The 57,671-nt window shown below is 38.7% G+C and carries 52 protein-coding genes (2 of these 52 cut by a window edge); 49 read left to right on the top strand and 3 right to left on the bottom strand.

Annotated elements, in window-relative coordinates:
• The 29 genes from galE to HMPREF1151_RS02145 form a co-directional block, all read left to right on the top strand.
• Nucleotides 1-956, top strand: partial view of a UDP-glucose 4-epimerase GalE gene (gene galE / locus HMPREF1151_RS02285; protein WP_009660880.1) — the 3' portion only. 34 nt of this gene lie to the left of the window's left edge; only the last 956 of its 990 coding nucleotides appear in the window; its start codon lies off the left edge, out of view; its stop codon occupies nucleotides 954-956.
• Between the two features lie 146 nt (nucleotides 957-1,102).
• Complete coding sequence (locus HMPREF1151_RS02280) at nucleotides 1,103-1,750, top strand: hypothetical protein (protein ID WP_009660862.1); 648 nt, start codon at nucleotides 1,103-1,105, stop codon at nucleotides 1,748-1,750.
• On the top strand, nucleotides 1,726-2,925 hold the full coding sequence (locus tag HMPREF1151_RS02275) for a type II secretion system protein GspD (RefSeq protein ID WP_009660850.1): 1,200 nt from the start codon (nucleotides 1,726-1,728) through the stop codon (nucleotides 2,923-2,925). The genes HMPREF1151_RS02280 and HMPREF1151_RS02275 overlap by 25 nt, the downstream gene beginning before the upstream one ends.
• Before the next feature lie 32 nt (nucleotides 2,926-2,957).
• Nucleotides 2,958-4,874, top strand: a complete 1,917-nt coding sequence (gene abc-f / locus HMPREF1151_RS02270; RefSeq protein WP_009660848.1) for a ribosomal protection-like ABC-F family protein — start codon at nucleotides 2,958-2,960, stop codon at nucleotides 4,872-4,874.
• Nucleotides 4,875-5,022: 148 nt separating this feature from the next.
• Nucleotides 5,023-6,171, top strand: a complete 1,149-nt coding sequence (locus HMPREF1151_RS02265; protein ID WP_009660944.1) for an ABC transporter substrate-binding protein — start codon at nucleotides 5,023-5,025, stop codon at nucleotides 6,169-6,171.
• A 16-nt stretch (nucleotides 6,172-6,187) separates the two neighbouring features.
• Nucleotides 6,188-7,069 (top strand): branched-chain amino acid ABC transporter permease, encoded by an 882-nt coding sequence (locus HMPREF1151_RS02260; protein ID WP_005376806.1) that lies wholly within the window; start codon nucleotides 6,188-6,190, stop codon nucleotides 7,067-7,069.
• Complete coding sequence (locus tag HMPREF1151_RS02255) at nucleotides 7,069-8,079, top strand: branched-chain amino acid ABC transporter permease (RefSeq protein ID WP_005380802.1); 1,011 nt, start codon at nucleotides 7,069-7,071, stop codon at nucleotides 8,077-8,079. Before HMPREF1151_RS02260 ends, HMPREF1151_RS02255 begins: the two co-directional genes overlap by 1 nt.
• Nucleotides 8,080-8,091: 12 nt before the next feature.
• Nucleotides 8,092-8,853 (top strand): ABC transporter ATP-binding protein, encoded by a 762-nt coding sequence (locus tag HMPREF1151_RS02250; RefSeq protein WP_005381052.1) that lies wholly within the window; start codon nucleotides 8,092-8,094, stop codon nucleotides 8,851-8,853.
• A 1-nt stretch (nucleotide 8,854) separates the two neighbouring features.
• Nucleotides 8,855-9,565 (top strand): ABC transporter ATP-binding protein, encoded by a 711-nt coding sequence (locus tag HMPREF1151_RS02245; RefSeq protein ID WP_005380876.1) that lies wholly within the window; start codon nucleotides 8,855-8,857, stop codon nucleotides 9,563-9,565.
• Between the two features lie 358 nt (nucleotides 9,566-9,923).
• Complete coding sequence (locus HMPREF1151_RS02240; protein ID WP_009660852.1) at nucleotides 9,924-10,622, top strand: polysaccharide biosynthesis/export family protein; 699 nt, start codon at nucleotides 9,924-9,926, stop codon at nucleotides 10,620-10,622.
• 46 nt (nucleotides 10,623-10,668) lie between these two features.
• Entirely contained in the window at nucleotides 10,669-12,495 is a 1,827-nt protein-coding gene (locus HMPREF1151_RS02235; RefSeq protein WP_009660893.1) for a nucleoside-diphosphate sugar epimerase/dehydratase, read from the top strand.
• A 50-nt stretch (nucleotides 12,496-12,545) separates the two neighbouring features.
• Nucleotides 12,546-13,985, top strand: coding sequence for a GumC family protein (locus HMPREF1151_RS02230; protein ID WP_009660956.1), 1,440 nt, complete (start codon nucleotides 12,546-12,548; stop codon nucleotides 13,983-13,985).
• Nucleotide 13,986: 1 nt separating this feature from the next.
• Entirely contained in the window at nucleotides 13,987-14,607 is a 621-nt protein-coding gene (locus tag HMPREF1151_RS02225) for a CpsD/CapB family tyrosine-protein kinase (protein ID WP_005384243.1), read from the top strand.
• Between the two features lie 22 nt (nucleotides 14,608-14,629).
• A complete protein-coding gene (locus HMPREF1151_RS02220) occupies nucleotides 14,630-15,829 on the top strand; it encodes a DegT/DnrJ/EryC1/StrS aminotransferase family protein (protein ID WP_009660938.1) in 1,200 nt (399 codons plus the stop codon).
• Nucleotides 15,826-16,512 (top strand): sugar transferase, encoded by a 687-nt coding sequence (locus HMPREF1151_RS02215; RefSeq protein ID WP_038141163.1) that lies wholly within the window; start codon nucleotides 15,826-15,828, stop codon nucleotides 16,510-16,512. The genes HMPREF1151_RS02220 and HMPREF1151_RS02215 overlap by 4 nt, the downstream gene beginning before the upstream one ends.
• A 9-nt stretch (nucleotides 16,513-16,521) precedes the next feature.
• Entirely contained in the window at nucleotides 16,522-17,382 is an 861-nt protein-coding gene (locus HMPREF1151_RS02210; RefSeq protein ID WP_005384240.1) for a phosphorylcholine transferase LicD, read from the top strand.
• A 17-nt stretch (nucleotides 17,383-17,399) separates the two neighbouring features.
• The gene (locus HMPREF1151_RS02205) at nucleotides 17,400-18,119 is read left to right on the top strand and encodes a 2-C-methyl-D-erythritol 4-phosphate cytidylyltransferase (protein WP_009660935.1); all 720 of its coding nucleotides are present in this window, start codon (nucleotides 17,400-17,402) and stop codon (nucleotides 18,117-18,119) included.
• Entirely contained in the window at nucleotides 18,100-19,167 is a 1,068-nt protein-coding gene (locus HMPREF1151_RS02200) for an NAD(P)-dependent oxidoreductase (RefSeq protein ID WP_009660897.1), read from the top strand. Before HMPREF1151_RS02205 ends, HMPREF1151_RS02200 begins: the two co-directional genes overlap by 20 nt.
• Nucleotides 19,160-20,227 carry a glycosyltransferase gene (locus tag HMPREF1151_RS02195; protein ID WP_009660902.1) on the top strand — a complete coding sequence of 356 codons (1,068 nt, stop codon included), beginning with the start codon at nucleotides 19,160-19,162 and terminating at the stop codon, nucleotides 20,225-20,227. The genes HMPREF1151_RS02200 and HMPREF1151_RS02195 overlap by 8 nt, the downstream gene beginning before the upstream one ends.
• A gap of 47 nt (nucleotides 20,228-20,274) precedes the next feature.
• Complete coding sequence (locus HMPREF1151_RS02190) at nucleotides 20,275-21,546, top strand: O-antigen ligase (protein ID WP_005376844.1); 1,272 nt, start codon at nucleotides 20,275-20,277, stop codon at nucleotides 21,544-21,546.
• Nucleotides 21,500-22,432: an ATP-grasp fold amidoligase family protein gene (locus tag HMPREF1151_RS02185; RefSeq protein WP_009660909.1), complete on the top strand. Its 933-nt coding sequence runs from the start codon at nucleotides 21,500-21,502 to the stop codon at nucleotides 22,430-22,432. Before HMPREF1151_RS02190 ends, HMPREF1151_RS02185 begins: the two co-directional genes overlap by 47 nt.
• A gap of 191 nt (nucleotides 22,433-22,623) precedes the next feature.
• Nucleotides 22,624-24,075 (top strand): lipopolysaccharide biosynthesis protein, encoded by a 1,452-nt coding sequence (locus tag HMPREF1151_RS02180; protein ID WP_009660918.1) that lies wholly within the window; start codon nucleotides 22,624-22,626, stop codon nucleotides 24,073-24,075.
• A 15-nt stretch (nucleotides 24,076-24,090) separates the two neighbouring features.
• Entirely contained in the window at nucleotides 24,091-25,185 is a 1,095-nt protein-coding gene (locus HMPREF1151_RS02175) for an NAD-dependent epimerase/dehydratase family protein (protein WP_009660941.1), read from the top strand.
• Entirely contained in the window at nucleotides 25,186-26,352 is a 1,167-nt protein-coding gene (locus tag HMPREF1151_RS02170) for a nucleotide sugar dehydrogenase (RefSeq protein ID WP_009660906.1), read from the top strand. It begins immediately after the preceding gene.
• A gap of 15 nt (nucleotides 26,353-26,367) precedes the next feature.
• On the top strand, nucleotides 26,368-26,814 hold the full coding sequence (locus HMPREF1151_RS02165) for a VanZ family protein (protein WP_009660947.1): 447 nt from the start codon (nucleotides 26,368-26,370) through the stop codon (nucleotides 26,812-26,814).
• 246 nt (nucleotides 26,815-27,060) lie between these two features.
• Nucleotides 27,061-27,876, top strand: a complete 816-nt coding sequence (locus HMPREF1151_RS02160) for a CpsB/CapC family capsule biosynthesis tyrosine phosphatase (RefSeq protein ID WP_009660916.1) — start codon at nucleotides 27,061-27,063, stop codon at nucleotides 27,874-27,876.
• 248 nt (nucleotides 27,877-28,124) lie between these two features.
• Entirely contained in the window at nucleotides 28,125-30,275 is a 2,151-nt protein-coding gene (gene nrdD / locus HMPREF1151_RS02155) for an anaerobic ribonucleoside-triphosphate reductase (RefSeq protein WP_009660855.1), read from the top strand.
• Between the two features lie 127 nt (nucleotides 30,276-30,402).
• Nucleotides 30,403-30,900, top strand: a complete 498-nt coding sequence (gene nrdG / locus HMPREF1151_RS02150; protein ID WP_009660934.1) for an anaerobic ribonucleoside-triphosphate reductase activating protein — start codon at nucleotides 30,403-30,405, stop codon at nucleotides 30,898-30,900.
• A 10-nt stretch (nucleotides 30,901-30,910) separates the two neighbouring features.
• Entirely contained in the window at nucleotides 30,911-32,143 is a 1,233-nt protein-coding gene (locus tag HMPREF1151_RS02145; RefSeq protein WP_009660851.1) for a chloride channel protein, read from the top strand.
• Between the two features lie 135 nt (nucleotides 32,144-32,278).
• Here HMPREF1151_RS02145 and HMPREF1151_RS02140 read toward each other — a convergent pair whose 3' ends face one another.
• Complete coding sequence (locus HMPREF1151_RS02140; RefSeq protein WP_009660921.1) at nucleotides 32,279-32,827, bottom strand: gamma carbonic anhydrase family protein; 549 nt, start codon at nucleotides 32,825-32,827, stop codon at nucleotides 32,279-32,281.
• An 11-nt stretch (nucleotides 32,828-32,838) separates the two neighbouring features.
• On the bottom strand, nucleotides 32,839-33,792 hold the full coding sequence (locus HMPREF1151_RS02135; protein WP_009660933.1) for a nitronate monooxygenase: 954 nt from the start codon (nucleotides 33,790-33,792) through the stop codon (nucleotides 32,839-32,841).
• A gap of 303 nt (nucleotides 33,793-34,095) precedes the next feature.
• Here HMPREF1151_RS02135 and HMPREF1151_RS02130 point away from each other — a divergent pair, with 303 nt between their 5' ends.
• From HMPREF1151_RS02130 to uvrC, 20 genes are all read left to right on the top strand, one after another.
• Entirely contained in the window at nucleotides 34,096-34,230 is a 135-nt protein-coding gene (locus HMPREF1151_RS02130) for a rubredoxin (RefSeq protein ID WP_004693422.1), read from the top strand.
• A 101-nt stretch (nucleotides 34,231-34,331) separates the two neighbouring features.
• Nucleotides 34,332-34,847, top strand: coding sequence for a DUF177 domain-containing protein (locus HMPREF1151_RS02125; protein WP_009660919.1), 516 nt, complete (start codon nucleotides 34,332-34,334; stop codon nucleotides 34,845-34,847).
• Between the two features lie 25 nt (nucleotides 34,848-34,872).
• Nucleotides 34,873-35,049 carry a 50S ribosomal protein L32 gene (gene rpmF, locus HMPREF1151_RS02120; protein ID WP_005376859.1) on the top strand — a complete coding sequence of 59 codons (177 nt, stop codon included), beginning with the start codon at nucleotides 34,873-34,875 and terminating at the stop codon, nucleotides 35,047-35,049.
• Between the two features lie 246 nt (nucleotides 35,050-35,295).
• Nucleotides 35,296-35,859, top strand: coding sequence for a transcription factor FapR (gene fapR, locus HMPREF1151_RS02115; RefSeq protein WP_005381039.1), 564 nt, complete (start codon nucleotides 35,296-35,298; stop codon nucleotides 35,857-35,859).
• Nucleotides 35,860-35,862: 3 nt separating this feature from the next.
• A complete protein-coding gene (gene plsX / locus HMPREF1151_RS02110; protein ID WP_005380855.1) occupies nucleotides 35,863-36,891 on the top strand; it encodes a phosphate acyltransferase PlsX in 1,029 nt (342 codons plus the stop codon).
• Complete coding sequence (locus tag HMPREF1151_RS02105) at nucleotides 36,875-37,870, top strand: beta-ketoacyl-ACP synthase III (RefSeq protein ID WP_009660874.1); 996 nt, start codon at nucleotides 36,875-36,877, stop codon at nucleotides 37,868-37,870. The genes plsX and HMPREF1151_RS02105 overlap by 17 nt, the downstream gene beginning before the upstream one ends.
• 15 nt (nucleotides 37,871-37,885) lie before the next feature.
• Nucleotides 37,886-38,830 carry an enoyl-[acyl-carrier-protein] reductase FabK gene (gene fabK / locus HMPREF1151_RS02100; protein ID WP_005380823.1) on the top strand — a complete coding sequence of 315 codons (945 nt, stop codon included), beginning with the start codon at nucleotides 37,886-37,888 and terminating at the stop codon, nucleotides 38,828-38,830.
• A 12-nt stretch (nucleotides 38,831-38,842) separates the two neighbouring features.
• The gene (gene fabD / locus HMPREF1151_RS02095) at nucleotides 38,843-39,784 is read left to right on the top strand and encodes an ACP S-malonyltransferase (RefSeq protein ID WP_005376799.1); all 942 of its coding nucleotides are present in this window, start codon (nucleotides 38,843-38,845) and stop codon (nucleotides 39,782-39,784) included.
• Between the two features lies 1 nt (nucleotide 39,785).
• Nucleotides 39,786-40,529 carry a 3-oxoacyl-[acyl-carrier-protein] reductase gene (fabG, locus tag HMPREF1151_RS02090; RefSeq protein WP_005376748.1) on the top strand — a complete coding sequence of 248 codons (744 nt, stop codon included), beginning with the start codon at nucleotides 39,786-39,788 and terminating at the stop codon, nucleotides 40,527-40,529.
• A 51-nt stretch (nucleotides 40,530-40,580) separates the two neighbouring features.
• Nucleotides 40,581-40,811, top strand: coding sequence for an acyl carrier protein (locus HMPREF1151_RS02085; protein WP_005376767.1), 231 nt, complete (start codon nucleotides 40,581-40,583; stop codon nucleotides 40,809-40,811).
• Nucleotides 40,812-40,889: 78 nt separating this feature from the next.
• On the top strand, nucleotides 40,890-41,846 hold the full coding sequence (locus tag HMPREF1151_RS02080; protein ID WP_005376890.1) for a nitronate monooxygenase family protein: 957 nt from the start codon (nucleotides 40,890-40,892) through the stop codon (nucleotides 41,844-41,846).
• 35 nt (nucleotides 41,847-41,881) lie between these two features.
• Nucleotides 41,882-43,126, top strand: a complete 1,245-nt coding sequence (gene fabF, locus HMPREF1151_RS02075) for a beta-ketoacyl-ACP synthase II (protein ID WP_009660856.1) — start codon at nucleotides 41,882-41,884, stop codon at nucleotides 43,124-43,126.
• Nucleotides 43,126-43,869, top strand: coding sequence for a ribonuclease III (rnc, locus tag HMPREF1151_RS02070; protein WP_005376738.1), 744 nt, complete (start codon nucleotides 43,126-43,128; stop codon nucleotides 43,867-43,869). The genes fabF and rnc overlap by 1 nt, the downstream gene beginning before the upstream one ends.
• Nucleotides 43,870-43,975: 106 nt before the next feature.
• Complete coding sequence (locus tag HMPREF1151_RS02065; RefSeq protein ID WP_009660924.1) at nucleotides 43,976-45,019, top strand: elongator complex protein 3; 1,044 nt, start codon at nucleotides 43,976-43,978, stop codon at nucleotides 45,017-45,019.
• A gap of 45 nt (nucleotides 45,020-45,064) precedes the next feature.
• A complete protein-coding gene (smc, locus tag HMPREF1151_RS02060) occupies nucleotides 45,065-48,619 on the top strand; it encodes a chromosome segregation protein SMC (protein ID WP_009660939.1) in 3,555 nt (1,184 codons plus the stop codon).
• Nucleotides 48,619-49,554: a signal recognition particle-docking protein FtsY gene (gene ftsY, locus HMPREF1151_RS02055; protein WP_005384208.1), complete on the top strand. Its 936-nt coding sequence runs from the start codon at nucleotides 48,619-48,621 to the stop codon at nucleotides 49,552-49,554. The genes smc and ftsY overlap by 1 nt, the downstream gene beginning before the upstream one ends.
• Nucleotides 49,544-49,927 carry a hypothetical protein gene (locus HMPREF1151_RS02050; RefSeq protein WP_005378331.1) on the top strand — a complete coding sequence of 128 codons (384 nt, stop codon included), beginning with the start codon at nucleotides 49,544-49,546 and terminating at the stop codon, nucleotides 49,925-49,927. The genes ftsY and HMPREF1151_RS02050 overlap by 11 nt, the downstream gene beginning before the upstream one ends.
• The gene (gene uvrB, locus HMPREF1151_RS02045) at nucleotides 49,927-52,107 is read left to right on the top strand and encodes an excinuclease ABC subunit UvrB (RefSeq protein ID WP_009660928.1); all 2,181 of its coding nucleotides are present in this window, start codon (nucleotides 49,927-49,929) and stop codon (nucleotides 52,105-52,107) included. Before HMPREF1151_RS02050 ends, uvrB begins: the two co-directional genes overlap by 1 nt.
• Nucleotides 52,104-54,956, top strand: a complete 2,853-nt coding sequence (gene uvrA, locus HMPREF1151_RS02040) for an excinuclease ABC subunit UvrA (RefSeq protein ID WP_009660841.1) — start codon at nucleotides 52,104-52,106, stop codon at nucleotides 54,954-54,956. Before uvrB ends, uvrA begins: the two co-directional genes overlap by 4 nt.
• 83 nt (nucleotides 54,957-55,039) lie before the next feature.
• A complete protein-coding gene (uvrC, locus tag HMPREF1151_RS02035; protein WP_009660929.1) occupies nucleotides 55,040-56,878 on the top strand; it encodes an excinuclease ABC subunit UvrC in 1,839 nt (612 codons plus the stop codon).
• 73 nt (nucleotides 56,879-56,951) lie between these two features.
• Here uvrC and HMPREF1151_RS02030 read toward each other — a convergent pair whose 3' ends face one another.
• On the bottom strand, nucleotides 56,952-57,671 hold the 3' portion of the coding sequence (locus HMPREF1151_RS02030) for an MATE family efflux transporter (protein WP_009660904.1). 636 nt of this gene lie beyond the right edge of the window; the window shows 720 of its 1,356 coding nt (coding positions 637-1,356); its start codon lies beyond the right edge, outside the window; it ends in the stop codon at nucleotides 56,952-56,954.

Here is a 57,671-nt window from a genome sequence, read left to right as displayed (position 1 = left end):
TAGGTAGTCATACGGTTAGAGCATTAATCCAGGCTGGGTTTACACCTATTGTAGTTGACAATTTTTCGCGTGGTCATCGTAGTTCTATTCCTAAAGGGGTTAAGGTCATAGAGTTAGATATTGCAGATTCAAAACTCGTGAACGTCATGAAAGATAATAATATAAAGGGGATTATGCATTTTGCTGCACACTCTCAAGTAGGGGAATCTATGATAAACCCTTCTATTTACTATGAGAACAATGTTGTAGGATCTTATCGCCTTATAGAATCAGCAAGACAGGCGAGTGTACAACATTTTGTATTTTCAAGTACAGCCGCAGTTTACGGTGAACCTGAGGTAGTACCTATTGTAGAAACAGCTAAATTACAGCCAACTAATGTTTATGGTCGCACCAAGTTGATGATTGAAGAAATGCTTCATGACTATAGCTCTATTTATGGTTCTACATATGTAGCATTACGTTATTTTAATGCGGCTGGTGCAGATGAAAGTGGCGATATTGGTGAAGATCATTCTCCAGAAACTCATTTAATTCCATTAGTATTAGAGGCTGCTTTAAAAAAGAGACCGCATATTACTGTTTTTGGAACTGATTATGATACTGCTGATGGTACATGTATTCGTGATTATATTCATGTTACTGATTTAGCATCTGCCCATGTATTGGCTATGAACTACTTGATTAATGGTGGTGAATCAAGAGCTTTTAACTTAGGCAGTGGTAATGGTTTTTCTGTAAAAGATATTATAGAAACGGCTAAAAAGGTAACTGAAATTGATATTCCTGTCGAGTATGGTGAACGTCGCGCAGGGGACCCAAGTACATTAATTGCATCTTCGGATTGCATTAAGAATGTTCTAGGCTGGAATCCACAACATAGTGAATTATCACACATCATAGGGGATGCATGGCGTTGGCATCAATCTCATCCAATGGGTTATGATGATAAATAAAATTTTATAACTGATATTTTATAATTTGTCAAGGACACTAATAGTCACGGGGGTGACTATTAGTGTCCTTTTTTTATGTATATTTGTGTTGCATACTGATACTAGATAGATATTTTAATTCTACTATGTGAAAGGAGTCCTGATGAATGAACATACAGGAACGTTTACGAGAAAAATTGTATCCTTATGTGACTCAATGTAAACGATACAAGAAGAGTCTAGGTGTATTGTTTGTATTAGGCGGAATAGCAATTGGTTGGGGCATATTTTATACACCTGAGGCTGATTATGTCCAGATGGAGCCTGATTCAACGGTAATGTCGAAATCAGAAGATAAATCTCATGAAATAACATTGTTATACAGTACGAGTAATAACTTGCGAGCTCTTCCTTGGCATGAGGTATTAGGCGAATCATTAGACAAAAGTAATGTATCTTCAATACATATGATGGATGAAGAACATAGCGGTGAAGGTCAGCAGAACTTAGATAATAAAGATGATTCATCAAAGGTAAAACCAGGTAAACGGAGACATAGTAAGAAGATAGTAGACCAAGATAGCAGTTCTAGTGCAGAAACAGTTACAACAAAACATAATAAGCAGAAAACAATTCATGTTAATGGTGTAATACATGGCCCTCAATGGGCTGTAATTTTAAGCAGTGGCACAGAATCTACTGTTGTTATGGAAGGTGATTCTTGGCATGGTGTAAAGGTAATTAATGTAGATGAAAATGGTGTAACCCTTGATGAAGGAGGCAATGTACGATGTGTATCTATTGGCGAATCATGATTATAGTTTTACTCTTAGGTGTAATAGAAAATCCTTGTGTATGGGCGAAAGAATCGATACATGTACAACAATCTGAGTCAGGTCAAAATACATATAGTATGACGGTTAGCAAGGCGTCTTTGTCCGATGTGGTAGAGGCCATCAGTCGTAGTTATAAAATGGATATACTTGGTATTAACACATTGGACGGAACTGTGACAGGAACGATACACGGTAAGTCACCATTAGACATGCTACATCATTTAGGGGATATGTATCATTTTGATATACAGGATGATCGAGGCGTGGTAACCGTTACGGGGCATTCTGGTGCTAAGGAACATCGTCATGTAGTGGTAGTAGAACCAAAGATGGCATCATCGACATCGCTAGAATCTGTCATAAAAACAGTAGTACCTAATGGAAAGTTCGCTGTGCATAAGGAAACGAATCAGATTGTATTAAATGTAACAGGAGACGAGGAAAAAGGAGTAAACTCTATCATTCAATCTGTAGATAGAGATATGAAACAAGTGCGCTTGGAAGCTACCATTATGGCTATGGAGCATTCCTATACGAAGGAGACGGGATTTAGATGGTCCTGGCTGAGTTTAACCGGACATGGTAATGACAAGACAAATTCTTATGGTGCTATTTCTTTTGGAAAAGCTCCAGATGGGGAAGCCTATAAATTTTTTGTTAAACCTGAGCTTAGCCTTTTAGAAACATCGGGAAAGGCAGTTGTTATTGCAACCCCTTCCATTATGGCCTTAAATGGTGAAGCCGCACATATTTTGATAGGTGAACGAATTCCTGTAATCGAAGAGTCAATTTCTAATGGTGAAAGAAAAAGATCCATTCATTACGAAGAGGTCGGTATTAAACTTGACTATACACCGGTAGTGACGAAAAATGGTATCATTGATACGTCTATACGAGCTGAGGTGAGTTCACCCATTATGGTATCTGAGATGAAATCTTATAAAATAACTACTCGACAAGCACAGACTAGAGTGCGTCTACAACCAGGAGAAGTATTGGTCATAGGTGGCTTAATGGATAATCGGGATCAAAAACAGATTGAAAAAATCCCAATACTCGGTGATATCCCTTTATTAGGTAAATTATTTAGACATAGCCGGAAGACAAAGGATAGCGTGGAAATGGTCATTTTTGTGAAAGCGACTGTGGTATAATAATAGTTACGGAATGATAAAGGAGGTATTGAATGGAACGCATTCGAATGATCGGCCTAGGAAAATCATTTGGGGTGCGCCAAGTGTTTTCCAATGTGTCCTTTGAAATAAAAGAAGGCGATAGAATTGCCTTGGTTGGCCCTAATGGGGCTGGTAAATCAACACTGTTGAAATGTATCCTCGGTATTGAGGAATTAGATGAAGGCCAAGTTGTAATGTCTCCTGTGGCAAGCATTGGCTATTTGCAACAAGATGTTAACTTAGGTGATGCTAGTTTAGCTGAAGAAATAGAAACAGCTTGGGAAGATGTTCATGCATTAGAAAATAAATTACAAGAGTTAACCACATATTTAGAGACTCATGAGGCTAGTGAAAGTGACTTACAACGCTTAGACTATTTACAAAATCGATTGGAATGGTTAGGTGGCTATGACTATGAACAAAAAACAAAACGCATAGTCTATGGTCTTGGTTTTACCGATGAAGATCTATATAAACCGGCTAATGCATTTTCTGGGGGTCAAAAAACGCGTATTAATTTGGCAAAGGCCTTAGTGCGTAGTCCAGATTTTTTATTCCTCGATGAACCGACAAACCATTTGGATATGGAAATGTTGGAGTGGTTAGAAGGTTATCTATCATCCTATCGAGGTGGCATTCTGATCGTCAGCCATGACCGGTATTTCATGGATCGCATCGTTACTGGTGTGGTAGAACTAGATCATCACAAGGCCACAACATATCGCGGTAATTATAGTCGCTATGTGGCACAACGAGAAGAACGTTTAAAAGCAGATACGATTGCTTATGAAAAGCAGCAAGAATATATTAAGAAAACAGAAGAGTATATTGATAAGTATCGCGCTGGTATTAAGTCTAAGATGGCAAGAGGTCGCCAATCTCAACTAAATCGATTAGAACGACTAGAGGCTCCTGAAACTTCACATTCGTTAGATTTTAAATTTCCACCGGCTGCTATGAGTGCTGATAAGGTACTTGTATTAGATCATGTGTCTATTGGCTACAAAACGGATGATCCAATCATTGATGATGTATCTGTAGTTGTAAGGCGCGGCGAATCTGTTGCCTTGATCGGTCCTAATGGGGCTGGTAAATCTACCATGGTGAAAGCTATTGTAGGGGAGTTATTCCCTACAGAAGGTCATATCGATATTGGCAACCGTGTACAAGTGGGCTATTTCTCGCAAGAACATGAAGAATTACACGATCGGTGGCAAGTGGTAGATGAGATTATCAATAATTATAATTTCACCGAAGAGAAAGCTCGCAATGTTTTAGGATCATTCCTATTTAAAGGGGATGATGTATTTAAACTAGTAGGTGATTTATCCGGTGGTGAAAGAGCGCGTTTAGCTCTGTTAAAATTATTCTTACAAGGTGATAATTTCCTCATTCTCGATGAACCTACTAACCATTTAGACGTACCTACCCGTGAAATTGTCGAACGGGCATTACAACAATTCGGTGGCACTTGTTTTATTATTTCCCATGACCGGTATTTCTTAGATCAAGTATCTACAAGAACATTGGTATTAGAGAATAAAGGTCTTACTGAATACTTAGGTAATTATTCTTACTATAAAGAGAAATTAAAAGAACAACAGGATATAGCGGCTCTTACAGAAGTAGTAGAAGAAGTAGCTAAGGAAGATGTGAAATCCGAAGCTAAAATCATTTCTACATCTCCATCTGATGAGCCTAAGAAAAAAACAAATACATACATGGTTGAAAAGCAATTAGCTGAAGTGGAAGAAGAAATTGCTAGATTAGAGGCGACCATGAAAATGTATGAAGTACAATTAGCAAATCCTGTAGTCCAACAAGATTTAGCGGAAATGGAAAACATATCTAAGCAGCTTTCAGATACGGAAAGCAACTTACAAAAGTTGTATGAGAAATGGGAACATTTTTCAGAATTATTAGCATAATAAATAAAAATTATAAGGTGTATATCTGAATTCTATAGAAGATATACATGATTTAATTGACAAACATAAAAAATATTTCATAATATAGAAGTATATATAATTTATACTATTATATTTGCTGTTATTGTAATTAAAGGAAGGGTGTAACATGAATAAATCCATGTTAAAAAAAGCAGCCATTTTCGGTCTTGCTGGTGTAATGGCTGTTACTGCTGGTTGTGGTAGCAATAAAGATGCAGGTAATGCAAATAATAATGAAGCTAAAATCGCATTGTTAACAACGACAACAGGCGGTGCTGCTGCGTATGGCGAATCTATCAAAGCTGGTGCAGAATTGGCTGTTAGCGAAATCAATGCAGACGCTAACAATGTAAAAATTAATTTGCTCGTTGAAGATACTAAAGGTGATAAAAACGAAGCGATTAATGCTATGAACAAAGTTATTTCTAAAGATAAAGTAGTAGGCGTAATTGGTCCTATGTTATCTGGTGAAATGATGGCTGCTGGCCCTGTAGCAAATAAGAGCAAAGTCGTAGCTCTTGGTACATCTACAACTGCTGAAGGTATTACAGATATTGGCGATTATATTTTCCGTAATGCCGTACCAGAATCCTTGGCAGTAGATACTGCAATTAAAGAAGCACATAAAACATTAGGCTTCAAAACTGCAGCTATTATGTACTCCAATAACAATGACCAAATGGTATCTGTAAACAATACAGCTCGTAAAGCATTGGAAGCTGAAGGTGTACAAATCGTTGATACTGAAACATTCGCAGATAAAGATACCGATTTCTCTGCACAATTAACTAAGATTCAACAAGCTAAACCTGATGTAATCGTTGTTGCTTCTCTATACCAAGAAGGCGCTTTGATTATGAAAAAAATGCGTGAAATGGGTATGCAACAACCTGTAATTGGTTCCAATGGCTTCAACAGCCCTGAATTCATCAAAATTGCAGGTGCTGCAGCTGATGGCGTTATCGTAGGCACACCTTGGTTCCCTAACAAAGATGACCAAAAGGTAAAAGATTTCCGTAAAGCTTATAAAGATAAATACGGTAAAGAACCAGATCAATTCGCAGCCCAAGCTTACGATGCAGTTTACTTGTATGAAGCAGCATTGAAAAAAGCTGGTTCCACTACTGATCGCGAAAAATTCCGCGAAGCATTGAAAAATATTGCAGACTTCGTTGGTGTAACAGGTCAATTCAAATTCAATGACCACCGCGACCCTTCCATGGAAGTTCAAGTATTGCAAATTAGAAACGGTCAATTTGACGCATTAAAAAAATAAAAGTTGAGGTAGTATAGTGTTTTTACAACAATTAGTTAACGGGTTAACCCTCGGTAGCTTATATGCTGTACTCGCTATTGGCTTAACACTTGTGTTTGGCGTTTTAAATATCATCAACATGGCACACGGAGGCATCTTTATGATAGGTGCCTTCGTTGGTCTTTTTATGGTAACTGTTTTTGACGTAAACATTTTTGTAGCCCTTATCGTAGCGATGGCTGTAGGTGCCGTACTAGGTTATTTATTAGAATTTGTGGCGTTACGCCCACTACGTAAGAAAAAGGTGTCTCACTTGGCACCACTTATCAGCACCATTGGTGTTTCCATCTTCCTTGAAAGTTTGGCATTATTATTATGGGGCCCTCAAACGAGATCATTCCCACCAGATTATATTGGTGGTCTTATCGATTTTGGGGTATTTAAAATCTCCATGGTGCAAATTATCGGTTTAGGCGTTTCTGTTCTCTTAATGGTCATTTTAAATGTGGTTATTAAAAAGACTAAGATTGGTAAAGCCATTCGTGCCGTATCCATGAGTACTGAAACAGCAGCTCTTTTAGGCATTAATCCAACGATGATTATTTCTGTTACCGTTATGATTGCTTCTGCTTTAGGTGCCGCTGCCGGTGTACTTGTTGGCCTATCCTTCAATGCTATTGAGCCTACTATGGGTGTTATTATAGGTTTTAAAGGCTTGGCTGTACTTATCTTAGGTGGTCTTGGCAATATTACCGGTGCCATGGTAGGTGGCTTTATCTTAGGCATTGCGGAAATTTTCTCAGTCGCTTATGGTGCATCTACATTCCGTGATGCGGTAGCCTTTGGTTTAATCATTGTCTTATTATTCTGGAGACCACAAGGTTTATTTGGTTCTAAAGATAAGGGGGGCAGACCATAATGGATATTTTTAACCCTTATTATCTACAAATTGTGATGTTTTTCATCATCAATGCCATCCTAGGTATCTCTATTTATTTCACCCTTGCTAGTGGACAGTTATCCCTTGGGGCAGCTGGTTTCATGAGTGTTGGTGCATATGTGGGTGCATTGCTTTCTTTGAAAGCTGATTTACCTATCGTAGTTGGTATTTTAGTAGGTGGCTTTGTAGCTGCTTTAGTTGCCGTTATCATTGGTTTGCCAACAACTCGATTGAAAGGTCTATATCTTGCCATCGCCACACTTGGTTTTGGTGAAGTAGTACGTGTTATCTTCTTGAACTTAGATGTGACAAATGGTGCTCTTGGTCTATCCGGCATTCCATCTATTCCTCAAGAATTGACAAATTTTGCTTACGAAATCGATATTGATGGCCTTATGGGCATCGATGCTGTTGCATGGGGCAACATTATGGCTATCATTATTTTACTAATCGTTTTGATTTTTATTATTGCTTTCTGTGTACGAATCAACAATAGCCGTGTCGGTCGTGCCTTTGCTGCTATTAAGGCAGATGATCATGCTGCTGAGTTGATGGGGATTAATGTAGTGTACTATAAAATGATGGCTTTCATCATCGGTGCATTTATCGCCGGTATCGGTGGTGGTTTGTATGCTCATATTACAAACTTTATCAATCCTACAGATTTCAGTTATCATAAAGTAGTACAAATCTTATTGTTCCCTGTATTTGGTGGTTCTAATGTAGTGTGGGGTTCCGTACTCGGTTCTTTCATTCTTACATTGTTGCCAGAAGTATTGCGTTTCTTATCCGACTATCGCGATATCATTTATGGTGCATTGTTAGTCATTTTGATGGCTGTTCGTCCAGATGGTATCTTAACCGAATCTATGGTAGATAAGATTAGCCGTAAATTAGGCTTTAAAAAAGCTCCATACATTCCTGAAACACAAGTATTAACAGAACGTTTTGAAGCGTATAAACGTAAACAACAAGATAAACAAGGATAGGAGGGGAACTGAATGCTATTAGAATTAAATGAAGTAAGTAAAAGCTTTGGTGGCGTTGCAGCTCTCACAGGCATATCCTTTGGTGTTAAGCAAGGTGAAGTGTTTGGTGTTATCGGACCAAATGGTGCTGGTAAGACTACACTCTTTAACTTGATTACAGGTGTATTCCCTGTAAGTTCTGGCGAAATTGTATTTGATGGTATGTCTGTTGTAGGCATTAAACCTCATAGAACGGTAGAAATGGGCATTGCTCGTACATTCCAAAACATTCGTCTCTTTGGCAATATGACAGCTTTGGAAACAGTATTAACTGGTATGCATTGCCGAACTGGTTCTGGTTTCGTTGCTAGTTTCTTAAGAACAAAACGCCAACGTATTGAAGAAGAACGTTGTCGTGGCATTGCCTATGAATTTTTAAAACTCGTAGGTCTTGAAGAAGATGCTGAAGAAGTTGCTACATCATTACCATATGGCAAGCAACGTCGTCTCGAAATCGCGCGTGCTTTAGCTACACATCCTCAATTGATTTTACTTGATGAACCAGCAGCGGGGATGAATGACAGTGAAACGGAAGCGTTACGCCAATTGATTGGTAAAATTCGCGACTTAGGTATTACTGTTGTCGTAATTGAACATGCCATGGAATTGATGATGAATATCTGTGATCGTTTGGTGGTATTCAATTTTGGTAAAAAGATTGCTGAAGGTACACCTCAAGAAATTCAAAATAATGAGGCTGTTATCGAAGCATACTTAGGTAAAGAGGAGGTGTAATATGTTAAAGCTAGAAAACATCGTGGCTGGTTATGGACATATTACAGCCTTAAAAGACATTAGCTTAGAAGTACCACAAGGGTCTATCGTATCCTTGATCGGTGCCAACGGCGCTGGTAAGTCGACAACAATGAAGACTATTATGGGCCTTGTAAAGCCTACATCAGGTAAGGTGCTATTTGAGGGTCAAGACATTACTGGACATAAAACTCATCAAATTGTACATAATGGTATTTCCTTAGTACCTGAAGGTCGTCAAATTCTTCAAGATATGAGCGTTTACGAGAATCTTGAAATGGGCGCTTATATACGCAATGATAATGAGATTGAAGCGGATATTAAAAAGGTATTTAAACGCTTTCCGATTCTCGATGAACGGAGCTATCAACTAGGTGGTACATTATCTGGTGGACAACAACAAATGCTTGCTATTGGTCGTGCTCTTATGGCCCGTCCTAAGTTATTGCTACTAGACGAACCATCTATGGGGCTTGCACCATTAGTAGTAAACGAAATCTTTGAAACTATAAAAGAAATTAGTGCAGAAGGCACCACCGTTCTCTTGGTAGAACAAAACGTCCGTCAAGCATTGAAAATCGCTGATTATGCGTATGTATTGGAAACAGGCAAAATGGTATTGTCTGGTCCAGCTGATGAAGTACGACATGATCCTCGTGTCATGGAAGCTTATTTGGGCGGTCGTGTCGAATAAAATTAAATATAATTTATTTGGATGTATATATCTATTATTAAACGGATATATACATCCATTTTTTTTTGCAAACTCCTAAATATAGAAATTTTTTATTAGTAATAGAAATATATAGAGCAAAACAACACTTCGATATGCGTAGAAAAGTACACATAAGGGAGTAGGCATTAAATATAGATGATTTCAGCATTCTTGGTGCTTCATGAAAACTATATAAAGAAGCTTCATCTTGCTTATATAGTAGTTACAAAGAAACGATGATAAAATATGTGTACGATAATTAATTAAATATTAAATTTATTTAAATAGTTGTGTTAAGGTGTTTTGTTAATTGAAATGAATGCTATGAGGTGCATGTATGAATCAAAAATGGATTGCTTTATCTCTTGTCATAGGTACGATAGCCACTACGGGTTTTGCAAAGGATGTTTCTCCTGTAGTAGTTACAACATCAAATATGAATACGTCTGCATCTACAATTGGTTCTGATCAAGAGTATCGTCTACGACAAGGGGATGAACTCATGATTGATGTAGTGCAACAAGCAGATTTAGGTGCAAATAAAACTTTCACTATTAGACCAGATGGATATGTATCCATTCCTATGGTAGGTAATATTAAGGCGGATGGAATGACAGTAGAAGAATTCACCCGAAATGTATCTAACGCATTATCCGTATACATTATCAATCCTGATGTGTCGGTTAATGTTACAAAATTAGGTGGCGTACGCGTTTATGTATTTGGTGAAATTAATAAACCAGGTGCTTATACATTAACAAAATCGAGTACCGTTATTGATGCGATTGGGGTCGCTGGTAGTTTCAACTGGGATACGGCTAAGAAGAAGATATTCTTAATTCATCAAAATGATCCTACAAAACCTATTGAAATCAATTTAAATAATATGTTGAAAACTGGTGATATGTCCCAAAATTACGTTATGCGTGAAGGCGATATCTTGTACTTAACTAAGAACAGTAAGATTAGTTTCTCTAGAGATATTGCTCCTATTTTGACAGGTGTTTACATGGTATCTCGCATAGGTAAAGACTAATTAGTAAAAATAGTATCATATGTAAGTCATATAAGGGGGGCTTTCATTGCGTTCATATTTATTACCCGGCTTATTACTTATTGTAGATGTTATTACTATTATTGGTGTGGCATTGATCAGTTTGCTTATACGATTTGATGGTTATATAACATCACATTATCTGTATCAGATGATAGATGCATTGCCTATAATGGTAATCTCCTATATTGTTATGCTTTTGTCCATGCATCTATATACGCGCATATGGCGCTATGCAGGTATGCGCGAAATGGTTGCTGTATTGATTGCGACCACCTTAGGAGCAGGACTGTTCTATACAGGGATGTATGTATTTGATAAATCTTTACCTAGATCCATATATTTGATTAGCTGGATTCTTAGTACCGGTGTTATCGGAATTGGTAGAATGATACTCCATTATATTGCCATGCAATATGGTGGAAAGCAAAGTACTGATGCTGATATGGTAAATACCTTAATCATTGGCGCAGGTGATGCAGGTGCCACAATTGCTCGTGAAATTGAACGGTATCATAAACGGTCTCGTAAGGTAATTGGTTTCATCGATGATGATGAGTCTAAATTCAATCGTCTAATGGGCGGCGTTCGTATACTAGGTAATCGCCATGATATCCCATCTATTGTAAAAGAAAATAAGGTGAAAGAAATTATAATCGCCATGCCTTCTGTTACACGTAATGAAATCAGAAATATCATGGAAATCTGTTCACCTCTTAAATGTAAAGTCAATACATTACCGGGGATGTATCAATTGTTAGATGATGAGGTACTAGTATCCCATTTACATCCTGTATCCATAGAAGACCTATTAGAACGTGATGAGGTTCGTCTCGATATGGATATTGTAGAACATTATATTCGCGATAAGGTTGTTCTAGTTACTGGTGCTGGTGGATCTATAGGTTCAGAAATTTGTCGTCAAATTATGCGTGTTGGCCCTAAACAGCTCTTATTGTTAGGCCATGGTGAAAATAGTATATACCTTATCAATCAAGAGTTGAAAAATATATATAAAGACGGCCCGATTATACCAATTATTGCAGATATTAGAGATAAACAACAATTAGATCAAATCTTTACTCAATATAATCCTCAAGTTGTATTCCATGCAGCAGCTCATAAACATGTACCGTTAATGGAGATTCAACCAATGGCTGCCGTTTTAAATAACATTTATGGCACAAGAAATGTAGCAGACGTAGCAGGTCGCCATGGTGTAGAACGGTTTGTTATGATTTCTACGGATAAAGCCGTCAATCCAACTAGCGTTATGGGTGCCACAAAGCGCGTTGCAGAAAAGGTTATCATATCTATGAATGATACATATGATACGAAATATATTACTGTTCGTTTCGGTAATGTTCTCGGCAGTCGCGGTTCCGTCATTCCTCTATTTAAAAAACAAATTGAAGCTGGTGGCCCTGTAACTGTTACAGATCCAGAAATGACGCGGTATTTTATGACCATACCAGAAGCCAGTCAGCTCGTGTTACAAGCTGGTGCTATGGGTAAAGGTGGAGAGGTATTCTTACTTGATATGGGCGAACCTGTAAAGATTATTGATTTAGCAAGAAATATGATTCGCTTATCAGGATTGGAACCTGATAAGGATATTCATATTAAAATTACAGGCCTTAGACCAGGTGAAAAGAAATACGAAGAGTTGCTTACATCTGAAGAAGGAACCAATCGAACGAATCATACAAAGATTTTTGAAGCCCCGTTAGATACCGTTGATCGTGATTGGTTGATAGAAAAAATTAGCACCTTTGATTCTTGTGAAACTGATATGGATGTAATTGGCGTATTACAGGATATTATTCCAACATATACACCTAACCATAATATTTAAGCGGAAAGAGAGACCGCGGTGTTGTATGCCTACTTGAAAGGGGTATTGGGATGGAACAAATTATAGATATAAAAGATATAGCCAAGATTCTTGTTAGAAAACGGCGAACTATTATAAATGTGACTGGCATTTGTATTCTCCTTGGCGGTGCGTACTTAATCGTAACACCATCTACCTATCAGTCTACAGCTATGTTGCGTATTAAACAGACGCAAGGCTTAGGTAATTCAGTGCTATCTAGTGACCCAAGCTACTCTGATACGATGGCTCGTCAATTGATGAATACTGATGCAGAGATTTTAAAAAGTCGTAATGTTGTGGAACCTGTTATCAATGAAATTGCCGAAGATAGTAGTAAGCTACCAACGTATGAAGAATTTGTTAAAAATCGTATTGAGACAAAGCCATATAAAGAAACACAGTTATTACAAGTTAGTGTGACTGGTAAGTCCCCAGAAGAGGCACAAGAAGCTAATCAGTTATTAATTGATACATTTTTAAAACGCTTAGCCGAGTTATCCCAAGTTGAACAAAAAGCGACTCGTGAGTTTTTACAAAAAAGAGTGGTAACAGCGAAGGAGGAATTGTCTGAAGCAGAGAAAAAGCTCCAACAATTTCAAGTAGATAATAAAATTTATTCTACCAATGATCAAATGAAGGGGCTTACAGATAAGATTACGTTAATCGATCGTGAAAAGGCACAAAATAAGCTCGATTTAGAAACGGCGCAAGCTGCATTAGGTAGCATTAATGCGGATTTAGGTTCGGCAGGTGCTAGTATTGCAGATAGCTCAACGGTACAAGCTTATAAATCACAACTAGCAGATTTAGAGGCTCGTAAGGCAAGTTACGTAGGTAAATATACTGATTCACATCCTGCAATGAAGGAAGTAAATGATCAGATTGCTAAAGCACAAGCCGGTTTACAACAGGAAATCGATGCTATTGTTTCACAGCAAGCTCCATCAAGTAACTCCGCTCAACAAGGTTTATTAACAGATAAATTTAAAAATGAAGCTGCTTTAGCAGTAGCTCAAAGTAAAGAGGCTACGTTAGCTGATTTAGATAAAGATAACGAAGATGCGATGAAAGCACTCCCTGAAAAGGAACGGGGGTATATTCAAGCTAAGCGTGATGTAGATGTAGCCCAAGATATTTATGAAATGCTTTCTAAACGTCTGGAAGAAGCTAAGGTGGCAGAGGTTATGGTGCCGAATGAGGTACAAATTGTCGATGCTCCTACATTACCAGAAAAAGCGATTGCTCCTCGTCGTGTACTTGTTATGGTTGCCAGTGCTATTATCGGTTTAATTTTAGGATGTTTGTATACATTAGTTAACTCCTTGCGAAATCGTAGAATACAGACTGCAAAAGATGTTGAAGATATGTTACAGGTGCCAATGTTAGGTGTCATTCCTAATCACAGAAAATCGGTAACAGAAGAACCTAAGAATAAAGTGTTGCGTTGGTTGTACAAGGTGAGAGGTTAAGATGGATACGATACGATTAATTTCAAATGAATATGGTGATACTCCTCTTGTGGAATCTTATCGAACATTGCGTAGCAATTTACAGTATCGCTGTAATGCAGAAAATAGAAAAATGTTGTGTGTTACATCTGCTACAACAGGTGAAGGTGTATCGGAGGTGGCCGCTAATTTAGCGATTTCTTTATCCAAGAATAATGACAAGGTGCTGTTAATTGATGGTAATTTACGCAATCCAGTACAACATGTTGTATTTGATGTAAAGAATCAAGGATTAACAAATCATATCATTATGGATGAAGATTTGACGATTCATCGTCATGTGATGCCTCATCTAGATCTAATTACCAGTGGTATTGCAGTGGAATCTCCGTCCGAGGTGGTTGATTCCCATCGATTATCTACGGTATTTGAGTACATTCGTGATGAATATGATGTCATCATAGTGGATACACCATCGGTGTTAAGTGTTACGGATGCCTTGGTAATAGCTGAGAAAGCTGATGGGGTTCTCTTGGTTGTAAAAGGTGATTATGTTCAACCTGATGATATGGCATTAGCGAAACAACGATTAGAGCAAATTGGAGTACCTATTATCGGATCAGTGTTTATTGATATGGAATAAATGGAAAGTATAGGTGAAAGCTATGAAAATTAATTTCTCTCCTCCAGATATTACAGAATTAGAAATCAATGAGGTGGTAGAAGCGTTAAAAAGTGGTTGGATTACAACTGGACCACGTACTAAGGAATTAGAACGACGTATTGCAACGTATTTAGGGACGCCAAAGGCAGTGTGCTTAAATTCAGCAACTGCAGCCTTAGAAATGATTCTTCGCGTATTGGGTATTGGACCAGGTGATGAAGTTATAACTAGTGCTTACTCCTATACGGCTAGTGCAAGTCCTGTAGTTCATGTAGGGGCAAAACTAGTATTAATCGATACAGCACCTGATTCTTATGAAATGGACTATGATAAGGTGGCTGCTGCCATAACCGATAAGACAAAGGCCATTATTCCTGTCGATATCGGTGGTGTACCTTGTGATTATGACCGTTTATTTACAATTGTAAATGATGCAAAATCTTTATTTGTACCAAGTAATGATATACAACGTGCTTTAGGTAGAATTCCAATCGTCGCAGACTGTGCACATTCTTTTGGTGCAACCTATAAAGGGATGCATACAGGCAATGTAGCTGACTTTAGTAGTTTTTCCTTTCATGCGGTAAAAAACTTTACCACTGCTGAAGGTGGGTGTGCTACGTGGAATCATATTGAGGGCATTGATGATGAAGCTCTCTATAAGGAATTTCAACTATTATCTTTACATGGTCAGGATAAGGATGCATTGGCCAAAACTAAGATGGGGGCCTGGGAATATGATATTAAAGGTACCTATTATAAGTGCAATATGACGGATATTATGGCTGCTATTGGATTGGCCCAATTAGAACGATATCCTGGCCTATTAGAACGGCGTCGTGAAATTATTGATCGATATAATGACGCGTTTAAAGATTGTCCTGTATCTGTAGTACCTCATTATACGGATGAGCATATGAGTAGTGGTCATTTATATTTAGTGCGTATCAATGATGCAACCGCAGAACAACGGAATGAATTAATTGAACGAATGGCAGAAAAAGGTGTTGCTACAAATGTGCATTATAAGCCAATTCCAATGCATACGGCTTATAAAAACTTGGGATTTTCTATCGATGATTATCCGAATGCATATGATCAGTTCAAAAATGAAATTACATTGCCCCTTCATACTAATTTGACAGATGAAGAGGTAAGCTATGTGATTCATACATTTAAAGAATGTTTAGGTGCATTATGATTTGTAAATCATGGCAGGAGTTGCCCAATGATATGCGATGTGAAGCAGTTCGTCCTTATTACGACATTTTAGCATCCAAACGTCGTGATTTAATGCTTAAGTCTGTATTTGATCGCTTAATGGCAGCCATTCTATTAGTAGTATTAAGTCCCATATTTCTATTATTAGCGGTATGGATAAAACTGGATAGTAAAGGTCCTGTATTCTTTAGACAAGAACGGGTCACGCAGTATGGTAAATCTTTTAGAATTTACAAGTTTAGAACTATGGTACAAAATGCTGAACAGCTTGGTGCACAAGTTACGTCTAAAGACGATATGCGTGTTACATCTGTAGGACAGGCTTTGCGAAAATGTCGACTCGATGAATTGCCTCAGTTGATAAATATATTGGAAGGTACCATGAGTTTTGTCGGTACGCGTCCAGAGGTCCCAAGGTATGTAGCAGCTTATACAGATGAAATGAAAGCGACATTGTTACTGCCTGCAGGTGTAACGAGTGTAGCTAGTATTCGGTATAAGGATGAAGATACCTTGTTAGATGCGGCAGATGATGTAGATAATTGCTATATTCATAATGTATTACCTGCAAAGATGGAATGGAATTTACGGAGTCTTAAAGAATTCTCGTTCATTGGAGAATTAAAAGTTATGGTGGAAACGGTATTGGCCGTTATACGTTAGAAAGGTAGTATGGCAGAAACAACAGCTCATGATATACAAGCTAAAGAATTGAATATGCTTTTAGTATTTAAAGAATTTTGTGATGCTCATAATCTACGATTCTATTTATGTGGTGGCGGTCTTATAGGAGCTATTCGACATAAAGGGTTTATCCCTTGGGATGATGATTTAGATATTTTTATGCCTCGTCCTGATTATGAAAGATTGGCTGAACTTTGGCCTATACACGGTGATAAACGATATACCTATTGTAGAACAACGAGAGATAAGATCTATCATGATGCGGGTGCATCAATTCGCGATGAAGAAACGACTTTCATCAATCGCCATAGTGTGAATGAAGATATTTGTCATGGATTAGCCCTTGAAATTATGCCCATCGATGGCTGTCCCAAGGGTACTGTCAAACGATTCTTTCAATTAATGTGGGCCATGACCTTTGCCTTGTTTAATGCACAACGGTTGCCTGATAACAAGGGCAAGGTATATCGCATGTTGGCTGGGTGCATTTATAAGGTGATTTCTAAACCTTCGTGGCGTTATCACATATGGCGCTTTGCAGAAAAACAAATGAGCCAATATGATTTTGACACATCCCATGAAGTAACGGAACTGATTGGTAGTTTGAAAGGTATGAAGCTACGCCATCCACGCCAAGATTTTGATCACGTTGTATATAAGGAATTTGAAGGTCATCAAATTCCCGTTATGGCTGGTTATGAACGATACTTACGTTTGATTTGGGGCGACTATATGCAATTGCCCCCAGTGGAACAGCGTGTAGCAAAGCATGATGCCGTATATATCGATATGGATCGTAGTTATACCAATTACAAGGGCATTCATTATTTAGTAAATACACATCGTTAATAGTTAAGGGAGGTTCTATGAAAAGAATAGCAGTTATCTTTGCTGGTGGCGTAGGATCCCGTATGAAAAATGATAAAATGCCAAAGCAATTCCTTGAATGGAATGGTAAGCCTATACTGATACAAACACTATCCATTTTTGAAGAAGAACCCTTCATTGATGGCATTGTATTAGTGTGTAAGTCAGACTGGATGGATTATGCAAAGGCTCTGATAGCAAAAGAAGGCCTTCAAAAAATCGTATCCATTGTTCCAGGTGGCGAGACTGCACTGGACTCTCAATATAACGGTTTGCTTGAAGTGAAACGATTATATGGTGTTGATGATATAACAGTACTAATTCATGATGGTGTACGACCTTTGGTTGATCGTTCTACCATTGTTAGAAATATACGATCTGTTGAAACAAAGGGGAGTGCCATTACGGTAACTCCTGCTATTGAAACAGTTATGGTTACTGATGATGGAGAAATCAAAACGATTTTAAATCGTCAACAATGTTTGATGGCAAAAGCGCCTCAAAGTTTTAGGCTCGTTGATATTCTTTCAGTTCATGATACATCAATAGCTGAAGGAATTCATGATTTTATCGATTCTGCATCTATGATGATGCACTATGGGTATCCCTTGTACCCCGTATGGGGGGAACCTGAAAATATTAAGATTACAACCCCATCAGATTATTATATGTTCACAGGTATATTAAAAAATAGAGAAAGTGGAGGTGAGGGCAATTAATACGGTTGTTGAACGAGACATACAAGAAATTATAGGTGATTCTCATATATTTAAGGCGTTTCAGGATAAGACAATACTTGTAACAGGTGCTACAGGTTTAATAGGCTCTATGGTGGCTCGTTCATTAGTAGCCGCCAATGATGCCTACCATCTTTCATTACATGTCATATGCCATGTGCGCAATATAGAAAAGGCACATTCTATGTTTGGGGATATTCTAAATTCACAAGCAATCACATTTGTTGATAGGCCATTAGATTCTCTAACTATAGCATGTGACTATATTATGCATGGGGCTGCCCCTACAAAATCTAAATATTTTGTAGAACATCCGGTGGATACGATTCGTACATCAATACATGGTACGGAACGTATGTTAGAACTGGGAAAAGAACAGCGGATTTTAGGTATGGTATATCTATCGAGCATGGAACAGTATGGTATACCTTATGAATCTGGTCAAGTTATGACGGAGGATCGCATTGGATATTTAGATCATCTAAACGTTCGTAGTTCCTATTCTGAAAGTAAGCGTATGTGCGAATGTTATTGTAAATCCTATGCTGTTGAATTTGGTGTTCCTGTTAAAATCGCTCGCCTTGCGCAGACCTTCGGCGCTGGTGTGCCGTTAGATGATAATCGGGTGTTTATGCAGTTCACCCAACATGCCTTGGATGGTCGTGATATTATCCTTCATACTAAGGGCGATTCCATGTCCAACTTCTGTTATATTACGGATGCAGTGCGGGCCATTATTATTTTGATGACCCAAGGTGATATGGGCGAAGCTTATAATGTGTGCCATGACGAGGAAACTCGTAGTATTGCTAGTATTGCCAATTTAGTAGCGTGCCATGTGGGGGGCGATAAAGTTTCTGTTGTCTTTGATATACCTGAAAATGTATCCTCCTTTGGCTATGCGCCTACAGTTCATATGTTTTTAAATTCTAGGAAGATGCGCAATCTATCATGGGAACCAAAGGTAACAATGAAAGACGCATATATACGTTTAGCCGAATATATCACAGAGGAGCGTCAAAATGGGTAAAGAAATTATTATTGTTACGATTTCCCTCGGTAATGACGGAGCTGAACGAATTTTAACAGAATTGGCTCGCCAATGGCATCATGATGGACACGAGATTACAGTTATTCAAACAAGTCCCAATCGCTATGGCACCGAATATGCATTGCCAGAAGGTATAGAGCAAATTCAAATACATACGACCAGTTCCAATAAGATTCTTCGATTTTTACAAGAAATTAAAGCACTTATTGGCATATTAAAACAACGTCCTAATGCAACGTGTTTATCATTTCTGAGTGCGTCCAGTTTTATATTGGCTATTAGTTCGTGGTTTGTGAAAAATCGCATGGTATTTTCTGAACGAAATAATCCACGTAAGGTGCCTGTCGGCAAACATCAACAAATGCTTCGAGACTTTGCGTTTCGATTTGCTGATGCCTTAGTATTTCAAACTGAAGATGCGAAATCATATTTCTCTAAGTCTATACAAAGCCGTGGGCATATCATTCCGAATCCGATTAATGGCAATTTACCAGAACCTTATGAAGGGGAACGTGAAAAGATTATTGTAACCGCGTGTCGATTGCATCCGCAAAAGAATTTACCTATGATGATTAATGCATTTAGCATGTTGGCAGATGAGTTTAAGGAATATAAACTTGTCATTTATGGTCAAGGAGTCCTAGAGGATGAACTTCGTCAACAAATTGCAAATTTAGGATTAACAGACAGAGTTCTTTTACCGGGGTTCGCAACTAACATCTTGGAACAAGAGCGACCATGTACAATGTTTGTGTCATCGTCTGATTTTGAAGGCATATCTAACTCCATGTTAGAAGCTATGGGAATGGGGCTACCTGTAGTTGTTACAGATTGCCCGGTAGGCGGTGCGCGTATGGTCATTCAAGATGGTGTCAATGGATTACTAGTGCCTGTAGGGGATACGAAAACGATGTATGAAAAAATGAAATCCATCTTAGCAAGTCCTGAGTTGGCTAAACGTATATCTGTTGAAGCAATCAAGGTGCGAGATACATTCCCACTAAGTAAAATTGCTAAACGTTGGATTGATATTTTATAGAAAAATTAGTGTTGTGATGTACATATATTGAGAGAAGAGGGACAGTATTGAAGTTAAATATTACGACCATATCTAATCGTCTTATATGGTTTATAACATTAGTATTTCTTGTACTTTCATTGACCATATCGTTCGCCCTCGGCGATGCAGATTACGGTGCTTATGTGCTATTCGTATGCTTGTTTGGATTAATACTATGTTATCTCGTACGAGACCAGGGGCGAATTACAGTGTCATTTACATGGATGCATATGTATATGCTACTATTCATAGGCGTTTGCTATCTTAGTTCTCTAAATGCTCTTGATCCATCTGTAGCCATGAGTAGAAGCTTTGATATTGTAAAAATATTTTGCATGCTCATTGTTTTGTATATGTGCTTTCAGCGAGAAAAATCAGTTGATTCCTTATTGAAAATCGGTATGTGGACAGGATATATTGTCTGTTTCTATACGGTGTATTACTATGGGCTCGATTATTTTATCAATGTTCTTTCATCATCGGCTCGTATAGCAAATGATGCATTAAATGCAAATACAGTAGGACTATTAGGTGCCAATGCTATTGTAATGACCGTGTATTATATGATGTACGATAAACCGCGATGGTGGAACATCATAGCATTACCAACATTAGGTATATTGGCGGCTACAGGTAGTCGGAAAGCATTGGTATTTGTCGTTATAGGTATCGTTTTATTATTCGTATTCAAAAGCTTTCGTAGTAAAAATATTGTTAATTCCTTAGCTAAATTAGTAGCTTATTTGAGCATACTAATTATTGCTTTTATAGGTATATTACAGCTACCTATTTTTAGTGAAGTGTTAGAACGTATGAGTTCCATGGTAGATGCTTTCACAGGCACTGGTGGGGATTCTTCTGCTATTGTTCGCATGGCCTTAGTCGATATTGGTTGGGATTTATTTCATCAGTCTCCAATTATAGGCGTTGGGATTAATAATCCTGCGGTATATACATACTCTATTTTCGGTCGAGAAAATTACTACCTTCACAATAATTACATTGAATTACTGGCGGGTACTGGTGTTATAGGTGTGGTCACATACTACTCCATGTATGCCTATCTCGTTTATAACATGATACGATATCATGATTTTCACAGCAATGAATATGTCATGGTATTTATATTACTTATGTCTCAATTAGTTATGGATATGGGTTTGGTTTCCTATGAAAGTAAAAGTACTTACTTTTATATGATGTTATTTTTTATAGAAGTTCAGATTTTACGGGCTAAAAGGAAGAAATTACATGAACATACAAACAATCTTGACCAAGGGAAAGCGGTTCATCTCTGATCCTTATTACCGTTTACGGGTGATGATAAAAATGGGTGCTTATGATTCCTTAAGCGATGAAGCGTTTCTACGAAGGATATTTCCTCAATATATGGGATATCCATTAAATTTAGATAATCCACAGACCTTTAGTGAAAAGATGCAGTGGATGAAATTATATGATCGTAAATCCATATATACTACTATGGTTGATAAGTATGAGGCTAAAAAGTATTTAGCTGATAGGATTGACTCAAAGTACATCATTCCTACTTTAGGTGTATGGGATTCTTTTGATGAAATTGATTTTGATGCATTACCGAATCAGTTTGTACTGAAATGCACTCATGACAGTGGTGGTATTGTAATTTGTAAAGATAAGTCTAAGTTTGATAAAGAAGGAGCACGTCAAATTATTAATAAATCTTTACAGCGTGATTTTTATCTTATAGCTCGTGAATGGCCCTATAAAAATGTACGTCGCCGTATTTTAGTAGAAGAGTATATAGATGAGTTAGGAAATGCAGATTTATTAGACTATAAGATGTATTCCTTTCACGGAGAACCAAAGCTAACTGTAGTTTGTTCTGAACGATTTTCTAAAGGTGGAACACGTATGAACTATTATGATGAGGATTGGAATTATATTAATCTTTCCGTTCTTCATTATGAGCCCTCTAACAAAACATTTGAAAAACCGCCACACTATGAAGAAATGAGATCATTATGCAAACAATTATCTAAGGATTTTCCGTTTTTACGGGTTGATTTTTATGACGTGAATGATCATCTTTATATTGGAGAATTAACATTGTATCCTGGCGCAGGATTTATAAAGATGGAACCAATGGAGTTTGATTACGAAATGGGAGAGTGGTTACATCTTGAAGGTATACATCGGAGCTGATTTTGTTCCTACAGATATAAATCGTATATTATTCGAAAATGGTGATATGGAGTCTATAAATTTAAAATCACCTACAAAAACGATTAATGGGTTTACAGCAATACAGAATTATTTGTCATGTGAAGCGCATCATGAGTTATTTTTACAAGGCTTAAAGAATATAAATCGTGATTAAATGGATTTGAATATCAATGGATACTAAAGTTGTAGCTGCTGCTAAGTGGTCACTTATAACGGAGATCTTAGCAAAGCTTATTACACCAATTACAAATATCATATTGGCACATATTTTGGCCCCTACAGCATTTGGTATTTTAGCCACTATAATGATGGTTATTTCATTTGCGGAAATGTTAGCAGATGCGGGATTTCAGAAATTTCTTGTTCAATACGAATTTGAAAGTGAAGAGGCTAAACAGAAAAGTGTTAGTGTTGCATTTATTTCCAATATAGTACTAGCTATTGTATTGTGGATTGCTATCATTGTCTGCCGTGATGAGTTAGCATCATTGGTTGGCAATGAAGGATTAGGTATTCCTTTAGCTGTGATGGGGGCTATGTTACCATTGAGTGCATTTAGTAGCATTCAAATGGCAATGTATAGAAGAAATTTTAACTTCAAATTTCTCTTAAGCATACGAATGATTACTATCATTACTCCTTTGTTCGTATCTATACCAATGGCATTAGCAGGTTTTGATTATTGGTCTTTGATTGCAGGGCTTTTAGTGGCACAACTATTTACAGCTATTGCATTATGTGTGAGACAAGAAAAATTGATATCCATCTATTTTTCGTATCCTATATTTCGTAATATGTTCAGTTTTAGTGCATGGTCCTTGGCGGAGGCATTCTCTATATGGCTTACGGCATGGGTAGATACCTTCATTATTAGTCATTTTTTGAACGCATATTATCTTGGCGTTTATAAGATGCCAACAGCTATAGTTACTACTGTTATGGCTATTGCTACATCTTCGATGGCTCCTGTTTTATTCTCTGCTTTATCACGACATCAACATAGTAAAGAGGAGTTTGAAAAAACATTTTTAACATTTCAACGATATATGGCCTTATTTTTGGTTCCATTAGGTGTTGGTATGTTTGTATATCAAGATTTTATTGTACAAATTTTATTGGGACCTCAGTGGAAGTTAGCCGGAATAGTGCTAGGATCATGGGCATTAAGCTCATCTCTCGTGACCGCTATTTCATATTTAATATCTGAAGCGTTTCGTGCTAAGGGAATGCCAAATATTTCATTCCTTGCACAGATGTTACATCTCATCGTATTAATTCCGGTTATATACATATGTGTTCAATATGATTTCACTACATTTGTCTATGCTCGTTCTATAGTACGGATTCAAATGATTGGTGTACTTTTATATCTCTTAGCTGTGTATGTGAAGATGAATGCGTGGAGTGTAATTTTTAATATTAAAGCCTATATCATTACCTCCGCCATTGTAGGTATTGGTTCCTATGTTTTGTTGCATGTGTATAATAGTATGATTTGGACGATTTTCTGTATATGTGTCAGTCTTATTTCGTATCTTGTTGTGTTGTATTTATTTCCAACGGAGAGGGTTGTACTTGCTAAAATATGGGATAGCGCCTTAGCACGACTAAGACGTTCCTAAAGGAAAGGACAGACTATGCTTTTACAAAATGTATCATTACATAACAAGGTAATTCTCATTACTGGGGCTGCAGGATTTGTAGGTGCCAATCTTGTTATGGCGCTTTTTAATAATATTGAAAATAGCCTCATCATAGGTGTTGACTCTGTTAATGATTATTATGATGTGAGTTTAAAGGAGTATAGACTTCAACAGATTGTTTCCTCCGTAAAACATGATAATCAATGGATATTCAAAAAAGGGAATATAGCGGATAAAGAGTTTTTACAATCTATTTTTGATAGATATAAACCGGATGTAGTTGTGAACTTAGCAGCACAGGCAGGTGTACGCTATTCTATTACGAACCCAGACGCATATATAGAATCAAATATTATTGGCTTTTACAATATATTAGAATGTTGCCGTCATTCGTATGATAATGGGGCAAAAGGTGTTGAACATCTTGTATATGCATCATCCTCTTCTGTTTATGGTTCTAATAAAAAGATTCCTTATTCTACAGATGATCAAGTAGATAATCCTGTGTCCTTATATGCAGCTACAAAGAAATCTAATGAATTATTAGCTTATTCCTATGCTAAGTTGTATAACATCCCATGTACAGGCCTTCGGTTCTTTACTGTGTACGGACCAGCAGGGCGTCCTGATATGGCATACTTTGGATTTACAAACACATTGCGCAAAGGCGAAGTAATTAAAATCTTTAACTATGGTAATTGTAAGCGTGACTTTACTTATATAGACGATATTGTTGAAGGCGTATATAAGGTTATGCAAGTAGCTCCTGAACGAAGAAATGGGGCTGATGGATTACCAGTACCACCATATGCAATTTATAATATCGGTAATAATAGTCCTGAAAATCTATTGGACTTTGTGACGATTTTAGGTGAAGAGTTAATAGACGCTGGTGTATTACCAGCAGATTTTAACATGGAACGCCATAAGGAACTCGTACCGATGCAACCTGGAGATGTGCCGATTACATATGCTGATACATCTGCATTAGAAACAGATTTTGGGTTTAAACCGAGTACAACACTTCGAGAAGGTTTAAGACGTTTTGCAATATGGTATAAAGATTTTTATATGAAGGATGGTAAATAAATGAAAATAGCAATAGCTGGTACGGGCTATGTTGGCCTTTCAAATGGCGTATTATTAGCACAACATAATGAAGTGGTTGCACTGGATATCATTCCTGAAAAGGTAGATATGATTAATCGTAAAGAATCACCTATTGTTGATTCAGAATTGGCCGACTATTTAAAGAATAAATCGCTAAATTTTCGTGCTACATTAGATCCTAACGAGGCTTTCACAGGTGCTGAATATGTTATAATTTCTACACCTACCAATTATGATCCACAAAAGAATTTTTTTGATACATCATCCGTAGAATCTGTTATTAAAACAGTTTTAGATATTAATCCTGATGCGGTTATGATTGTTAAATCAACGGTTCCTGTAGGTTATACAGAACAGATGAGAGAACGATTTAATACGAATAATATCATCTTTTCTCCTGAGTTTTTGCGTGAAGGTAAGGCCTTGTATGATAATTTATATCCTTCTCGTATTGTGGTTGGTGAAGATTCTGAACGAGCGCATACGTTTGCTCACTTATTAGCAGAAGGTGCTCTTAAAGATGATATACCTTTATGTTTCACTGGTTCTACAGAGGCAGAGGCCATTAAATTGTTTGCTAATACTTATTTAGCATTGCGTGTAGCTTACTTTAATGAACTAGATTCCTATGCAGAGGTGCGTGGATTAAATACGAGTGAGATTATTCATGGCGTATGTTTAGATCCTCGTATTGGGGATTTCTATAATAATCCTTCCTTTGGATATGGCGGTTACTGCTTGCCAAAGGATACAAAGCAATTACTTGCCAATTACAATGATGTACCACAGAACCTAATATCTGCCATTGTTGATGCAAATCGGACAAGAAAAGATCACATTGCAGATGCCATCATCGGAAAAGACCCTAAGATTGTTGGTATTTACCGATTGACAATGAAAACAAATTCCGATAATTTTAGAGCTTCTGCTGTACAAGGTATCATGAAACGTATTAAAGCAAAGGGGATTGCCGTTGTTGTGTATGAACCAACACTAGAGGCGGATGATTTTTTCCACTCACCAGTCATTAGAAACTTTGATGATTTTAAACGTGTTAGTGATGTGATTGTAGCCAATCGTTGGGATGAATCATTAGCCGATGTAAAAGATAAAGTTTATACTAGAGATATTTTTGACCGAGATTAGTGGCGGTGATAGTAGATGTTAAAGAAACATTGGATAAGCTTTACTTTAGTTGTTCTCGTTATCCTTTTTATCTGGGATAATTCGCTACAAAATGATATTTCTTCAGATGGTTTGAGTCTCAAGATGACACAATGGTTAAGTCCGATTCTGTATAAGCTGGGCCTTACCGGTGACATGTGGTCGTTAAATCGCATTGTCCGCAAGATGGCGCATGTGTTCGAGTTTGCTGTACTTGGTGGATGTTTGTATGTAGCATTGCATCAATTTAATCGTGAATATGCAGGGCTTAAAGTGATTATTATAGGATTAGTTATTGCCGTTATGGATGAATGCTTGCAACTTGCAAGTATTGGTAGACATGCATCGATTCGCGATGTAGCAATCGATACAGCCGGCGTCATCATTGGTGTTGCTGTCGTACAAGTTATACTGTCTATTTATCGAAGAATACGGCATAGTTAATAGATGGATTTTAATTAAATATACAAGGCTTCTATGAGTTATTTATAGGAGCCTTGTTTTTTTGTGAAAACAAAATGAAATTATTAAATAATCTTTAATTTTAAGCAATCAAATATTATCAAAAGTTTAGGTATAGGTACTTTTCAAGACATAGATTCATTGGTATAATATGAATACAAAATGAATTTAAGCAATTAAAGAGATTATATTTAAGAGATTTATATCGAGGTAAGGGGCGATATAAAGATGAGAATGGGGAAGAAGATGAAACGCATTTTAGATTTACATACATATATTTTGCCAGCTATGGCAGATGGAAAGGGACCTCAATCCATGGCTGAATCTGTGCAAATGGTTAAAGATTTAGTCCGTTCTGGTATTACAGATATTTTTTGTACACCTAAGGTTAATGAGCTAAATGTACAGACCGTTGTTGAGTCAGTAGTGGAGCAGGTAGAAAATTTAACACAAGTAGTATCTGAACAAGCGATACCGGTTACATTACATAATGGTGCCGTTGTTGAGTTAGGTGATGGTATGATTGACTATATACGCAATCATAAAGAATCACTTGTATTAGGTAATAGTCATTTTATGTTAGTTACTATTCCACAAGATTGTAAGTTATATCATGTAGATGCGTGGTTACAGACTTTATGTGACTTAGGCATCACGCCTATCATAAGTGAAGTGGAACGTAATGACCTTTTCTTTAATAAACCTGAACAACTATTGGAATGGGTTGATAAGGGTATTTTATTTGAATGTAATATTATGTCTTTTACACATCATTCTGAGCATTATACGAAAGCTATTGAATTATATACGAATGGTCTAATACACTTCTTTGGTACTGGTTATGATGTGATGAACAATCAATATGGTAGCTATGTAGATGTAATTTCTAAACTAGATGTTGAATATAAGAAAGATTTACTTAGTGACGTCCGATTAAATGAACGCGATTTATTAGCGGATAGAGTATTTTATCCTACGGTACCGGATCATTGGGCAGGAAAACGGCCTAATTTCTGGACTCGACTTCTATCAATCGCTTTATAAAAAAAAGAGTTTTTTTGTTATGCCGTTTAAGTATAGCAAAAAGACTCTTTTTTACATGATATTGTATTTTTTATTGCAATAAAACACTATATATAGTATACTATGAAAGCAGTTAGAAATACGAAATAATCTATTGAATTTTGTATTTTTCGTAGTAAATAATATAGATTGAGTATGGTTTTTTCCATACTTTTTTATATGTAATGACATTAATTAATTCGGAGTATGGGAAACGGGGAGGTTCCGAGATGTTGCAGGTCATTAAACGGGATGGTACAAAGGTACCTTTCGATAAACATAAAATTGCAGTAGCTATTGAAAAGGCAGAACATAGTAGTACGGGGTTATATGAATCTGGCTTAGCTGAACGCATTGCTGACGAAATTGAAGCATATGCTATAAAACTTCAAAAGGATATGACAATCTATGCTATAGAAGATCAAGTATACTATAAGTTGATTGAGTATCATAATCCTGCAACAGCTCGTGCTTATGAAGGTTATAAAGCGGTACAAGCTTTCAAACGTCGCCAAAACACGACTGACGAAGATGTTATCGGTTTGTTGGATCGTAGTAATGTTAGTGTTCTTGATGAAAATTCTAATAAAGATGCTGCTATTGTATCTACACAACGCGATTTAATTGCTGGTGAAGTGTCCAAGGATATTGCGCGTCGTAAGTTGATTCCTACAGATATACTAGAAGCACATGATAGCGGTGCTATCCATTTCCACGATATGGACTATATCATCCAACCGATGTTTAACTGTTGCTTAATCAACTTAGAAGATATGTTGACAAATGGTACAGTTATCAACGGTAAGCGCATTGACACGCCAAAATCATTCCAAGTAGCATGTACTGTAACAACTCAAATAATTGCACAAGTTGCATCTGGTCAATATGGTGGTCAAAGTATTAATGGTATTGACCGTATTTTGGCACCATTCGTACGTAAATCTTATGAAAAAATCCTCAATAATGTAATTGAAGAACAAGTTGAGATTTACGGCATGGAACCAAATATGGAAAAGGCTCGTGAAATTGCTTGGAAACGCACGCGTAAAGAGGTAAAGGACGGCATTCAAACCATTCAATACCAAATCAATACATTGATGACTACAAATGGCCAATCCCCATTCGTTACATTGTTTATGTATTTCCAACCGGATTATGAATACGCTAAGGAAGCGGCATTAATTACGGAAGAGATTTTACGTCAACGTATTAAGGGTGTAAAAAATGAAGCCGATGTATACATTACACCAGCATTCCCTAAATTGATTTATGTATTAGACGAACACAATGTTCATCCGGATAGCCCATATTATTATTTAACAGAATTAGCTGCTCAATGTACGGCTAAACGCATGTATCCTGATTATATTTCTGCAAAGAAGATGAAGGAAAATTACGAAGGCAATGTATTCAGCCCTATGGGATGTCGTTCCTTCTTATCTCCTTGGAAGGATGCAGAAGGCAATTATAAATTTGATGGCCGTTTCAACATGGGTGTAGTAAGTTTGAATTTGCCACAAATTGGTATTTTAGCACGCGGTAGTGAAGAAAAGTATTTTGAAATCTTGGATAAACGCCTTGAGTTAGCTGAAAAAGCATTAATGTTACGTTACAATCTATTGAAAGATGTAGTAAGTGATGTATCCCCAATTCACTGGCAACATGGTGCTATTGCGCGACTTAAAAAAGGTGAAAAGATTGCTCCATTTTTGACTGGTGGCTATGCGACGATTTCCCTTGGTTATATCGGCATTTATGAAGCATGTCGCTTGATTACTGGCGAATCTAATACAGGTGAACATGGTCGTGTTTTTGCTATGAAAATTATGGATCGTTTGAACCAAGCTATTAATGAATGGCGTGAAAAACATAATCTAGGCTTTGGCCTTTATGGTACGCCTGCTGAAAGCTTAACAAATCGTTTCTCATCATTGGATCGTGCACGTTTTGGTATCATCGAAGATGTAACAGACAAAGGTTACTATACGAATAGTTATCATGTAAGCGTTCGTGAAGAAATTAACGTATTTGATAAATTTGCCTTTGAATCTGAATTCCAAAAGAAATCAACTGGCGGTTGCATTTCCTATGCGGAAATTCCGAATATGACCAACAATATTCCTGCAGTATTGACGATGATTAAATATATTTACGACAATATTTCCTATGCAGAGTTCAATACAAAATCTGACTATTGTCATGAATGTGGATTTGATGGTGAAATCAAGGTTAATGATGACAATCAATGGGAATGCCCTCGTTGTCATAATACAAACCGCGATAAATTAACAGTTATCCGCCGTACGTGTGGATACCTTGGTGAAAACTTCTGGAACGAAGGTCGCACAAAAGAAATTAAAGATCGTGTAATGCATATTTAATTTTATTAATCGAAACATGTTAAAAGCTGTGCCATTGGCACAGCTTTTACTATATACATGATAAATTGAAATATATCTATATGTTTAATTTGGTCAAAGTTGATCATAGGCAAATATGGGGGTTATTATGAGATATGGACAGATCCGACAATATGATATCGCCAATGGGGAAGGTATACGCACATCTATATTTGTAACTGGTTGCACCCATTGCTGTTATAATTGTTTTAATGAAGAATATCAAGATTTTAATGCTGGTCAAGAATGGACTGATAAAGAAACACAGCTAGTTGTGTCTTATGTAAAAGATCCTAATTGTGCTGGCCTCACCTTGTTAGGCGGTGAACCATTTCAAAATGTAGATGGTATGCTAGCTATAGTGAAAGCAGTGCGTGAAGCAGCGCCTGAAAAACCTATTTGGGCTTACTCTGGATATGTTTGGGATGATATTATATCTGATCCATCGCGCCGTAGCTTAGTGGAACAAATCGATATCCTTGTTGATGGTCGATTTGTAGATGAGTTAAAAGATCCATCCTTACGATTTAGAGGATCCTCTAATCAACGAATTATTGATGTACAATCTTCGTTGACACAAGGTGAAGTCATACTAGCTATGGAGTAAAATAAAGATTATGTTAGATAAACGATTGTTAGGATTGATTATAATCGTCGGATTAGTGGCAGGATTAATCGGTTCCTTTTATACTCATTTAATGCACTATATTCAACATTTTATGTATGCCTATTCGACATCCGATGGCTTGACGTTTGGTCAAGCCGTGGCACGTGTATCGCCTGAACATCGATTGTTAGCATTACTGGCCTGTGGTCTTGTTGGCGGTGTAGGTTGGGTTCTTATCCATCGTTATGGAGACCCACTGGTAGATATAAAAAAAGCTGTTCAGGATTCTACAAAAGAAATGCCTCCGTTGACCACATTTATTCATGCTACATTGCAAATTATCACGGTCGGCATGGGTTCTCCACTTGGTCGAGAAGTAGCACCTCGCGAAGCTAGTGCTGGTATCATGTCTGGATTATTGCGCTATGTTGATATGCGCCCTGAGGACAAGTCACTTATTATTGCTTGTGCTGCTGGTGCAGGCTTAGCTGCCGTATATAATTCTCCTTTATCAGCTGCTATTTTTACGCTAGAGACATTACTTATCACATGGAATGTTCGAGCCATGAGTGCAGCCCTTTTATCGTGTGGACTAGCTACATTGGTCGTTCGTCAGGCAGGGATAGGAGATCTTGTTCAGTATACGATGCCACAACCACCTTTATATGGTAGCTATCAAGAATTTGCTATCGTCCTTGGCGCTGTCATTGCTATTGGCGTTGTTTTATTTGATAAAACACAATCCTTATTACCTAAGTTTGATAGAAAAAGCCCTAAAATGATTGTCATAGCTTTTTTATCATTTGCTGTTATTGGGGTAATGGCCATGTATTTTCCAGAAATCCTCGGTAATGGTAAAGCTGGTAATCAGTTGACCTTTACAGATTTAGTAGGATGGGATTATGCATTAGGTTTATTAGCTACTAAATGGATTGCCGTGTTACTTGCCTTAATGGCTGGTGCTTATGGTGGTCGAATTACGCCATCCATGATGCTAGGTAGTACATTGGCATTAGCCTTTGCAGCCTTGTGGAGTATTATGGTCAGCCCTGTACACCTTGGCTTTGCTGCATTTATAGGGGCCGTAATTTTCTTGGGATTGGCACAAAAGATGCCACTTACATCCTGTGTGTTCATGTTAGAACTTTCACGATTTTCCGTGGAAATATGCTTCCCAATGGCGTTAGCTATGGGCTCCGCATTGATAACTCAGCAGATTGTAAAAGCAAGATTCCAATTATAAAACAAAACTGTATACTATATCGGACGATGTTCTGATGATAAAGAAATAGCGACTAGTTGATACCATATAATCAACTAGTCGCTATTTTACGTGTGAAGGCTTTATTTATAGAAAACCTTATTTTTTACATTGTAGTTATACAATTTTGGCGTTTTTGTCGTATTCTTCGCCACCACAATCTGGTAGCATACCATATTCTACAGTCCAAAGGTGTTTATATTTTAATGCTTGATTGTGGATTCTTTCAACTTGGGATTCATCAGTACGTACGATGCGTGCAGGAATACCAACGACTAAAGAATAGGGAGGGATTGTAGTGTTTTCTTTTACCACTGCACCGGCTGCAATGATAGAGCCAGTACCGATATGACAACCACTTAGTACGATAGCCCCCATGCCAACGAGTACATTATCCTCGATGGTAGACGCATGAACAATGGCGCCATGACCTATAGTTACATAGTCGCCAAGTATACAAGCCTCATCATCATCGACGTGAAGCACAGAGTTATCTTGTACGTTGGAATAACGACCTACTATAATTTTATTAACATCGCCACGAAGTGCACAGTTTTGCCAGATAGAGGCAAATTCTTTCAACTCTACATCGCCGGCTAGTTCAGCACCAGGCATAACACAAGATTTTGGATCTAATTTTGGATACTTTCCATGATAAGGTAACATAGGACCTCCTATTAAATTACTTCGATAAAGCGTTGTGCTTTACGGATTGCCATAATAGCTTCATTAATAACAGAGTGTACAATAGTTTGAGCTGGTTCAATTTCATTAAGTCTATTAAGCGCTTGGCCTACTTGTACAGCACCATTGACAACGTCGCCATCGATAGCAGCTAATTTATTTGTACCTTGGGACATTTTGCTGCGTTCTTCTTTTGTTGTAACGCCATCAGTTTCTGCTGCAATATAACGGTCTGTAAAATCACTGCGCAAGCTACGTACACCACCGTGACCGGAGAGGAGACCTGTTACAACGGAGTCTGTATCTGTGGCTTTGATAATTGCTTCTTTCATATTTTGATGAGCTTTACATTCTTCGGCAAGTAAGAAACGGGAGCCCATTTGTACACCTTCAGCACCCATCAATAAAGCTGCTGCCAAACCACGACCATCAACGATGGAACCAGCCACAACAACAGGAATAGTGATTTCTGGTAGAATGTTTTCCATCAAAGACATTGTCGTTTGAGAACCGATGTGACCACCAGCCTCCATACCTTCTACGACGATAGCATCGGCACCAGCATCTTGAATGCGTTTTGCTAATTTCAAGGAAGGTACAACAGGAATAACCTTGATACCCGCTTCTTGGAATGGCTTAATATATGGGGTAGGGTTGCCAGCGCCAAGTGTTACAAATGAAGGTTTTTCTGCGATGATAACATCTACTAATTCATCTTTATTTGGGGCCATAAGCATTAAATTTACACCAAAAGGTTTATCTGTTAGTTCTTTGCATGCGCGAATCTCATTACGAGTCCATTCTGCATCGCGACCGCCTAAGGCGATAACACCTGTAGCACCAGCGTTAGCTACAGCTGCAACTAATGTAGCCTCAGAAACCCATGCCATAGCACCTTGGATGATAGGGTATTCGATATTTAGTAATTCAGTCAGTTTTGTTCTCATGAATCCTCCTATAATATAGTTATATATAAGATAATAAAATCTACTTATGTGGCGAATATTTAGTATACCACTATATATTTCTAGTAAATAGTATATCATAAAAATCTAATTGATAATAGATTTCATTATAAAATTACGTATGAAAGTAATAATAGTCAGCTTTCGGAGGATATTGAAAATTTAGTAGAAAAATGGAAAATGAGTATTGAAAAGTTTCGATGTCTTTGCTATACTATATTACAGATAAAGTATCTTAACGATATGAACACATTAATATAATCTCAAGTGAAGGAGGAAATAGACATGGAAAAATACGTATGCGTAGTATGCGGTTGGGTTTATGACGAAGCTGTAGAAGGCGTTAAATTCGAAGATCAACCAGCTGATTATGTTTGCCCTATCTGTGGCGTTGGCAAAGATCAATTCGAAAAAATGTAATTGATACATTAGAAAGGCTATCTTAAGCAATATTGAGATAGCCTTTTTTATTTGACAAAGCACACTGTCATGTTTATAATATTATAAGTCGAGGTAAGATTATGAAACTGCAAGTAGAGCAAGCAAAAGAACATATAGGAAAGAAATTTCCTTATAGCTATACGATGCCGAGTGAAGAACTTGGTAGTGACGTAGTTGCTTTTCCTTGGAGCCGTCATGATATAACTATTAGTGGTGAGTTTTGGTTTGATGGTCAAAACTACATCGTTCAAGGTTCGATTAATTCTAAAGGTGATTACGAATGTTCTCGTTGTTTAACGACTACGGAACATGAGCGTAACGATTCCTTCGAGGAAATCTTTAGTGATTCTCGAGATGCCGATGAAGATGTGATTCCTTTTAACGGAGAGGAAATTGACTTAACCGAACTGATTCGGGATACATTAATCATCAATGAGCCCTCTCAAGTGTTATGTCAGGATGATTGCAAAGGATTGTGCGTTCATTGCGGAGCAAATTTGAATGTTTCACCTTGTTCTTGTGAATCCTTTGTGGTGGATCCTCGATTCGCAGAGTTACGTGCTTTGTTTGATGAGAAAGATGATAGACTATCCTAATGATTGTACTAAGGAGGTGCAGATAATGGCAGTACCTAAGCGTAGATTATCCAAATGCCGTCGCGATCGTCGTCGTGCAAACTGGAAATTAGAAGCTCCTGGTTATGTAGCATGTCCACAATGCCACGAACCTATGATGCCTCATCGTGTTTGCCCTACATGTGGTCACTATAAAGGTGAACAAGTAGTTGCAAAAGCCTAATTGAGCGTGTAAAACACCTACACATTTGTGTAGGTGTTTTTTACTGCCCAAAAATGGATAGTTGTTGATTGATATATGCTTTATATTAATATCTCCTATAAAGTATTAATTAATTTTAAAATAAGGACAATATTTAGTATATTACCATAAAATATATCACTATATATGCGAAAAACCTTGCCAATATGGGAATTATTATATATACTTAAGATGTAATATTAATACTAGGTCATAAAAGGTGGTCCCATGAGTAGGTTGAAGAAGCAAGAAAGACAGAAACAGTTAACAGAAAAACTGAATATTACGCCTTTTCTTACTGATGAAGAGTTGGCATCGCACTTTGGTGTCAGTGTACCTACAATTCGACTCGATCGATTAGAATTGGGAATTCCTGAATTGCGTGAGCGTATTAAAGCGATGGCTACCGAACATGCTCAGGATGAGCAACCGGAACCAATACAGCATGAAATTGTAGGCGAACTCATCGATGTAACGGAAGGAAAACAAGCTTTATCCATGTTACATACGACGCCAGACATGGAAGATCGTTTTGGTTATATTGATCCACAGTATTTGTATGCTCAAGCAAATTCCTTGGCCAAGCTAGTTATGGGTTCAACCCTTTGCTCTGCAGAGGTGGGGAATATTAAATATAAAAATCCAGTAGAGTCTGGTACTAATTTGGTGGCGAAAGCAGAAATTGTTCGTCGTCGTGGAGATAAATACTTTATTTGGGTTATAATTAGAGATAAAATAAAAGAAGTATTTAGAGCTAAATTTATCATGGAGTCTGTGGAGAATCGGGTGTAGTATATGAAAATTGCAATTGACGCCATGGGTGGTGATTTTGCTCCCTTGGAAATCGTCTTAGGCGCCTTGGAAGCAGTGCGAGAAACGGAACATATTGATGTTGTTCTCGTAGGCGATAAAACTCAAATATTCAAAATTTTAGAAGACAATAATGAAACAAATAATCCTCGCATTTCTGTGTATCATGCGAGTCAAGTAATCGGAATGGATGAGCATCCTGGTCAAGCATTGCGCAAGAAAAAGGATGCATCTGTTGTGGTGGCTACATCTTTAGTTAGAAGTAAAGAATGTGAAGCTGTTATTGCACCAGGTAGTACAGGTGCTGCTGTAGCAGCCGCATTGTTCGGACTAGGACGTATCAAGGGCATTGATAGACCTGTTATTGCTACGCCAATGCCGACTGTAAATGGTATTACTGTTATGTTGGATTCCGGTGCGAATTCAAATAGTAAACCAAAACATCTTGTACAAGGTGCATTGATGGGGGCTGAGTATGCGAAACTTTTACTTGGCAAAGAAAATCCTACGGTAGGTCTTTTAAATATCGGTGAAGAAGCAACTAAAGGTAATGAAGTTGTGCTTGCTACATATCCTATCTTGGAAAATATGAAAACCATCAATTTTAAAGGAAATGTAGAAGGCCGCGATATTCCGAAAGGAACCGTAGACGTTGTCGTTTGCGATGGTTTTGTAGGCAATGTAATTCTTAAATTTGCAGAAGGTCTTGTAACTGGTTTGACACAGCTCATTAAAGACAGCATCATGAATGGCGGAATATTAGCTAAAATTGGGGCATTGCTTATCAAACCAGCGTTGAAACCAATGGCCAAGAAGGTGGACCACACTGAAAATGGTGGTGCTCCATTACTTGGTGTAAATGGTGTGTTTATGATTGCTCATGGCAGTTCAAAGGCTAAAGAAATTAAGACTGCTATTACCATTGCAGCCGATTTAGTAGAACGCAAAATAATTGAACATATTCGAGAAACAATGGAAATTGAAGGAGCCGTAAAATATGAGTATGATGAATAAACCTGTCGGTATTATTGGTACAGGTAGCTTCCTTCCTGATAATGTGGTGACTAACTTTGATTTAGAGAAAATGGTCGATACAAGTGACCAATGGATCAGAGAACGTACAGGCATTGAAGAAAGACGCATTGCACCAGAAGGTATGAATACATCCTATATGGCAACTGAAGCTGCAAAAAAAGCACTTCAAATGGCTAAGCTCGATGTAGAAGATATCGATATGATTATCTTTGCTACATTGACACCAGATATGGTGATTCCTTCTGCCGCATGTATATTGCAAGCAAATCTTGGTGCGAAAAATGCAGCAGCTTATGATTTACAAGCTGCATGCTCCGGATTTGTGTATGGGTTGATAACTGCTCAAAGCTATATCGCTTCTGGATTATTTAAAAATGTTCTCGTTGTAGGCGCAGAAATTTTGTCTCGTCGCGTTAATTGGAACGATCGTGGTACTTGTATTCTATTTGGTGATGGTGCCGGTGCTGCCGTAGTTTCTGAAGTTCCAGAGGGTTATGGTATTAAGGGTGTGGACTTAGGTGCTGATGGCACTGGCGGCTCTGCATTGTGTATACCAGCTGGTGGGACAGCTGTTGTAGCTAATGATCAACGCATAGAAGAAGGCTTGACTTTCATTCATATGGATGGTCCAGAAGTATATAAATTTGCTGTTAAAACAATGGGAAAAACGGCATTAAAATCTCTAGAACGAGCTAATATGAATTTAGATGAGTTAGATTATTTTATCCCGCATCAAGCTAATATTCGTATTATTGATTCAGCCGCTAAACGTTTACATATGCCAAAAGAAAAGGTATTTGTAAATTTACATAAGTATGGTAATACATCCGCTGCATCAGTGGCCATTGCGTTGGATGAAGCAAATCGTGAAGGTTGCTTAAAACGCGGTGATAATGTAGCACTTGCAGGATTTGGTGCTGGCCTTACCTGGGCTAGCCTCGTCTTGAAATGGTATTAAGGAGGAAACATCAAGATGATTAAGACTGATATTTGTGATTTGTTACAGATTGAGTATCCTATCTTTCAAGGTGGTATGGCTTGGTTAGGAACGGCTGAACTTGCGTCTGCAGTATCTGAAGCAGGTGGTCTTGGCATAATTGGTGCAGGACATATGCCTCCTGATATTTTCCGCAACGAAATTCACAAAGTTAAAGAACGTACTAATAAACCATTTGGTTGTAATATTATGTTGATGTCTCCTTTTGTAAAAGAAGTTATGGAAGTTGTTGTTGAAGAACGAGTTCCTGTTATTACAACTGGTGCGGGTAATCCTGGTGTATATATCCCAGCTTTGAAAGAAATTGGCACAAAGGTTATTCCTGTAGTTGCATCCGTTCTTTTAGCGAAACGTTTACTTCGTGGTGGTATTGATGCGATTATTGCAGAAGGTACTGAATCAGGTGGCCATGTTGGGGATATTACAACAATGGCATTGTTACCACAAGTTGTAGATGCTGTCGATGTTCCAGTTATTGCTGCTGGTGGTATTGCAGATGGCCGTGGCGTAGCAGCTGCGTTTGCACTAGGTGCTCATGCAGTTCAAATGGGTACACGTTTTGTCCTATCTGAAGAATGTATTGCTCATGAAAACTATAAAAACGCTGTATTGAAAGCAAAAGATCGTTCTACTGTTATGACTGGTCTTACAACAGGTCATCCAGTTCGAATTATCGAGAATCAATTAGCACATAAATATAAAAATCTTGAATTTAGTGGTGGTTCCAAGGAAGAATTAGAAAATCTTGGCGCAGGTACACTTCGTAAAGCTGCTATTGAAGGTGATGTAAAAGAAGGCTCCGTTATGATTGGTCAAATCGCAGGTATGTTACACGATGTGAAACCTTGTAAAGAAATCATTACAGACATTATGACAGAAGCTGAAACAGTGATTAAAAATCTACAAACTTTTGGCAAATAAGGAGGCCATCCTATGAAAACTGCATTCGTATTTCCAGGTCAAGGATCTCAAAAGGTAGGCATGTTACAAGATTTGTATAATGCATACCCAATCGTTAAACAACGTTTTGAAGAAGCTGATGAAGCATTGGGATATTCTATTTCTAAATTATGCTTCGAAGGACCTGATACAGAATTGGTTAAGACTGCTAATACACAACCAGCTATTTTAACTGCTTCCGTAGCTTGCTATGAAGTGTTGAAAGAACAAGGCTTTACACCAGATATCGTAGGTGGTCATAGCTTAGGTGAATATAGTGCGTTAGTCGCTGCCGGTGTTCTTGATTTTAAGGATGCTGTGTATGTAGTTCATAAACGTGGTGAATATATGCAAGAAGCTGTACCATTGGGCAAGGGTGCTATGGCGGCTATTCTAGCATTGCCAAGAGAACAAGTTGTTGAAATTTGCCAACAAGTTAATGATACAGTTGGTTCTGTACAAGCTGTAAACTTTAACTGCCCTGGTCAAATCGTAATCGCTGGTGAAACAGCTGCCGTAGAAACAGCAGCTGAAAAAATGAAAGAAGCCGGTGCAAAACGTGCAGTAATGCTTCCTGTAAGTGCTCCATTCCATAGTCGTCTTATGGAACCTGCAGCGCTTCGTTTAAAAGAAGAATTAGATAAGATCCAAGTTAACGATGCTAAGATTCCAGTAGTAGCTAATGTAACTGGCAAAATTTTGACAAATGCTAGTGACATTAAAGAATCTTTAGTAACACAAGCAGCTAATCCTGTATTGTGGGAAGATTGTGTTGCAGAAATGGTTAACTTCGGTGTAACTCGCTTTGTAGAAGTTGGTCCTGGCAAAGTATTAACAGGTTTCACTAAAAAGATTAATAAAGAAATGGAATTAGCTAATGTAGAAGACATTCCATCCTTAGAGAAAACGCTTGAATTTTTAAAGGGGGTTCGATAAAATGCACTTAGAGGGTAAAGTAGCTCTCGTAACTGGCGCCTCTCGTGGTATCGGTCGCGCCGTTGCTATTCAACTTGCACAATCTGGTGCTGATGTTGCTGTTAACTATAGTGGCAGTGAAGCTGCTGCTCAAGAAACAGTAGACGCTATCTTAGCATTGGGTCGCAAAGCGATTAAAATTAAAGCCAATGTTGCAAATGCTGAAGAAGTAGCAGCAATGGTTGAAGAAACGCATAAAACATTTGGTCACATCGATATTTTAGTAAATAATGCAGGTATCACTCGTGATGGTTTGCTTATGCGTATGAAAGACGAAGACTTTGATGCCGTTATCGATATCAACCTTAAAGGTGTATATTTGGTAACAAAAGCAGTATCCAAAATCATGATGAAACAACGTGCTGGTCATATTATTAACATGACTTCTGTTGTGGGTTTGATGGGTAATGCTGGTCAAGCTAACTATGCGGCTTCTAAAGCTGGTGTAATCGGTTTTACTAAATCTTGTGCAAAAGAGTTAGCTAGCCGTGGTATCACAGTTAATGCAATCGCACCTGGTTTTATCAATACTGATATGACAGATGTATTGCCTGAAAAGGTGAAAGAAGCTATGGTAACACAAATTCCGTTGGGCCGTATGGCTAAAGCTGAAGAAGTGGCTGCCGTAACAACATTCCTTGCTAGTGATTTTGCTAGCTATATTACAGGTCAAGTCATCAATGTAGATGGCGGCATGGTAATGTAGTTACAAAATTAGACTATATATAAATCTCATTTGAAAGGAGGTGAACCACTAATGAGCACTTTCGATAAAGTTAAAGCAATCGTTGTGGAACAATTAGGCGTTGATGAAGCTGAAGTTACCATTGATTCTACATTCATCGACGACTTAGGCGCTGACTCCTTGGATATCGTTGAATTGATCATGGCATTTGAAGAAGAATTCAATGTTGAAATCCCTGACGACGTTGCAGAAAAAATCAAAACCGTTAAGGATACAGTAGAATATATTGATTCTGCTAAATAAGCTGTATAGCTGACAATTCAGCCGTGCGGGGGGCCGAGTGGCTCCCCTAATCGGTATTGTTTACAGGAGGAATTGATAGTGAAGCTCCCTGAACTTCGCATTGGGAATCTAGTGGCCAAAGTACCTATTATTCAAGGTGGTATGGCGATTAGATTGTCTACAGCTCGGTTGGCAGCAGCCGTTGCAAATGAAGGTGGTATTGGCCTTATTGCAGCATCTGGATTGCCTTTTGATGAATTAAGATATGAAATACAATTAGCTAGAAAATTATCACCTACGGGTATTATTGGTATAAATGCGATGGTAGCAGCAACGCAATTTGCGGGTCTTGTAAAAACTGCCATCGAAGAGGGCATTGATCTTGTAGTGGCAGGTGCCGGTTTTTCAAGAGATATGTTCGCAATGGGTAAAGAGTCTGGTACTCCAATCGTACCTATTGTTTCTTCTGCAAAATTAGCGCGCATTTCTGAAGGTTTAGGTGCCGCTGCAGTTATCGTAGAAGGTAGCGAAGCTGGTGGTCACTTGGGAACGGATCGTTCTGCTCGTGAAATCGTACCAGAAGTTGTAGCAGCCGTTAAAAATATTCCAGTTATTGCAGCTGGTGGTGTTTTAGATGGTAAAGATATCGTGGATATGTTTAAATTGGGTGCTAATGGCGTTCAAATGGGCAGTCGCTTTGCTGCTTCTGATGAATGTAATGCATCTGATGAATTGAAAAAAATGTATGTGCGTGCTACAAATCCTGAGGATATTGTATTGATTCAAAGTCCAGTAGGTTTACCAGGCCAAGCTATTAAAAATAAATTTGCTGAATCTGTTCTTGATGGCACTGTAGCGCCACCAACAGTATGTGACAATTGTTTAAAACATTGTTCCCATAAATTCTGTATTATCCGTGCTTTATCTAGAGCGCAACAAGGTGATGTGGAAACGGGGTTAGTATTCTCTGGCAATAATATGCGAAAAGTCGATAAGATTATGCCAGTTAAAGATATTTTTGCACAGTTAAAACAACAAGTAGCAGAAATCGATTAATTAAAGGGGCTATATAGCTATAAGAGGTGGAATAATTGGAAAAACGTGTAGTAATTACTGGCTTAGGAGCGATTACTCCGGTAGGTATCGGTAAAGAGAATTTCTACAATGCGTTGTTAGCGGGTAAATCTGGTATTGGCCCAATTACACGCTTTGATGCATCTGACTATGCAACACGCATTGCAGGTGAAGTAAAAGATTTTGATATTACTCAATATGGCGTAGATAAAAAAGAAGCTCGCCGTATGGACCGTTCCGTTGAATTTGCAATTGGTGCAGCTGTTTTGGCAGCTGATGATGCAAAATTAGCACTTGATGAAGAAGATTTGGACCGTTGTGGTACAGTAGTTGGTACTGGTATTGGCGGTATTGATTCTATCCATGATGTATATACAACATTATTTGAAAAAGGTCCTGGTCGTGTTAGCCCATTTGCAGTTCCTATGATGATTGCAAATATGTCTTCTGCACGTGTATCCATTCGCCTAGGCTTGAAAGGTCCTGTTATTACAGACGTGACAGCTTGTACTTCTGGTACTAATGCAATTGGTGATGCATTCCGCATTATTCAACGTGGTGATGCAGACATCATGTTTGCAGGTGGTACTGAAGCTGCTGTTTCCCCTGCTGCTGTAGCCGGCTTCGCGGCTATGAAAGCTATGTCTACACGCAATGATGAGCCTACAAAAGCATCTCGTCCATTTGATAAGGACCGTGATGGTTTCGTAATGGGGGAAGGTGCAGGTATCGTTGTACTTGAAGAATTAGAACACGCTAAAGCTCGTGGTGCTCATATCTACGCAGAAGTAGTAGGTTATGGCACTAATGGCGATGCTTATCATATTACAGCTCCAGCTCCTGGTGGTGTACAAGCTCGTAAATGTATGGAATTAGCAATTAAAGATGCAGGTATTGATCCTAAAGAAATTAACTACATCAATGCTCACGGTACATCTACAGGCTTGAATGATAAAAACGAAACATTGGCTATTAAAGAATTATTCGGCGACCATGCAAAAGATATCGCTGTTAACTCTACAAAATCTATGACCGGTCACTTGTTGGGCGCTGCTGGTGCGATTGAAACAATTGTAATGGCAATGGCAATTGAAACAGGTAAGGTTCATCCAACAATTAACTGTGATAATCCAGATGAAGGTTTAGACCTTGATTATGTACGTGAAGGTTCTCGTGATTTACATGTTACAGCAGCTCTTTCCAACTCCTTTGGCTTTGGTGGTCATAACGGTACACTTTGTGTTCGCCGTTATGAAGACTAATGGGGCGTCACGTATCGCATAAGAATACTATAATGACACAAGCTCGTGAAGATTCTCTTCATGAGCTTGTTAGTCGTTTACATATACCGAATATTGATATCTCGATTTTAGATTGTGCTTTTACTCATACATCTTATGCGAATGAACATAAATCTAAGCATATTCATCATAATCAACGCTTAGAGTTTCTTGGTGATGCTGTATTGGATTTAATTATTGGTGAATATTTGTTTACAACATATCCCGATATGTCTGAAGGTAATTTGACTAAGATTAAGGCGGCTACAGTTTGCGAAGATTCATTAGCTACCGTTAGTCGTACATTGCATTTAGGTGATTATTTATTACTGGGCCATGGGGAAAAGTCCTCTGGTGGTAGTGATAGAAAATCCATATTAGCTGATACATTTGAATCATTGATTGGTGCGTTATATATAACGACTGACTATAAAACAGTAATGGACTTTGTTCTTCATCAGTTAGCTCCTAATCTTAAACAAGCATTAGAAGGTAAGCGTGGTAAAGATTATAAGACACTGTTACAAGAATTTGTACAACGTGATGGTGATAAACATATAGTGTATAGTCTTATCAGTGAGTCTGGTCCTGATCATGCTAAGACTTTTATGATGGAGGTATCCATCGATGGGATTACCTATGAGGCAGGTACTGGTAAAAGTAAAAAAATAGCAGAACAACATGCAGCACAATTGACATTAGAACGGTTAATGGCTGCTATATAAAAAGCGCCGCAAGGCGCTTTTTATATAGGAACTATTAATATGAGAACATTAAAATCGAAATGTATGTAATTAGAATTGTAAATAGGAATAGAGAGGAGGTATATTTATGAAATATGGCATGATTCCATTTTTTATCCCTCATGTAGGGTGTCCTCATGTGTGTACATTTTGTAATCAGTCTCGTATTACAGAAGTATCAGGCATAGGGTATTTGACTCCAGCATATATTACATCGACCATTAGAGATTATGTAGGCGAGTCTAGAGCGGATAAATATTGGGAGGTTTGTTTTTATGGAGGCTCCTTTTCCGCTATTGATCAAGAATTACAAAAACAATTATTAGCACCTGCTAATGAAGCGCTACAAGCGGGTATTATAGATGGTATTCGTTGTTCTACAAGGCCTGATGCCGTAAGTGATGGACAATTAGAATTACTGCGTTCATTTGGTATGAAGACCATAGAACTCGGCGTACAATCTATGGATGATACCGTACTATCCTTAGCTAAACGAGGTCATACCTCTGATGATGTAAAATTGGCTGTTAAACAATTACGAAAGTTTGGATTTACCGTAGGACTACAACTGTTGCCGGGGCTTTTAGGCGATTCATGGGAAACGATAATACAAACAGCTGTTGAAATAATTGCATTGCAGCCTGATTTTGTACGTATTTATCCCGTCCTCGTCATAGATCATACGGAATTGGCGGAACAATACAAGTCAGGTATATATGAGCCATTATCATTGGAATTAGCATTACAGTATTGTGCATTTTTAAAGACTTGGTTTGAATCGCATCATATTACTGTTATTCGGACTGGATTGCAAAGCACTGAAGAACTCGATACAGGTACTAGTCTATTGGCAGGTCCTTATGAGCCTGCCATGGGAGAACTAGTGACTAATGAGCAGTGGAAGCAGCGCATAGCATATTGTATCGATGAGCATACAGAATATTTTAGAAATCCAATTCGTACCATTACGATATCCTATCCACGATGTCTTACGTCTAAGGTAAGGGGATTAAAAAAACGCAATGTTACATATTTCGAACGAGCATATGAACATATAGCTTTCACATGGCGAGAAAATAATGATATTGATACAGTACAATGCAGTATAGATGGCATGGTATATGTGGTATAATTAAAGATATGATTTAATGGGGTTATACTAAGAAAGGAGGCAGTCATGCAATTACTGCGGCTAGAATTAAAAGGATTTAAATCCTTTGCTGATAAAACAGTTGTAAAATTCTCCCCAGGGATGACTGCCGTTATTGGTCCTAACGGGAGTGGTAAAAGTAATATTACGGATGCTATGAAATGGGTTCTAGGGGAATCCAATGTGCGTAATTTACGGGGCCAACGTGCAGAGGATATCATTTTCTCTGGCACAGAAAAACGAAAACCGATGAGTGCTGCCGAGGTTACCCTTGTATTTGATAATGCAGATGGTCAACTCGATGTGGATATGCAAGAGGTAGCTATTACACGTCGTATCTATCGGACAGGTGAAAGTGAGTTCCTCATCAATAAACGGACCTGCCGTCTAAAGGATATTCACTTGTTATTAGCTGATACAGGCCTTGGCAAAGATTCGATGGCTATCATTGGGCAAAATCGTATCGATGCTATTCTTAATAGTAAACCAGAAGAACGTCGCCTTATATTTGAAGATGTTGCAGGCATTTCTCGTTTTAAAATTAATAAAGAGGATGCATTGCGTCGTATTGCGAGCACAGACCGGAATATGGAACGCGTTCGCGATATTATGGCGACCATCGAGGAACAATTAGGACCTCTGGCAGAAAAAGCGGAAACGACGAAAAAATATATGGCATTAAGCCGTAGTAAACGCGAATATGATGGTGTTATCGGCTTTCACAATTATAAGACGGCTGATCGATTATTAACCCGTGCAGAAAATGACAATATTGCATTGAAGGATGAGGAAATTGAATTACAAACGCAATTATCTACCCTCGATGCACGACGTCATACATTACAAGCTGAAAATGCAAAGGATCAAGAACAATTAAAATCTTGGGAAGCACAGTTTAGCGAAAAACAACGGGAAGAAGAACGCATCAATGGTACTGTAACACTACTAGAAGAACAGTTGCGTACAACTAAGCGCGAAGTAGAAGATACTTCTCTGCGTATTAGCGAAGCAGAAGCGTCTAAAAAGGGTGAAGAGCAGCAATTGCTTATTTTAGATCGCCTTATTGAGGATGAAACGGCTCAATTAGAATCTGAATGTACTCAATTCGTAGTTTTAGAGGAAAATTATAATAAGGCCATTGCTCAATTAGAGGCGGAACAATCATCATGGAAGTCCTTAGAAAGCGACAGACAAGCCTATCAACAGCGTCAATTAGATTTAGTTGCTAGTATTGAAACAGCGAAGGCTACATTGCGAAATTTAGAATCTCGTAAATCTGAGTCCGCTGTTCAAGTAGAAATATTAGAAGCGGAAATTAAAGAGGTTCAATCCAATTTATCGGCAGCGAAATCTGAACATGAATCTTTAGAAACTCAATTTAATGAGTTATCTAATAAACGGAAGTCCTTAGTTGATGAAGAACGGTCTGCATCAGAACGATTGCGAGAAGCTCGAAAAGCATTAAATCGCATGAGTAGCGATGTGCAAAAGGCACAGGGGCGATTAGAATTATTAGCACAATGGGCAGAACAACATGAAGGTTACTTAGAAGGTACTAAAAACATCCTTAACGGTAAGGGCCCATGGCGTGAAGCGATTAAAGGGGCGGTAGGTGATTTATTTACCGTAGATAACCGATTTACTGTTGCTATCGAAATCGCCTTAGGTGGTAGTGTTAACCATGTTGTGACAACGACAGCTAAAGCCGCATCAGAAGGCGTTCAATTCCTTAAATCAATTCAAGGGGGTCGCGTTACCTTCTTGCCTATGGATTCTGTGAAAGGGCGACCTTATGATACTCCTGCATTGTCGGAAGATGGTGTCATTGGGACAGCTGTCGACTGTATTGAATTCGATGCTGCCTATAATCATATATTCCAATATTTGTTGGGCCGTACATTAGTTGTAGAAACAATGGAACGGGCTATTGCGTTACAAAAGAAATATAATCAGCAGTTACGCATCGTTACATTGACGGGTGAACAATTCCAACCAGGTGGTTCCTTAACTGGTGGTGCAACGAAGAAAAAACGCAGTTCCTTGTTAAGTCGTCGTGAAGAGGCGGCTCGTTTAGAGGCCGAATTAGCTTCTGTAGAAGAGCGTACGGCCAAGCTTGAACAACAAATCAAGGATGAAGAAAATCATATTGAACGAGCGCAATGTGAGCGAAGTGTGGTGGATGAACAATATCAACACACCAATCTTTTGTTCTCGGCCAGTCAAACGAAGATTCAGAACATTGAAAATCAATTAGAACGTAAGAAGCGTGTACTTCATGATGAGGAGGAACGTATCGTTCAAATTGACGTGGACATGGGACAAACGAAACATGTGCTTTCACAATCTGAATCGGAATTATCAGCGTTACATAATTCACCTGAACAACAAGGTGATCAATCGGCGATTATGGAACGATTAAGTACGCTGCAAAAGGCACAGCAAGAGGCATATGAAGCTTTTATAGCCTCTAGATTGCTTTGTGAACGTTTAGAAAGCACCATAGAAGAACGTAAGGTACAACAAGAGCAACGAAAGCAAAACTTGGAAACCATAGCATCTCGCTTAGAACCTCTCATGGAGTTATTACATTCTAGTGAAGAGCGTTTGATTGTTGTGATTCCTGAACAAATTCGAGTTGCTAATGAGTCTCTTGAAGCGATTCGTGGAGAGGTTGAAAAGCTTCGCGCTTTACGCGATGAAGCGTATCAATCGACTGCTGGTGCACGGGAAGAGATTGAGTCAATTTTAGCTGAACAAGACCGACTCAACCAGCGGTATAAGGTGGTTCAAAATCGTCTAGTTGAAGCAGAAGGTAAATTGACGCGTTATCGTATGGATTGTGATCGCGCTGTAGAGGATTTGAATGAATTAGGCTATTCATTGGAAGATGCACAGCATATAAATATTGCCGGTTCTGTGAATGATTGGAAAATGGAACAAGCTCGTTTAATGGCGGAAATTGCGGAACTTGGCTCCGTTAATCCTAACGCTGTTGAAGAATACGAAGAGACAAAAACTCGGTATGATTTCTTATCGAATCAATTAGCAGATCTCGATACGGCAAAAGAACAATTACAAGCGGTTATCGCTGAAATGGATAAGGCCATGAGCACGCAACTCTATGATGTATTAGAGGTGGTAGGTAAGCAGTTCCAACATGTATTCAGTCAATTATTTGGTGGTGGTACGGCTCAAATCGTACTTACCGACCCAGAAAATATCTTGACTGGTGGTATTGATTTCTACATCCAACCACCAGGGAAAAAGCGTCAGCAATTGACGTTACTATCTGGTGGAGAACGAGCACTCACAGTTATTGCCTTATTGTTCTCGTTCCTCGACTATCGTCCGGCTCCATTCTGTGTGCTTGACGAAGTTGATGCTGCTTTGGATGAAGCAAATGTAGAGCGATTTAGTTCTTATTTGAATCGGGTAAATAAGGAAACACAGTTTATCGTCGTATCACATCGTAAGAAAACGATGGAAGCTGCCGAAGTATTACAAGGGGTTACCATGGTGGAGCGCGGTGTATCTCGATTGTTAACGGTTTCATTTGAAGATGTGAAGGAGGATCTAGCATAATGGCATTTGGATTCTTTAATAAAATTAAAGAGGGCTTAGAAAAAACTCGTAAGTCCTTTGTAAAAAATGTAGAAACAGTAATCATTGGTTATGCAGAAATCGATGATGATTTTCTTGATGATTTAGAAGCGGTCATGCTCACTAGCGATTTAGGTCCTAAGACTACAGAGTATTTGATGAAGGAAATCCGCCGTGGTGTTACAGAAGGTGTTATTAACAATACTGGTGATGTAATGCCATTCATGGAAGACCGCATCACAGAAATGTTAGTTGACCAAGAGGATGAAATCACACTTCACCACCCAGAGGTTATCCTGGTTGTTGGTGTTAATGGTGTAGGTAAGACTACAACTATTGCTAAATTGGCAAACTACTATACTAAAGAAGGTAAAAAGGTTATCATCGCTGCTGGAGATACATTCCGTGCGGCGGCGGCGGACCAATTATCCATCTGGGCTGACCGCGTAGGCGTACCTATCGTAAAACATAAGGAAGGTGCGGACCCTGCTGCCGTTGTATATGATGCGATGGAAGCCGCCAAGGCACGTAATGCAGACATGGTAATTGTCGATACGGCTGGTCGTCTTCATACAAAAGTAAATCTTATGGAAGAACTTAAAAAAATGGGCCGCGTAGCGAACAATCATGTAGAGGGTGCTCCGCATCAAACATTGCTCGTTCTCGATGGCACTACAGGTCAAAATGCGGTAAGCCAAGCTAAATTATTTGGTCAAGCCGTACCTGTTAATGGTATTGTAGTTACTAAATTAGATGGTACTGCGAAAGGTGGCGTAGTTATTTCTATTAAAGAAGAACTAGGCGTACCTGTACGTTGGATTGGCGTTGGTGAAGGCATGGATGATTTACGTCCATTTAATGCAAAAGAATTTGCCAATGCACTATTTAATAAAGGAATGATTCAAGGTGACAAATAAATATAACCGGGAATTCTTACTTGAATATGTAGAATCTGAAAATAAAAAAAATAAATGTAATGTAAGCCTAGAAAACATGGAAAAAATCGTTAGCTTAATCGAGTATTTCGGTATTGAATTATATCGTCCTATTACGAGATTACTACTTTCAAACTGGGAAGAAATTACAGAGCGTATTAATAACTATACTGAATCAGATTGGATGATGGCCGATGAAATTCAAAAGACCACGCCTACATTAGATCGCTTCTCCATTGCTATGCTCATCGAGGTGTTAGAAGGTGAGGATACATTGAACCAAGCTGAAAATGCAGGTCGTCGTTTGTCAGAGGAAGAACTCAAGGCTATCCGTAAACATCAGGATGAACAGTAATGAAACATAATAGCTATAACTATGAAGGGGGCCAACCATTTAAAGTGGAGGCGCCCTTTACGCCTACTGGGGACCAACCTACAGCCATTCAATCTCTTACAGACGGGATTGAGCGTGGCGAATGGGCTCAAGTTCTATTAGGTGCGACTGGTACAGGAAAAACCTTTACCATGGCAAAGGTCATCGAGGCGGTTCAGAAACCGACCTTGATTATCGCCCATAATAAAACATTGGCTGCTCAACTTTGCAGCGAGTTTAAAAGTTTCTTCCCTAATAATGCGGTAGAATACTTTGTATCTTACTACGATTTTTATCAACCAGAAGCGTATATCCCTTCTAGCGATACGTACATCGAGAAGGATGCATCTATTAATGATGAAATCGATAAATTGCGCCATAGTGCTACTATGAGTTTATTTGAGCGCCGAGACGTTATCATCGTTGCTTCTGTTAGCTGTATTTATGGCTTAGGTGATCCGGAGGACTATTCTGATCTCGTATTGTCCTTGCGATTAGGTCAGACGAAATCTCGTGATGAAATTCTGTCTAAACTCGTAGATATCCAATATACGCGTAATGATATGAATTTTATTCGCGGTACATTCCGCGTACAAGGGGACACCATAGAAATTTTCCCTGCTGCCTATAGTGAAAGAGCCATTCGGGTGGAACTATTCGGCGATGAAATCGACCGTCTTGTTGAGGTGGATGCATTAACGGGAGAAGTCATTGCAGAGCGCAAACATGTTGCGGTCTATCCTGCATCTCACTATGTTACAACAAAAGAAAAAATGAAAATTGCGGTAGAGCGCATTGAGGCAGAACTTGATGAGCAGTTGGCAAAACTGAAAGCAGAAGATCGTCTGCTTGAGGCGCAACGTCTTGAACAGCGCACCCGTTATGATATAGAAATGATGCAAGAAATGGGCTACTGCTCAGGCATCGAAAACTATTCCCGCCATATGTCGGAGCGTAAAGCAGGGGAAGCACCATATACATTGATTGATTATTTTCCTGATGATTTCCTCATCATGGTAGATGAATCGCATGTAACTATTCCTCAGGTTCGTGCCATGTACAATGGGGATAGAGCGCGTAAAGAATCTCTTATCGAATATGGCTTCCGTTTGCCATCAGCTCTTGACAATCGACCATTGAAATTTGATGAGTTTGTAGAACGAATCAATCAAATCGTGTATGTATCAGCAACGCCAGGACCGTATGAAATGGAAGTAGAAACGAATGTGGCAGAGCAAATCATTCGTCCTACAGGGCTACTTGATCCATCCATTGAAATTCGTCCTATTAAGGGGCAAATGGATGATTTACTCGGTGAGATTCATAAGCGCGCCGCTAAGAATGAACGGGTTCTCGTTACGACATTGACGAAGAAGATGGCTGAAGATTTAACGGAATTCTTGAAGGAAATGGGTGTTCGTGTTCGTTACCTTCACTCGGATATCGTTACCATCGAGCGGGCTGAAATCATTCGTGATTTGCGGGCCGGTGTATTCGATGTATTAGTCGGTATCAACTTGCTCCGCGAAGGCCTCGATATGCCAGAGGTTTCCTTGGTGGCTATTTTAGATGCCGATAAGGAAGGTTTCTTACGCTCTGATACAGCTATGATTCAAACTATCGGTCGTGCAGCGCGTAATGTGAATGGTCATGTTATTATGTATGCTGACCGTGTAACAGGTTCTATGCAACGCGCTATGGACGAAACAGATCGTCGTCGTGCAGTACAAGAGGCATATAATATTGAACATCATATTACGCCAAAATCTGTATCTAAAGATGTGAAAGAGCTTATTGAGCTCACTAAAATTGAAGAAGATATGGTCACCGATGGCAAAGGGTTTTCACCAAAGAAGGGGAAAAAGAAGTCCTTTGCAGCTGGTATGGACCATGGCCACGAACCGTATGCTCAAGATGCAGATGCTACTAAGGTAGCAGAGATTACGGCAGAAGAACTATATAACAAGATTGAAGAGCTTGACCGTCAAATGAAGGCGGCTGCTAAACAGTTAGAATTTGAAAAGGCTGCCAAATTACGTGATCAATTGGGCGAACTTCGTCAACAATGGTCCGATATGCATAGTGTCGGTGACAGTAAGTTAAAAAAACCGCGAAAAAATTCTAAGAAACAATCACCAAAAAGTAAAAAGGTACATATATGAAAGATCAATTGATTGTAAAAGGTGCACGTCAGCATAACCTTAAAAATATAGATATTTCACTACCGCGAGATAAGTTTATTGTCTTAACTGGTTTAAGTGGATCTGGTAAATCGTCCCTTGCATTCGATACGATTTACGCAGAAGGCCAACGGCGTTATGTAGAATCACTGTCGGCCTATGCGCGTCAATTTTTGGGACAAATGGATAAGCCTGATGTAGATTATATTGAAGGTTTATCTCCAGCCATTTCTATCGACCAAAAGACTACAAGTCGAAATCCTCGTTCTACAGTTGGTACGGTGACGGAGATTTACGACTATTTACGTCTATTATTTGCCCGTGTTGGACATGCTCATTGTCCAGAGTGTGGTAAACCCATTACACAACAAACCATTCAACAAATGACAGATGATGTAATGAGCTTTTCTGAAGGGACTAAGATTTTAATCTTAGCACCTATGATTCAAGGAAAAAAAGGGGAACATAAATCTGTCTTTGAACAACTTCGAAAAGAGGGTTTTGTCCGTGCTCGCGTTGATGGTGTGGTACGCACAATGGATGAGGATATTGTATTAGAGAAAAATAAAAAGCATTCCATCGATATTGTTGTAGACCGTCTCGTTGTCAAAGAAGGCATTGAATCCCGTTTAGCAGACTCTATGGAGACCGCATCAAAATGGGCAGAAGGTATCGTTATTGTTCAAGAGGTCGATGGCCCAGAGCATATGTATAGTCAAAACTTTGCATGCCCTGATTGTCATATTTCATTGCCAAAAATTGAGCCCCGTATGTTCTCTTTCAATAGTCCCTTTGGGGCATGCCCCGCTTGTTTGGGGATTGGCTCTACCATGGAGGTTGATGAGGAGCGCGTCATTCCAGATGGCTCTATTAGTTTTGCCGATGGTTGTGTACAGGCGTTGAGCTCTAATCCTAACGCATGGTTTATGCGTCAGCTAGAAGGTCTATTGAAAGCCAATGGACACTCCTTAGACTCTACCTATGATGAATTACCTAAGGCATTACAGAAGAAGGTCATGTATGGTACGATGGATAAGGTGGCTTTCACTTATGAAAATATGCGCGGTGAAGAAAAGGAATTTTTCACTGAATACGAAGGTATTTTGCCGATGGTGAAACGCCGCCATAGCGAAGCATCTACCGATTCTATGCGCGAAGAATTTGAAAAATTCATGTCCATTAAACCATGTACGACCTGTCATGGCGCTCGTCTTAAACCCGAGGTATTAGCAATTACCGTAGGGGATAAGAACATTAATGAAGTAACCCAGTTGACGATTAAAGAAGCGCTAGATTTCTTTAGTCATTTGCAATTAACTGACAGAGAACAAGTGATTGGTGCACAGATTCTAAAAGAAATTAATGCTCGACTAGGCTTCCTCAATAATGTAGGCCTTGATTACCTTACTATGAATCGGAGTGCAGGCACCTTATCTGGTGGTGAAGCACAGCGTATTCGGTTAGCAACGCAAATTGGTTCTGGTCTTGTGGGTGTGTTGTATATTCTTGACGAGCCATCCATTGGTCTACACCAACGAGATAATGATCGACTTATCGATACCTTAAAAGGGTTGCGTGACCTTGGTAATACACTGCTCGTTGTAGAACATGATGAGGATACAATGCGCGCTGCAGATTACCTTGTAGACATTGGACCAGGTGCGGGCGAGCATGGTGGTCAAGTCATTGCTGCAGGGACTGTAGATGAGGTTATGCAGGTGAAAGATTCCATTACCGGTCAATATTTGAGCGGCCGCAAGTTTATAGCTCTTCCTGACGAACGACGTAAACCTGGTAAAAACTGCATCGAAATTCGAGGTGCCAAAGAAAATAATCTACAAAATATTAATGTGAAATTCCCAATTGGACTATTTACAGTAGTTACAGGTGTCAGCGGTTCTGGTAAGTCTACTTTGATAAATGAAATCTTATATAAAGGGCTGGCAAATCAGCTATATCGTTCGTATCACAAGGTGGGGGCTCACAAAGAGATTCGAGGCCTAGAGCATATTGATAAAATCATTAACATTGACCAAAGCCCTATTGGCCGTACACCTCGCTCTAACCCTGCCACATATACAGGCGTATTTGATGCAATTCGTGAATTATATAGCCAAACACCAGAGGCTAAGATGCGCGGGTATAAACAAGGGCGTTTTAGTTTCAATGTAAAAGGTGGCCGCTGCGAAGCTTGTCGTGGTGATGGTATCATCAAAATTGAAATGCATTTCTTACCAGATGTGTACGTACCTTGTGAAGTCTGCAAGGGGGCCCGCTATAATCGCGAAACACTGGAGGTTAAATATAAGGGCAAATCTATTGCAGATGTGTTAGATATGACCGTAGATGATGCGGTAGAATTCTTTAGTGCTATCCCTAAAATTTACAAGAAAATGGTAACATTGCAAGAGGTTGGTCTTGGCTATATTCGTTTAGGCCAAGCGGCAACCACATTATCTGGTGGTGAAGCACAACGGGTTAAATTGGCCACAGAATTAGCACGTCGCAGTACAGGTAAAACATTATATATCCTTGATGAACCTACAACAGGCCTTCATGCAGAAGATATTAGAAAGCTTTTAGATGTATTGCAGAAACTGGTAGATGGTGGCGATACAGTTATCGTAATTGAGCATAATCTAGATGTTATCAAAACGGCTGATTATATTATTGATCTAGGTCCTGAAGGTGGTAATCGAGGTGGTACTATCGTGGCTACCGGTACACCGGAACAGATTGCAAAGGTGAAAGAAAGTTATACAGGAAAATTCTTAGGTCCTGTATTAGAACAGACTAATACATTTATGAATGCTGCAAAGAAAAAGAAATAATTTGTATGGCACTGCCTTGTATGGTTGCGACAATGAAGTATTATTTATAATGGTATGGAGAATTGACGAAGAAAGGAGGATATATGCCGTCTGAAGAGTTATTAGAAAAGGTTAGCCATTTACCGACCACACCAGGGGTCTACTTATGGCGTGATCAATATAACCGCATCATCTATGTGGGTAAAGCGATTAATTTACGCAATCGCGTGCGATCCTATGTGCGTAATGATGCGAATCGAGCGCCTAAGGTAACGGCGATGATGAAGCGTGCCGTCGATGTAGAGATTATTCAAACAAAGACGGAAATGGAAGCCCTCATATTAGAAAATACGCTTATCAAAGAACATAAGCCGAAATACAATATTTCCCTTAAGGACGATAAGACGTATCCTTATGTTAAAATCTCTGTTCAAGAAGACTATCCTCGCGTATATATGACACGTCGCCTTGAACGGGATGGGGCTAAATATTTTGGGCCCTTTACTGATGTAACAGCCGTTCATGTAGTCCTCAAGTTGATTCGTCAGTATTTTCCATTGCGTACCTGTAAATCGATGAAGGTAGAACGCCCTTGTTTGCAATATCATATGCATTATTGTGAAGCGCCATGCTTTCATAAGATATCAGTACCGGATTACCGCAAATATATCGATGAAATTATAGAACTCTTTGAGGGCAAACCAATTCCATTGCTTAAAGAAATTAAGGAAAAGATGGAAGAAGCTGCGGAAGAGCTTCGATTTGAAGATGCAGCACGTTATCGAGATCAATTGACGAGCATTGAGAAAATTCAAGAAAAACAGCGGATGGTAACGCAACGTGGTGATCTAGATGTACTGGGGATAGCTGTAGATGGTCAATTGGCATGTGTACAACTACTCTTTATTCGAGGTGGCCGTCTATTAGGCCGAGAAAATTACTTCGTGCAAAATGAAGGTGACTCGGAAGAAACCATTATGACTGATTTTATTAAGCAGTACTATGGGGATACTACCTTTATTCCTAAAGAACTATTATTGCCTATGGAAAGTTCTGAGCAACATCTATTTAAGGATTGGTTCAGTGATATGAAGGGCCAACAGGTCGATGTTCTTGTGCCTCAACGTGGCTATAAGATGGACATGATTAAAATGGCTCATGAAAATGCTGAAACATTCCTTGAAGAACGTCGCCGCCAATGGCAATACCAAATTGATAAGAGTGGTGGTGCCGTTAAGAAATTGGCGGAGGTCCTCGACTTGCCAAGATTACCAGAGCGTATGGAGTGTTTTGATATTTCCCATACACAAGGCTCTGAAACCGTGGCCTCCATGGTTGTATTTGAAGGCGGCAAGCCAGCTAAGAAGGAATATAGACGCTTTAAATTAAAGACTACACAGGGCAAGCCCGATGACTTTAAATCGATGGCAGAAATCATGGAACGCCGCTATGGTAATGAAACGGATTGGCCTATGCCAGACCTCATTATTATCGATGGTGGTAAGGGGCAGCTCAATGCATCTATACCGCTCATACGCGCTGTAGGTGTTACAGATGTGCCAGTCATATCCTTGGCAAAACGGATAGAAGAGGTCTTTGTAGAAGGGCAATCGGATAGCATCATTTTGAGTCATCATTCACCAGAGTTGCAATTATTGCAACAAATTCGTGATGAAGCCCATCGATTTGCTATTACCTATCATCGTAAATTGCGGGGCAAACGTAACTTAGAATCCGTACTCGATCACATTGATGGTATTGGCCCTAAACGACGTAAGGCTTTATGGGCTCATTTCAATAGCTTAGAGGCCATGAAAAAAGCCAGTATAGATGAATTAGCTAAGGTCGATTCTATGAACTATAAGACGGCGGAAACGTTATACAATTTTTTCCGCATGTCGAATGTTGAAAAACAAGATGTATTACAAGGCAATACTATGTAATACAAAAATAGTTAATACCTTATAGTAGAAAAGCAGCACTGCTGAGTATGACTTGCAGTGCTGCTTTTGTGCATTATGCTTTTATATGTACTTGTTTGTGTTGAATATACCATGTTCGAATGGTGAATAGTATGCCTGCTACAATTACGCTAGCTAATAGGCCTATCCATACACCAAATGGGCCGTAATTTGGGTTGTTGGCAAGAATGTATGCAATAGGGAAGCAAACGCCCCAATAGGAAATGAGAGAAATATAGAATACAATTTTTACATCCTTGTAGCCCCGTAGAATACCTTGTAATGGTGTACCAATGGCATCGAAGGCGGAGAAGAAAACGCCATACCCGAGGAATCTATAAATTAGATTATATACCTCTTCATCATTTGTAAATAGTGTAGATATGCTTTCCATATGAGTGAATGTGAAAGCACAAATCAAAATCGCAATGACAATGGCTAACACGCGAGAAATGTAGGAGTACTGAATAGCTTCTTTATGTCGCTCAGCACCGACTTCATAGCCTACAGCAATGGTAGAAGCCATGGCAATGCTAAGTGGTAAGCAATAGAACACGTTGGTAAAGGCAATGACCGATTGGTGAGCCGCTACGACAGCGGAACCAAAGTGTACCATCAATAGACCGGCAATACTGAAAATGCTGGCTTCAAAAAAGATAGAAGAACCGATTGGCAAGCCGATTTGTAATTGCTCACGTATGTATTGCCATTTGGGGCTTACCCAATCTTTATAGATACGATATCCCTTTAATTTAGGATGGAAGAGCACCATCGC

Origin of the sequence: Veillonella sp. ACP1 (genome assembly GCF_000286635.1) — a bacterium.
GTDB classification, from domain to species: domain Bacteria; phylum Bacillota; class Negativicutes; order Veillonellales; family Veillonellaceae; genus Veillonella; species Veillonella atypica.
Note: the sequence above shows the minus strand (reverse complement) of the source record. Positions and strands in the feature narration are given on the sequence as shown.

Coding starts and splice junctions, on each gene's coding strand:
- uvrC (WP_009660929.1), top strand. CDS start 55,040: ATGCCGTCTGAAGAGTTATTAGAAAAGGTTAGCCATTTACCGACCACA.
- HMPREF1151_RS02135 (WP_009660933.1), bottom strand. CDS start 33,792: ATGAGAACAAAACTGACTGAATTACTAAATATCGAATACCCTATCATC.
- ftsY (WP_005384208.1), top strand. CDS start 48,619: ATGGCATTTGGATTCTTTAATAAAATTAAAGAGGGCTTAGAAAAAACT.
- HMPREF1151_RS02275 (WP_009660850.1), top strand. CDS start 1,726: ATGTGTATCTATTGGCGAATCATGATTATAGTTTTACTCTTAGGTGTA.
- rpmF (WP_005376859.1), top strand. CDS start 34,873: ATGGCAGTACCTAAGCGTAGATTATCCAAATGCCGTCGCGATCGTCGT.
- HMPREF1151_RS02240 (WP_009660852.1), top strand. CDS start 9,924: ATGAATCAAAAATGGATTGCTTTATCTCTTGTCATAGGTACGATAGCC.
- HMPREF1151_RS02185 (WP_009660909.1), top strand. CDS start 21,500: ATGAACATACAAACAATCTTGACCAAGGGAAAGCGGTTCATCTCTGAT.
- HMPREF1151_RS02215 (WP_038141163.1), top strand. CDS start 15,826: ATGATTTGTAAATCATGGCAGGAGTTGCCCAATGATATGCGATGTGAA.
- fabD (WP_005376799.1), top strand. CDS start 38,843: ATGAAAACTGCATTCGTATTTCCAGGTCAAGGATCTCAAAAGGTAGGC.
- HMPREF1151_RS02245 (WP_005380876.1), top strand. CDS start 8,855: ATGTTAAAGCTAGAAAACATCGTGGCTGGTTATGGACATATTACAGCC.
- HMPREF1151_RS02250 (WP_005381052.1), top strand. CDS start 8,092: ATGCTATTAGAATTAAATGAAGTAAGTAAAAGCTTTGGTGGCGTTGCA.
- HMPREF1151_RS02265 (WP_009660944.1), top strand. CDS start 5,023: ATGAATAAATCCATGTTAAAAAAAGCAGCCATTTTCGGTCTTGCTGGT.
- nrdG (WP_009660934.1), top strand. CDS start 30,403: ATGAGATATGGACAGATCCGACAATATGATATCGCCAATGGGGAAGGT.
- HMPREF1151_RS02280 (WP_009660862.1), top strand. CDS start 1,103: ATGAACATACAGGAACGTTTACGAGAAAAATTGTATCCTTATGTGACT.
- fabG (WP_005376748.1), top strand. CDS start 39,786: ATGCACTTAGAGGGTAAAGTAGCTCTCGTAACTGGCGCCTCTCGTGGT.
- HMPREF1151_RS02205 (WP_009660935.1), top strand. CDS start 17,400: ATGAAAAGAATAGCAGTTATCTTTGCTGGTGGCGTAGGATCCCGTATG.
- HMPREF1151_RS02170 (WP_009660906.1), top strand. CDS start 25,186: ATGAAAATAGCAATAGCTGGTACGGGCTATGTTGGCCTTTCAAATGGC.
- HMPREF1151_RS02175 (WP_009660941.1), top strand. CDS start 24,091: ATGCTTTTACAAAATGTATCATTACATAACAAGGTAATTCTCATTACT.
- abc-f (WP_009660848.1), top strand. CDS start 2,958: ATGGAACGCATTCGAATGATCGGCCTAGGAAAATCATTTGGGGTGCGC.
- fabK (WP_005380823.1), top strand. CDS start 37,886: ATGATTAAGACTGATATTTGTGATTTGTTACAGATTGAGTATCCTATC.
- HMPREF1151_RS02160 (WP_009660916.1), top strand. CDS start 27,061: ATGAGAATGGGGAAGAAGATGAAACGCATTTTAGATTTACATACATAT.
- HMPREF1151_RS02165 (WP_009660947.1), top strand. CDS start 26,368: ATGTTAAAGAAACATTGGATAAGCTTTACTTTAGTTGTTCTCGTTATC.
- HMPREF1151_RS02130 (WP_004693422.1), top strand. CDS start 34,096: ATGGAAAAATACGTATGCGTAGTATGCGGTTGGGTTTATGACGAAGCT.
- uvrB (WP_009660928.1), top strand. CDS start 49,927: ATGAAACATAATAGCTATAACTATGAAGGGGGCCAACCATTTAAAGTG.
- HMPREF1151_RS02225 (WP_005384243.1), top strand. CDS start 13,987: ATGGATACGATACGATTAATTTCAAATGAATATGGTGATACTCCTCTT.
- HMPREF1151_RS02210 (WP_005384240.1), top strand. CDS start 16,522: ATGGCAGAAACAACAGCTCATGATATACAAGCTAAAGAATTGAATATG.
- HMPREF1151_RS02085 (WP_005376767.1), top strand. CDS start 40,581: ATGAGCACTTTCGATAAAGTTAAAGCAATCGTTGTGGAACAATTAGGC.
- HMPREF1151_RS02065 (WP_009660924.1), top strand. CDS start 43,976: ATGAAATATGGCATGATTCCATTTTTTATCCCTCATGTAGGGTGTCCT.
- HMPREF1151_RS02230 (WP_009660956.1), top strand. CDS start 12,546: ATGGAACAAATTATAGATATAAAAGATATAGCCAAGATTCTTGTTAGA.
- smc (WP_009660939.1), top strand. CDS start 45,065: ATGCAATTACTGCGGCTAGAATTAAAAGGATTTAAATCCTTTGCTGAT.
- fapR (WP_005381039.1), top strand. CDS start 35,296: ATGAGTAGGTTGAAGAAGCAAGAAAGACAGAAACAGTTAACAGAAAAA.
- HMPREF1151_RS02255 (WP_005380802.1), top strand. CDS start 7,069: ATGGATATTTTTAACCCTTATTATCTACAAATTGTGATGTTTTTCATC.
- HMPREF1151_RS02125 (WP_009660919.1), top strand. CDS start 34,332: ATGAAACTGCAAGTAGAGCAAGCAAAAGAACATATAGGAAAGAAATTT.
- HMPREF1151_RS02180 (WP_009660918.1), top strand. CDS start 22,624: ATGGATACTAAAGTTGTAGCTGCTGCTAAGTGGTCACTTATAACGGAG.
- uvrA (WP_009660841.1), top strand. CDS start 52,104: ATGAAAGATCAATTGATTGTAAAAGGTGCACGTCAGCATAACCTTAAA.
- HMPREF1151_RS02140 (WP_009660921.1), bottom strand. CDS start 32,827: ATGTTACCTTATCATGGAAAGTATCCAAAATTAGATCCAAAATCTTGT.
- HMPREF1151_RS02105 (WP_009660874.1), top strand. CDS start 36,875: ATGAGTATGATGAATAAACCTGTCGGTATTATTGGTACAGGTAGCTTC.
- nrdD (WP_009660855.1), top strand. CDS start 28,125: ATGTTGCAGGTCATTAAACGGGATGGTACAAAGGTACCTTTCGATAAA.
- HMPREF1151_RS02145 (WP_009660851.1), top strand. CDS start 30,911: ATGTTAGATAAACGATTGTTAGGATTGATTATAATCGTCGGATTAGTG.
- HMPREF1151_RS02195 (WP_009660902.1), top strand. CDS start 19,160: ATGGGTAAAGAAATTATTATTGTTACGATTTCCCTCGGTAATGACGGA.
- plsX (WP_005380855.1), top strand. CDS start 35,863: ATGAAAATTGCAATTGACGCCATGGGTGGTGATTTTGCTCCCTTGGAA.
- HMPREF1151_RS02220 (WP_009660938.1), top strand. CDS start 14,630: ATGAAAATTAATTTCTCTCCTCCAGATATTACAGAATTAGAAATCAAT.
- rnc (WP_005376738.1), top strand. CDS start 43,126: ATGGGGCGTCACGTATCGCATAAGAATACTATAATGACACAAGCTCGT.